The 55,876-nt window shown below is 54.9% G+C and carries 57 protein-coding genes (1 of these 57 cut by a window edge); 16 read left to right on the forward strand and 41 right to left on the reverse strand.

What is annotated here, in order from left to right:
- Positions 1-173 precede the first annotated feature (173 nt).
- Positions 174-1,403 (reverse strand): LysR family transcriptional regulator, encoded by a 1,230-nt coding sequence (locus Q8W22_RS02690; RefSeq protein ID WP_303432594.1) that lies wholly within the window; start codon positions 1,401-1,403, stop codon positions 174-176.
- A 216-nt stretch (positions 1,404-1,619) separates the two neighbouring features.
- Between Q8W22_RS02690 and Q8W22_RS02695 the strand changes: the two genes are divergently transcribed.
- The 7 genes from Q8W22_RS02695 (at position 1,620) to Q8W22_RS02725 (ending at position 8,454) form a co-directional block, all read left to right on the forward strand.
- Positions 1,620-2,630, forward strand: a complete 1,011-nt coding sequence (locus tag Q8W22_RS02695; RefSeq protein WP_303432593.1) for an amidohydrolase family protein — start codon at positions 1,620-1,622, stop codon at positions 2,628-2,630.
- A 46-nt stretch (positions 2,631-2,676) separates the two neighbouring features.
- Positions 2,677-3,354 (forward strand): 4-carboxy-4-hydroxy-2-oxoadipate aldolase/oxaloacetate decarboxylase, encoded by a 678-nt coding sequence (locus Q8W22_RS02700; protein ID WP_305451513.1) that lies wholly within the window; start codon positions 2,677-2,679, stop codon positions 3,352-3,354.
- The gene (locus tag Q8W22_RS02705) at positions 3,347-4,438 is read left to right on the forward strand and encodes a 4-oxalomesaconate tautomerase (RefSeq protein WP_303432591.1); all 1,092 of its coding nucleotides are present in this window, start codon (positions 3,347-3,349) and stop codon (positions 4,436-4,438) included. The genes Q8W22_RS02700 and Q8W22_RS02705 overlap by 8 nt, the downstream gene beginning before the upstream one ends.
- Before the next feature lie 120 nt (positions 4,439-4,558).
- Positions 4,559-5,428 (forward strand): amidohydrolase family protein, encoded by an 870-nt coding sequence (locus Q8W22_RS02710; RefSeq protein WP_305451514.1) that lies wholly within the window; start codon positions 4,559-4,561, stop codon positions 5,426-5,428.
- Between the two features lie 46 nt (positions 5,429-5,474).
- Entirely contained in the window at positions 5,475-5,840 is a 366-nt protein-coding gene (locus tag Q8W22_RS02715) for a protocatechuate 3,4-dioxygenase (RefSeq protein ID WP_303432587.1), read from the forward strand.
- Positions 5,833-6,672: a class III extradiol dioxygenase family protein gene (locus Q8W22_RS02720; protein WP_303432586.1), complete on the forward strand. Its 840-nt coding sequence runs from the start codon at positions 5,833-5,835 to the stop codon at positions 6,670-6,672. The genes Q8W22_RS02715 and Q8W22_RS02720 overlap by 8 nt, the downstream gene beginning before the upstream one ends.
- A 717-nt stretch (positions 6,673-7,389) precedes the next feature.
- Positions 7,390-8,454, forward strand: a complete 1,065-nt coding sequence (locus Q8W22_RS02725; RefSeq protein ID WP_303432585.1) for a 3-deoxy-7-phosphoheptulonate synthase — start codon at positions 7,390-7,392, stop codon at positions 8,452-8,454.
- A 1-nt stretch (position 8,455) separates the two neighbouring features.
- Here Q8W22_RS02725 and Q8W22_RS02730 read toward each other — a convergent pair whose 3' ends face one another.
- The 4 genes from Q8W22_RS02730 to Q8W22_RS02745 form a co-directional block, all read right to left on the reverse strand.
- Positions 8,456-9,214 carry a sulfite exporter TauE/SafE family protein gene (locus Q8W22_RS02730; protein ID WP_305451515.1) on the reverse strand — a complete coding sequence of 253 codons (759 nt, stop codon included), beginning with the start codon at positions 9,212-9,214 and terminating at the stop codon, positions 8,456-8,458.
- A 72-nt stretch (positions 9,215-9,286) separates the two neighbouring features.
- Positions 9,287-10,090, reverse strand: coding sequence for a PepSY-associated TM helix domain-containing protein (locus Q8W22_RS02735; RefSeq protein ID WP_305451516.1), 804 nt, complete (start codon positions 10,088-10,090; stop codon positions 9,287-9,289).
- Positions 10,091-10,110: 20 nt separating this feature from the next.
- The gene (locus Q8W22_RS02740; RefSeq protein WP_305414157.1) at positions 10,111-10,650 is read right to left on the reverse strand and encodes an FMN-binding protein; all 540 of its coding nucleotides are present in this window, start codon (positions 10,648-10,650) and stop codon (positions 10,111-10,113) included.
- Positions 10,637-11,869 (reverse strand): cytochrome-c peroxidase, encoded by a 1,233-nt coding sequence (locus Q8W22_RS02745; RefSeq protein WP_305451517.1) that lies wholly within the window; start codon positions 11,867-11,869, stop codon positions 10,637-10,639. Before Q8W22_RS02745 ends, Q8W22_RS02740 begins: the two co-directional genes overlap by 14 nt.
- 310 nt (positions 11,870-12,179) lie before the next feature.
- Here Q8W22_RS02745 and Q8W22_RS02750 point away from each other — a divergent pair, with 310 nt between their 5' ends.
- From Q8W22_RS02750 to Q8W22_RS02770, 5 genes are read left to right on the forward strand one after another with little or no spacing between them, the layout of a single operon-like run.
- Positions 12,180-13,661 carry an imelysin family protein gene (locus Q8W22_RS02750; RefSeq protein WP_305451518.1) on the forward strand — a complete coding sequence of 494 codons (1,482 nt, stop codon included), beginning with the start codon at positions 12,180-12,182 and terminating at the stop codon, positions 13,659-13,661.
- A 37-nt stretch (positions 13,662-13,698) separates the two neighbouring features.
- Positions 13,699-15,210 carry a di-heme oxidoredictase family protein gene (locus tag Q8W22_RS02755; RefSeq protein ID WP_305451519.1) on the forward strand — a complete coding sequence of 504 codons (1,512 nt, stop codon included), beginning with the start codon at positions 13,699-13,701 and terminating at the stop codon, positions 15,208-15,210.
- 14 nt (positions 15,211-15,224) lie between these two features.
- Complete coding sequence (locus tag Q8W22_RS02760) at positions 15,225-16,436, forward strand: DUF1513 domain-containing protein (RefSeq protein ID WP_303432577.1); 1,212 nt, start codon at positions 15,225-15,227, stop codon at positions 16,434-16,436.
- Between the two features lie 20 nt (positions 16,437-16,456).
- Positions 16,457-17,542, forward strand: a complete 1,086-nt coding sequence (locus tag Q8W22_RS02765; protein ID WP_305414153.1) for an imelysin family protein — start codon at positions 16,457-16,459, stop codon at positions 17,540-17,542.
- A 46-nt stretch (positions 17,543-17,588) separates the two neighbouring features.
- Positions 17,589-18,761, forward strand: coding sequence for a porin (locus Q8W22_RS02770; RefSeq protein ID WP_303432574.1), 1,173 nt, complete (start codon positions 17,589-17,591; stop codon positions 18,759-18,761).
- A gap of 146 nt (positions 18,762-18,907) precedes the next feature.
- Here the strand turns inward: Q8W22_RS02770 and Q8W22_RS02775 are convergent, their stop codons facing one another.
- The 4 genes from Q8W22_RS02775 to gpmI form a co-directional block, all read right to left on the reverse strand.
- Positions 18,908-20,023: a divergent polysaccharide deacetylase family protein gene (locus tag Q8W22_RS02775; RefSeq protein WP_305451520.1), complete on the reverse strand. Its 1,116-nt coding sequence runs from the start codon at positions 20,021-20,023 to the stop codon at positions 18,908-18,910.
- Positions 20,024-20,115: 92 nt separating this feature from the next.
- Complete coding sequence (locus Q8W22_RS02780; protein WP_305451521.1) at positions 20,116-21,456, reverse strand: S41 family peptidase; 1,341 nt, start codon at positions 21,454-21,456, stop codon at positions 20,116-20,118.
- A gap of 117 nt (positions 21,457-21,573) precedes the next feature.
- Positions 21,574-22,725 carry a murein hydrolase activator EnvC gene (locus tag Q8W22_RS02785; protein WP_305451522.1) on the reverse strand — a complete coding sequence of 384 codons (1,152 nt, stop codon included), beginning with the start codon at positions 22,723-22,725 and terminating at the stop codon, positions 21,574-21,576.
- 3 nt (positions 22,726-22,728) lie between these two features.
- On the reverse strand, positions 22,729-24,264 hold the full coding sequence (gene gpmI, locus Q8W22_RS02790; protein ID WP_305414146.1) for a 2,3-bisphosphoglycerate-independent phosphoglycerate mutase: 1,536 nt from the start codon (positions 24,262-24,264) through the stop codon (positions 22,729-22,731).
- 211 nt (positions 24,265-24,475) lie between these two features.
- Here gpmI and Q8W22_RS02795 point away from each other — a divergent pair, with 211 nt between their 5' ends.
- Together Q8W22_RS02795 and secB are read left to right on the forward strand one after the other, a co-directional pair.
- Complete coding sequence (locus Q8W22_RS02795) at positions 24,476-24,889, forward strand: rhodanese-like domain-containing protein (RefSeq protein ID WP_305414145.1); 414 nt, start codon at positions 24,476-24,478, stop codon at positions 24,887-24,889.
- 14 nt (positions 24,890-24,903) lie between these two features.
- Positions 24,904-25,371, forward strand: coding sequence for a protein-export chaperone SecB (gene secB / locus Q8W22_RS02800; RefSeq protein ID WP_303432568.1), 468 nt, complete (start codon positions 24,904-24,906; stop codon positions 25,369-25,371).
- Between the two features lie 99 nt (positions 25,372-25,470).
- On the opposite strand, the gene trmL is transcribed toward secB, so the two are convergent.
- Positions 25,471-25,953: a tRNA (uridine(34)/cytosine(34)/5-carboxymethylaminomethyluridine(34)-2'-O)-methyltransferase TrmL gene (gene trmL / locus Q8W22_RS02805; protein ID WP_303432567.1), complete on the reverse strand. Its 483-nt coding sequence runs from the start codon at positions 25,951-25,953 to the stop codon at positions 25,471-25,473.
- Positions 25,954-26,627: 674 nt separating this feature from the next.
- Between trmL and Q8W22_RS02810 the strand changes: the two genes are divergently transcribed.
- A complete protein-coding gene (locus tag Q8W22_RS02810; protein WP_303432566.1) occupies positions 26,628-26,831 on the forward strand; it encodes a hypothetical protein in 204 nt (67 codons plus the stop codon).
- A 111-nt stretch (positions 26,832-26,942) separates the two neighbouring features.
- Here Q8W22_RS02810 and Q8W22_RS02815 read toward each other — a convergent pair whose 3' ends face one another.
- The 3 genes from Q8W22_RS02815 to glnL all read right to left on the reverse strand — a co-directional run bounded on the left by Q8W22_RS02815 (position 26,943) and on the right by glnL (position 30,624).
- Positions 26,943-27,710 (reverse strand): 3-hydroxybutyrate dehydrogenase, encoded by a 768-nt coding sequence (locus tag Q8W22_RS02815; protein ID WP_303432565.1) that lies wholly within the window; start codon positions 27,708-27,710, stop codon positions 26,943-26,945.
- 410 nt (positions 27,711-28,120) lie between these two features.
- Complete coding sequence (ntrC, locus tag Q8W22_RS02820) at positions 28,121-29,545, reverse strand: nitrogen regulation protein NR(I) (RefSeq protein WP_303432564.1); 1,425 nt, start codon at positions 29,543-29,545, stop codon at positions 28,121-28,123.
- Complete coding sequence (glnL, locus tag Q8W22_RS02825; protein ID WP_305414143.1) at positions 29,542-30,624, reverse strand: nitrogen regulation protein NR(II); 1,083 nt, start codon at positions 30,622-30,624, stop codon at positions 29,542-29,544. The genes ntrC and glnL overlap by 4 nt, the downstream gene beginning before the upstream one ends.
- Positions 30,625-31,046: 422 nt before the next feature.
- On the opposite strand from glnL, the gene Q8W22_RS02830 reads away from it, so the two are divergent.
- Positions 31,047-31,787: a CvpA family protein gene (locus Q8W22_RS02830; protein WP_303432561.1), complete on the forward strand. Its 741-nt coding sequence runs from the start codon at positions 31,047-31,049 to the stop codon at positions 31,785-31,787.
- Positions 31,788-31,817: 30 nt separating this feature from the next.
- On the opposite strand, the gene trxC is transcribed toward Q8W22_RS02830, so the two are convergent.
- The 28 genes from trxC to Q8W22_RS02970 form a co-directional block, all read right to left on the reverse strand.
- The gene (gene trxC / locus Q8W22_RS02835; protein WP_303432560.1) at positions 31,818-32,246 is read right to left on the reverse strand and encodes a thioredoxin TrxC; all 429 of its coding nucleotides are present in this window, start codon (positions 32,244-32,246) and stop codon (positions 31,818-31,820) included.
- A gap of 269 nt (positions 32,247-32,515) precedes the next feature.
- Entirely contained in the window at positions 32,516-34,468 is a 1,953-nt protein-coding gene (locus Q8W22_RS02840; protein WP_305451523.1) for an SGNH/GDSL hydrolase family protein, read from the reverse strand.
- 141 nt (positions 34,469-34,609) lie between these two features.
- Positions 34,610-35,242, reverse strand: coding sequence for a putative phage tail protein (locus Q8W22_RS02845; RefSeq protein WP_305451524.1), 633 nt, complete (start codon positions 35,240-35,242; stop codon positions 34,610-34,612).
- Positions 35,235-35,822, reverse strand: a complete 588-nt coding sequence (locus Q8W22_RS02850; RefSeq protein ID WP_305451525.1) for a hypothetical protein — start codon at positions 35,820-35,822, stop codon at positions 35,235-35,237. Before Q8W22_RS02850 ends, Q8W22_RS02845 begins: the two co-directional genes overlap by 8 nt.
- Before the next feature lie 137 nt (positions 35,823-35,959).
- Positions 35,960-37,009 (reverse strand): baseplate J/gp47 family protein, encoded by a 1,050-nt coding sequence (locus Q8W22_RS02855; RefSeq protein WP_305451526.1) that lies wholly within the window; start codon positions 37,007-37,009, stop codon positions 35,960-35,962.
- The gene (locus tag Q8W22_RS02860) at positions 37,009-37,446 is read right to left on the reverse strand and encodes a phage GP46 family protein (protein ID WP_305451527.1); all 438 of its coding nucleotides are present in this window, start codon (positions 37,444-37,446) and stop codon (positions 37,009-37,011) included. The genes Q8W22_RS02855 and Q8W22_RS02860 overlap by 1 nt, the downstream gene beginning before the upstream one ends.
- On the reverse strand, positions 37,443-38,111 hold the full coding sequence (locus Q8W22_RS02865) for a phage baseplate assembly protein (RefSeq protein WP_305451528.1): 669 nt from the start codon (positions 38,109-38,111) through the stop codon (positions 37,443-37,445). The genes Q8W22_RS02860 and Q8W22_RS02865 overlap by 4 nt, the downstream gene beginning before the upstream one ends.
- Entirely contained in the window at positions 38,108-39,190 is a 1,083-nt protein-coding gene (locus tag Q8W22_RS02870) for a phage baseplate assembly protein (RefSeq protein ID WP_305451529.1), read from the reverse strand. The genes Q8W22_RS02865 and Q8W22_RS02870 overlap by 4 nt, the downstream gene beginning before the upstream one ends.
- Positions 39,187-40,404 carry a DNA circularization protein gene (locus Q8W22_RS02875; protein WP_305451530.1) on the reverse strand — a complete coding sequence of 406 codons (1,218 nt, stop codon included), beginning with the start codon at positions 40,402-40,404 and terminating at the stop codon, positions 39,187-39,189. Before Q8W22_RS02875 ends, Q8W22_RS02870 begins: the two co-directional genes overlap by 4 nt.
- On the reverse strand, positions 40,401-42,269 hold the full coding sequence (locus tag Q8W22_RS02880; RefSeq protein WP_305451531.1) for a phage tail tape measure protein: 1,869 nt from the start codon (positions 42,267-42,269) through the stop codon (positions 40,401-40,403). The genes Q8W22_RS02875 and Q8W22_RS02880 overlap by 4 nt, the downstream gene beginning before the upstream one ends.
- An 84-nt stretch (positions 42,270-42,353) precedes the next feature.
- Entirely contained in the window at positions 42,354-42,692 is a 339-nt protein-coding gene (locus Q8W22_RS02885; protein ID WP_305451532.1) for a hypothetical protein, read from the reverse strand.
- 9 nt (positions 42,693-42,701) lie between these two features.
- Positions 42,702-43,055 (reverse strand): phage tail tube protein, encoded by a 354-nt coding sequence (locus tag Q8W22_RS02890; RefSeq protein WP_305451533.1) that lies wholly within the window; start codon positions 43,053-43,055, stop codon positions 42,702-42,704.
- 21 nt (positions 43,056-43,076) lie between these two features.
- Positions 43,077-44,537 carry a phage tail sheath subtilisin-like domain-containing protein gene (locus tag Q8W22_RS02895; RefSeq protein ID WP_305451534.1) on the reverse strand — a complete coding sequence of 487 codons (1,461 nt, stop codon included), beginning with the start codon at positions 44,535-44,537 and terminating at the stop codon, positions 43,077-43,079.
- Complete coding sequence (locus Q8W22_RS02900) at positions 44,534-44,707, reverse strand: DUF2635 domain-containing protein (RefSeq protein ID WP_305451535.1); 174 nt, start codon at positions 44,705-44,707, stop codon at positions 44,534-44,536. Before Q8W22_RS02900 ends, Q8W22_RS02895 begins: the two co-directional genes overlap by 4 nt.
- Positions 44,704-45,249 carry a phage protein Gp37 gene (locus Q8W22_RS02905; RefSeq protein ID WP_305451536.1) on the reverse strand — a complete coding sequence of 182 codons (546 nt, stop codon included), beginning with the start codon at positions 45,247-45,249 and terminating at the stop codon, positions 44,704-44,706. Before Q8W22_RS02905 ends, Q8W22_RS02900 begins: the two co-directional genes overlap by 4 nt.
- Positions 45,246-45,722 carry a phage virion morphogenesis protein gene (locus Q8W22_RS02910; protein ID WP_305451537.1) on the reverse strand — a complete coding sequence of 159 codons (477 nt, stop codon included), beginning with the start codon at positions 45,720-45,722 and terminating at the stop codon, positions 45,246-45,248. Before Q8W22_RS02910 ends, Q8W22_RS02905 begins: the two co-directional genes overlap by 4 nt.
- Positions 45,719-46,135: a gp436 family protein gene (locus Q8W22_RS02915; protein ID WP_305451538.1), complete on the reverse strand. Its 417-nt coding sequence runs from the start codon at positions 46,133-46,135 to the stop codon at positions 45,719-45,721. Before Q8W22_RS02915 ends, Q8W22_RS02910 begins: the two co-directional genes overlap by 4 nt.
- A gap of 6 nt (positions 46,136-46,141) precedes the next feature.
- Positions 46,142-46,408, reverse strand: a complete 267-nt coding sequence (locus Q8W22_RS02920) for an HI1506-related protein (RefSeq protein ID WP_305451539.1) — start codon at positions 46,406-46,408, stop codon at positions 46,142-46,144.
- Positions 46,409-46,470: 62 nt separating this feature from the next.
- Complete coding sequence (locus Q8W22_RS02925; RefSeq protein WP_305451540.1) at positions 46,471-47,367, reverse strand: Mu-like prophage major head subunit gpT family protein; 897 nt, start codon at positions 47,365-47,367, stop codon at positions 46,471-46,473.
- 47 nt (positions 47,368-47,414) lie between these two features.
- Positions 47,415-47,816, reverse strand: coding sequence for a hypothetical protein (locus Q8W22_RS02930; RefSeq protein WP_305451541.1), 402 nt, complete (start codon positions 47,814-47,816; stop codon positions 47,415-47,417).
- Positions 47,817-47,853: 37 nt separating this feature from the next.
- Positions 47,854-48,900 carry a phage protease gene (locus Q8W22_RS02935; RefSeq protein WP_305451542.1) on the reverse strand — a complete coding sequence of 349 codons (1,047 nt, stop codon included), beginning with the start codon at positions 48,898-48,900 and terminating at the stop codon, positions 47,854-47,856.
- Positions 48,901-49,107: 207 nt separating this feature from the next.
- Entirely contained in the window at positions 49,108-49,386 is a 279-nt protein-coding gene (locus Q8W22_RS02940) for a hypothetical protein (RefSeq protein ID WP_305451543.1), read from the reverse strand.
- A 21-nt stretch (positions 49,387-49,407) separates the two neighbouring features.
- The gene (locus Q8W22_RS02945; RefSeq protein ID WP_305451544.1) at positions 49,408-49,917 is read right to left on the reverse strand and encodes a hypothetical protein; all 510 of its coding nucleotides are present in this window, start codon (positions 49,915-49,917) and stop codon (positions 49,408-49,410) included.
- A 422-nt stretch (positions 49,918-50,339) separates the two neighbouring features.
- Positions 50,340-51,869, reverse strand: a complete 1,530-nt coding sequence (locus Q8W22_RS02950) for a phage minor head protein (protein WP_305451545.1) — start codon at positions 51,867-51,869, stop codon at positions 50,340-50,342.
- Positions 51,869-53,500: a DUF935 domain-containing protein gene (locus tag Q8W22_RS02955; protein WP_305451546.1), complete on the reverse strand. Its 1,632-nt coding sequence runs from the start codon at positions 53,498-53,500 to the stop codon at positions 51,869-51,871. Before Q8W22_RS02955 ends, Q8W22_RS02950 begins: the two co-directional genes overlap by 1 nt.
- 44 nt (positions 53,501-53,544) lie before the next feature.
- A complete protein-coding gene (locus Q8W22_RS02960) occupies positions 53,545-55,086 on the reverse strand; it encodes a terminase large subunit domain-containing protein (protein WP_305451547.1) in 1,542 nt (513 codons plus the stop codon).
- A 181-nt stretch (positions 55,087-55,267) separates the two neighbouring features.
- Entirely contained in the window at positions 55,268-55,840 is a 573-nt protein-coding gene (locus tag Q8W22_RS02965; protein WP_305451548.1) for a DUF3486 family protein, read from the reverse strand.
- Position 55,841: 1 nt separating this feature from the next.
- Positions 55,842-55,876, reverse strand: the end of a protein-coding gene (locus Q8W22_RS02970; protein WP_305451549.1) for an ArsR family transcriptional regulator. Its footprint extends 259 nt past the window's final position; the window shows 35 of its 294 coding nt (coding positions 260-294); its start codon lies off the right edge, out of view; its stop codon occupies positions 55,842-55,844.

Consider the following 55,876-nt stretch of genomic DNA (forward strand, 5'->3'; position numbering starts at 1 on the left):
TCGTATTTATCAGACATGATGTGTCACTCCCTGTAGAGGGTAAACTATAGAGGTGACACAGAATTTTGAACACTACCTTCCCGTTTTAGACCGGGAGAGTCCATTTCTCTACAGGCCGTTCCCCGTCCTTTCTTCAGGTTGGCCTGATGCCTGGCAGACTTGTCAGTGCAGCATTACTGATCCCGGCAGGCGGCTGCCTGTTCCCGCAGAATATCGAGAAACTGCATCTGGCTCGGCGTTGGCTGCCAGTTTTGACGCAAGGTGATGCCGATGGCCCGGCGGGTATCTTCCAGGTTGACGGGCAATACCGACAATAATCCGCTGTTTAATTCCTGTTCGATCTGATGGGTAGAGATCAGTGTCAGGCGGTCACTGCCGCGCAGCAGCTCACGGGTCAGGATCTGTGAGCTGGATTCGACCAGTCGTTGCGGTGGCTGAATATCACATTGGGCAAACAGGGTCTCAAAGGCTTTGCGGGTCGGGGTGCCATTGCGGGGCACAATCCAGGGGTAGTGGGTGAGATCCGTCAGCTCTGGAGACGATGTGCTGGTCGCGGCCACCAGTAATGGATGCTCCGGGCGACAAATAATCGCCAGTGGCGGAGAAAGCAGTTCTTCCTGCACCACATCATCGACCGGCGGCGGAAAACGCAGGGCACCAATGAGAAAATCGAGATCGCCGTGGCGCAAATGATGCAGCAAGTCATCGTAGGGCGCATCGACAACCTGAATATCAATATCCGGATGGCGTTCACTAAACCGAATAATGGCTTCGGGCAGGATCGAGGTCCGCGCCAGCGGCATACTGCCGAGCACGATTTTACCCACTTCCCGAAACTGTAGCGCACTGACTTCGGAGTAGCCCTGGTACAGCTCCGAAAATGCCAGCTTGGTGGCACGGGCCAGTGCCTGGGCTGCCTTGGTGGCGCTGATGCCGGTACTGGTCTTTTCAAACAAGGGCACTTGCAGCAAATGCTCCAGCTCGCGGGCAGCCCGATGTAACGATGATTGTGAGACGCCCACCGCCCGGCTGGCAATGCTGAAGTTTTCTGCTTCGGTGACGGCTACCAATGCCTTGAGCTGGGTGGTGGTCAGTAACGACACCATCTGTTGCGCCGATTGGGTACGGCTGCCAGAGCGTAATGCTTCGCGGGTGCCTTGCAGCAAGCAGGCAATACAGCGTTCGACCCGGTTATACCAGACCTCACCGGAGGCGGTGGGGTACATGCCTTCGGCCCGGCGATCAAATAATCCGGTTTGCAGCATGTTTTCCAGTCGTGCCAGTGCCTGGGTGATGGCTGGCTGCGACAGAAAGACTCTCGGAGCCGCCTTGCTGATGCTCTTTTGTTCGGCTACTTCCAGAAAAACGCGCAGGTGCCGCAGGTTGGGTATAACAAAATCCATCGCTTGCTCCAGAGCTTCGAATAAACAGGTCTATATCAAAATCCAATATTGTAACAGTGAAATTGAAATAGCCAGCCCGGCTGCTCAGTTCCTACCATGGGGGCATTATCCAGGTCGTTGGGTGCCTTTGGCATTCACGGACGTGCGGTGCGCTGTTTGCCTGTGCCGCTGGTACAGGCCCTGCGGGCCACTCCATCAACGAGTGAGAGAAGAATAATGATCATCGATTGCCATGGGCATTACACCACGACGCCGCCCGGCGTCGGCGAATACCGCGATCAGCAAAAAGCAGCGGTTGCGGCGGACCCTCTGTTCAAGGGTGAAAAAGGCACGATCAATATCACGGATGATGAGATTCGCGAATCGATCGTTAATAATCAGTTGAAGCTGCAGCAACAGCGCGGCACTGACCTGACCATTTTCTCTCCTCGCGCCAGCTGGATGGGGCATCACGTTGGTAACGAATACACCAGCCAGTACTGGACCGAGCATCAGAACGATATTATTCGCCGGGTGTGTGACCTGTTCCCGGAGAATTTTGTCCCGGTAGCCCAGTTACCGCAATCACCGGGGGTCGACCCGGCCAAGTCGGTGCCTGAGATTGTTCGTACCGTCGAGGAAATGGGCTTTATCGGTATTAACCTGAACCCGGACCCCAGTGGTGGTTTCTGGAATGGATCATCGCTGGCGGATCGGGCGTTTTATCCGATTTACGAAAAAATGGTTGAGTACGATATTCCCGCCATGGTGCACGTATCGGCATCCTGTAACGACTGTTTCCATACCACGGGTTCCCATTATCTGGGCGCCGATACCACCGGCTTTCAGCAATTGATGATGTCGGATGTGTTCAAGGATTTCCCTGAGCTGAAAATCATTATTCCTCATGGCGGCGGTGCGGTGCCTTATCACTGGGGGCGTTTCCGTGGGATGGCCCTTGATAAGGGATTTGAGCTGGAAGAACGGGTACTGAACAACGTGTATTTCGACACCTGTGTGTATCACCAGCGCGGCATTGATTTATTGCTCGATGTTATTCCGACCAAAAACATCCTCTTTGCCTCGGAAATGATTGGTGCGGTACGCGGCATCGACCCGGATACCGGCCACTTCTTCGACGATACCAAACGTTATATCGATGGGAACACGGCGCTGTCTGCGGCCCAGAAAGCCGACATCTTCGAGCACAACACTCGTCGCGTTTTCAGTCGCCTGGTACTGCCGTAATCAACTGGCCGGTGTGCCGGTGTGATAGACCAAAGGAAGCAACAGCATGAAAGAAACAGTCGTAGTACAACATATTGAACGGGCCGACCAGGCCGTGATTGATGGTCTGGCGGAATGTGGTGTGGCCACGGTTCATGAAGCCCTGGGCCGTGTTGGTTTGCTGGCGCATTACCTGCGCCCGATTCAACAGGATAAAAGTGTCGCCGGCTCCGCCATTACCATCTCTGGTGCCGCTGGTGATAACTGGATGATGCACGTTGCCATTGAGCAGTGTCAGCCCGGCGACATCATGGTTTTTGCGCCGACTTCACCGTCGATTCATGGCTTCTTTGGTGACTTGCTGGCGACCTCCGCCCAGTCACGCGGGGTGGTCGGACTGATTATTGATGGTGGCGTTCGGGATACCCGTGATCTGCGCCAGATGGAATTCCCGGTGTGGTCAAAAGCGGTCTTTGCGGAAGGCACCATCAAGGAAACCGTTGGCTCGGTCAACGTGCCACTGGTGTGTGCAGATGAACTGGTTTATCCCGGTGACGTGGTGGTGGCGGATGACGACGGCGTTGTTGTTGTGCGCCGTGAACAAGCCGCCGCGGTGCTGGAAAAAGCCCGTGCCCGTATGGCGCTGGAAGAATCCAAGCGTGTGCGAATGGCCAACGGCGAGCTGGGGCTGGATATTTATGACATGCGTGGCCGCCTGCAAGACAAAGGCCTTAAATATGTCTGAGGCCCGCACCTTCGATCCGATTGACGGGGTGCGCTGTATGTGGATGCGAGGTGGCACCTCAAAAGGGGGCTACTTCCTGGCGCAAGACCTTCCGGCTGATACGGCCGTTAGAGATGCGTTTCTGTTACGGGTCATGGGATCTCCAGACCCGCGTCAGATTGATGGCTTGGGCGCAGCCGATCCCTTAACCGCCAAAGTGGCCGTGGTGCAGTGTTCCGAGCGTGAAGACGCCGATGTGGATTACCTGTTTCTGCAAGTGTTTGTGGATCAGGCCATCGTTACGGATGCGCAAAACTGCGGCAACATCCTTGCGGGAGTTGGCCCGTTTGCGATTGAACGGGGCCTGGTTGAAACCACCGGTGAAGACACCGATGTGCGTATTTTTATGGCCAACACCGGACAAATTGCCACGGCTCGGGTTCCGACGCCTGAAGGCAAGGTCAGTTATGTTGGCAACGCCCGTATTGATGGCGTGCCCGGTTGTGCCGCAGCCATTCCCGTTACCTTTGCCGATACCGCCGGTTCCAGTTGTGGTGCCTTGCTGCCCACCGGTCACTGTGTGGATGTGATTGATGGCGTTGAGGTTACGCTGATTGATAACGGCATGCCCGTGGTGGTTATGCAGGCTGCAGACATGGGTATTTCCGGTACCGAAAGCCGTGAAGAACTGGAAGCCAACGATGACTTGCGAGCGCGGCTGGAGTCCATTCGTTTACAGGCCGGGCCATTGATGAATCTGGGGGATGTGAAAGACAAATCCGTGCCCAAGATGACCATGGTCAGTGCTGCCAGCAACGGCGGAGCCTTGTCGACCCGGACTTTTATTCCTCATCGCTGTCATGCCTCGATTGGGGTGTTGGGCGCGGTCAGTGTGGCGACAGCGGCGGTGTTACCCGGCTCGCCGGCCGCTGCTGTTGCCTGTGTGCCGGAGGGTCAGCAGAAAACCCTGGCGGTCGAGCATCCGATCGGTGAAATGACCGTGATTCTGAATATGGACGATGGCGGTAACGTTGCTTCGGCGGCCTTGCTGCGTACGGCCCGCAAACTGTTTGATGGCGATGTGTTTGCGCATCCCAACGAATAAACCGGCTGCTTTTATGGGAAGGGACAGTGCTGAACGATCCGCATCTGTCCGTTTCTGCTGGTGTGTACCAGCCAATAAAAGTGCCAATAATGACCCGATAAAAACAAGGGCGACCTAATTATGATGGATCCAGATTACCTGCCATTTCATGCCAACCCGAGCAAACCAGAGTTCAAGACACCGGCTGGCGCGGTTGATGCGCACTGCCATGTTTTTGGCCCGGCGGCACAGTTTCCGTACCACCCGAAACGTAAATACACGCCGTGTGATGCTTCGAAAGAGCAGCTGTTTGCGCTGCGCGACTACCTGGGCTTTGAACGTAATGTGATTGTTCAGGCATCCTGCCATGGCACTGATAACGCGGCTCTGATGGATGCTCTGGACAGTGCCGGTGAGCTGGCCCGTGGGGTGGCTGTGGTTGATCCTGCGATTACGGTGGAAGAGCTGGAAGCGATGGACAAGGCCGGTGTTCGCGCCGTGCGTTTCAACTTCGTCAAACGCCTGGTCGATACCACGCCAAAAGCAGTGTTCCTGTCGGTGGCTGAAAAGATCAAGCCGCTGGGCTGGCATATCGTGGTGTACTTCGAAGCCCCGGACCTGGAAGAGCTGATTCCATTCCTGAACGAGCTGGATACCACCATTGTGGTGGATCATATGGGCCGCCCGGATGTTGCCAAGGGAGTGGATCACCCGGACTTCCAGCGCTTTATCGATATGATGAACAACAATGACAAAATCTGGGTCAAAGTCACTTGCCCGGAACGCCTGACCCTGACGGCGCCGGATTATCGCGACGTTGTCCCATTTGGCAAAAAGCTGGTCGAGCTGTTTCCTGACCGGGTGCTGTGGGGAACCGACTGGCCACATCCGAATATGAAATCCCATACCCCGGATGACGGCAAGCTGGTGGATGTTATCCCGATGATTGCCCCGACTGCCGAGCAGCAGCAGAAACTGCTGGTGGATAACCCGAAGCGTTTGTATTGGTAATCAGCCCTGGCGTTCTGCGTCCGACCTAATCAGTGAGAATACAGTCATGTCAGACAATCAATTACGAGCCGTCGAGGGCACCATCCACTTTGATGGCCCCATGGCCACCAAAGGCTTCAGGTTCAACAAGATGTGTTATTCGTTTAACAGCGAAGACAACCGTCAGGCGTTCCGTGACGACCCGGAAGCCTATATGGAGCGTTTTGGTATCTCCGACGAACAGCGGCAGGCGGTGCGAGACCAGGACATCATCCGTATGCTGGAGTTGGGCGGCAGCATCTACTATATGGCTAAATTTGCCATTATCTTTGGCTGGAACATGCAGATCATTGGCGGTATGCAAACTGGCCGTACCACCGAAGAATTCAAAGCATACCTGGAGAGCCAGGGGCGAGGTAAGCACCATGGCTAAGCTGATCGGTGGTATTACCACCTCACATATCCCTGCCATTGGGGTGGCGATGGATAAACATCTGGAAGACACCCCTTATTATCGGGATCTGTTTGCCATTTACCCTCCCATTCGAGAGTGGTTGCAGCAGGAAAAACCGGATATCGCCGTGTTGTTCTATAACGATCACGGCCTGGAAATGTTCCTCGACAAAAAACCGACGTTCGCCATTGGTTGCGCGCCGGAATACCACAATGCGGATGAAGGCTGGGGGATTAACCCGATCCCGCCAGTGACGGGTGAAACCGAGCTGAGCTGGCATATTGTCAATCATTTGATCGACAATGATTTTGACCCGACCGTGTGTCAGGACATCAAGGTCGATCACGGCGCTACCGTTCCGCTGACGTTGCTGTGGCCGAACTTTACCTATCAGGGTATCAAGGTGATTCCGGTCAGCATCAACTGCGAACGTCATCCGATGCCCAAACCATCCCGCAGCTATGCCTTTGGCCAGGCTATTGGTGATGCCATCCGCTCCTGGGACAGCGACCAGAAGGTTGTAGTGCTGGGTACCGGCGGCTTGTCGCATCAGCTTGATGGTCAACGTGCCGGGATACTCAATGGCGATTTTGACAACGACTGCATGGATAAACTGGTAAACGACCCGGAAGCCCTATGCCAGTACAGCAACGCCGACCTGATCGAAAAAGGCGGTGCGCAAATGGTCGAACTGGCAATGTGGATGGCCATGCGTGGCACCATGACCGGCGAAGTGAAAGAAGTGTTACGCAGCTATGTGTCACCGATTTCCAATACCGGGGTCGGTGTGCAGCTGCTGGTGAATACCTGAGCCGTATCAACTTCGGCTCCATCGGCAAGTGTGGTTGGCGGTGGTGACGATGTTCTGGCCGTGTCTGCTCCCGGTCATCGCTCTCCTGGGACGGTGATTTATTATGGGCAGGTGCGGTCTTTTTTGACGAACTGTCTGGATGTGCTGTCTTGAAAGCTATGCCGGGCTTTCAGCCAGTATTCACCCTGTGAATACCATATACAGCACAGAATATTGATATTTATGGTTGCAATTCAGACATTCGGGATTAGGATAAACACATCACCTGAACAAATGCCCCGGTACAACAATGAACCCAGCACGGTTACAGCAACGCTTGAACAGCTCTACGACCCCGGTCGCAGCGGCGAGCCTGTGCCTGAGTGATGTCAGCGTGGCGTATTGGTGGTTTGGTTATGACTATTTTAGTCAGGAGCCAGGCTGCCCGTAGTGTTAACAGAACACCCGGCAGTTTGGCTTCAAGCCAGCTGCCACCGGAAACCCCGATTGGCAGCAGGCTGATCGGGGTTTTTTTATGATTGTTTTTCACAGGATTCAGTTCGAGGTTGCTATGCAAGTATTGGCAAAACTCAAAATTTCTCAAGCTTGCACCAGTCTGTGCGGCTTCTGGTTGTGGCGATTTAGCTGCGGTGATGTGCGGGCGCGATATTGGCGCTGGCCCATCACCGGACCACAGCAAAGACACCATATCCAGTAAAAAATTTGAGGAATAGCAACATGACAACATCTACTTTGACTTCCCGTTCTGCCAGTAGCAATGACCCGGCAGTCCGACCGATTACTACCCCCGCCATGCTCAAGGCCCGTATGGCATTGAGTGATGGCCTGCGTATCCAGATTGAGCAGCAACGTCAGCAGATTCGCAACATCCTGAACGGTGATGATTCACGCCTGCTGGTGATTACCGGGCCTTGCTCCATTCATGATGAAACCGCCGCGCTGGATTACGGCCAGCGGCTGGTCGCCCTGAATAAAGAACTGGGCGACCGTCTGCTGATTGTGATGCGCGCCTACGTCGAGAAACCACGGACGCATGTGGGCTGGAAAGGACTGGCTTACGACCCGGATTGTAATGGCGAAGGCGATATGCAAGCCGGACTGGAGCGCTCCCGCAAAGTGATGCTGGCACTGGCCGAAATGGGTTTGCCACTGGCAACCGAAGCATTGAACCCGCTGGTAATGATGTACCTGGACGACCTGATCAGCTGGACGGCCATTGGTGCCCGCACCGCGGAGTCACAGATCCATCGTGAAATGGTCAGCCATCTGGGTATGCCCACCGGATTGAAAAATGGCACCGACGGCTCCATGATGACAGCGATCAATGCCATGGTGGCCGCCCGTCATAGCCACCACACGCTGGGGGTGGATTGCCATGGTCAAATGGCCATGCTGACCACTCCGGGCAATCCGGATACCCATATTGTCCTGCGTGGCGGCAATGGCCTGACGAACTACGATGCCGACAGCATTGCATCGGCACAACAGCAGTTACAGGCGGCTGGCTGTCATGTTGGTGTACTGGTGGATTGCAGCCATGCCAATGCCTGCAAGCAGCATCGTCGCCAAACCGCCATTGCGCTGGATGTGGTGGCGCAGCGGCTGGCAGGTAATGAGCGGATTCTGGGGGTGATGCTGGAAAGCTTCATCAACGAAGGCAACCAGAAAATGTCGGCCAATCTGGTGTACGGCCAGTCCATTACCGATCCTTGTCTGGGATGGGATCAGACCGAAGTCCTGTTGCGTGAAATGCATCAGCAACTGGGCGAGATCAAACCGTGACTCACATACTCTGCCAGCCCTGCCAGAGCAGGCGCAGGGCGAGCAGAGTAACCACAATCCGGAAGGTCTGTTTAAACCAGCGGCCCGGAATACGGTTTAACAGTTTCAGCCCCAGCCAGGTGCCCATGGTGCCACTGAGAACCATCAGCAGCACCAGTGGCAGCCACTCCCAGAAAGCAAAACCAATGGTGCCGAATACCACAGCCTTGAACGAATGTTGCAGCGTCATACAGGTCGCAAAGGTACTGGTGAGCTGTAATTTGCTGTAGTTGTTGCGATGCACAAAACCGGCTACCAGTGGCCCGGTGGCACCAACAAACATGGTGAGGAAGGTTGTCAAGGCGCCGGCAAATACCCGTCCTGTTGAGCTGAGCTGACGTTTGCCTGGCTTGTTGCCCCACACCAGAAACAGAATAAAACCCGCCACCGCAAACTGAATCAGGTACAGCGGCAATTGCACCACGACCACACTGGCCAGTCCGGCTCCCAGCAATGCCCCGATACTGAAATACCTCAGCATGGCCCAGTCGATATGACGCCAGGTCATCACCATGCGATTACCATTGGAACCCAGCTGCACCAGACCATGTACCGGAATCAGGGCGTTGACGGGTAGCAGTGACGCCATGACTGCCAATAGCAGCAGGCCACCACCAATACCGACAGCAGCCGTCATCAGTGACGTAAACCCGGCCACTGCGATCAGGATAATGGCCGCTGTCAGCGACAGGTCGGCGGGAGTGAGCAGTTCAAGTAACATGGCCAGTATCTCCGTTGACGATCGGGTATCGGTATTGTTAGCAAGGTGGCGTTTTGCGGTGATGTCTAAAGGTTACATTCCGGGCTTGTGGCGCCGCGGCTTCTGTCGACTACAACCATGACGACCATGGCGTCCGCCGCGTTTTAGCCAGGCGCGCTTCAGCCAGGTGAGGGTACCGCTCAAGGCCAGAAATATCAGCACAAGGCTGACCGCATCCACCACCCAGACGCCCACCTCGCCAAACAGACGGCCGCTGTGTAAATCCAGCAGCAAGCGTTCGCGGGAAATCCCCGGCAAGGGCTTGTCCTTGTTCAGAGACTCGACCAGTTCAGCAGGCAAGGGAGTGAGAGTGGCCCAAGGCGAGTCCGCTGTCGGGACGGATTCGGGTGGTAGTGGTTGCCAGCTCCAGCTGTTGTTATCGAGATAATAGGGTGGGCTGGACAGCAGCAGGGCATCTTGATCCGGCAGCATGCCCAGTGTGCTGGCTTGCAGTGGCAGACTGCCCAGTTCTTCAACCAGTTGGCCATCAGGCAAATACAGGGCAATGCGGTTATTACACAGCAAGGCAATGGTTTCTTGCCAACGCAAGGCACCCAACAAGGGCTGATCGCAGTGGCCGATGGCATCGTGATCCAGATACAGGGTGTCGCCAACCTGACTGACCCAGTGATCCCCAGCGGCAAACCCTTGCTCGACAGTGGTGTCCTGAATGCCATACAGCCAGGCAATCCAGGAGGAATAGACCGGTGTTTTGGCCCATCCCAGTGACTGGCTGTGATTGATCAGGATGCCGGTAATGGCCAGCATCAATAGAACCGGCAGGATGATCAGGCCGCCGCGGCGATGCCAATGAATCAGAAAAGGAACAAGTTTCAAAACAGAGCCTGTATCAGGAGTCAGGGTTGGGTGGCGGCCTGATTGTGGCTGACCCCGGTTTGCTCTGCAAGATACAGTGCCAGACGGGCGACATTGGTTACGGCCCGCACCGACAAGGTTGCACCGGTAATGCCGTCGATATGCTGGCTGAGTTGTTGGGACTTGTCCAGCCTCGCCCCGGTAAACTGGTCAGTAAAAAACGGGTAGCGTACTTCCCAGCCACGGGATTCGAGAAACGCCAGTACCGCGACCGATTGTATCTGGTTATCGGTAATCACCACGCCGATGGTGATTGGCTTCTCTTTGCCAATCTCTTGCAGAATCCAGGCGCTGGTGGTGTCGGCTTGCCAGTATCGTACCCGCAAACCAACGTAAGAATGGCCGAGCAAGGCGGTGGCGGCTTCTTTATGTTCCGGTTTGAGCCACAGGGTTTTGGCCGCTGCTGGCTGCTCGCCAAACGCCTGTGACAGGAACGCTTCCTGACTGAGGTAGTTGTCGGCGCTGGCCATGCTGGCCAGGCACCATAATGTCAGGCTCCAGAGAATATTATTCCGTTTCACAGTTTTCCCACTCGGCGTCAGAAATCAGGCTTTCATAGCGGGCATCGGTGAGCGTCATCATAAAACAGACCAGTGCTTCGACGTCATCGTCATCGAACAGGCTGCCATCCTGCAGTTCGGTCAGGCTGATGGTCTCGCTGATTTCCGGCTCCGCCCATTCCACACCGGTTTCAGGGTTGATTGTGTAGCGGCTGCCCGTGAGCCAGTGATCGTAAAACTTGACGACTGTGGCCAGCTCATTAAACACGCCGTTATGCATATAAGGCGCAGTGATGGCGACGTTACGCAGCGTTGGTACCTTGAATTTACCGGCTTCGGTATCGGCGGTGACGGCGCTGTTGTTTAATTGCAAACCGGTATCAATAAAGTCATCGTCCGAGCCATTGGCCAGCCGTACTGCGGTATTCACCGGGACACCAATATTGTGGTACTCATAGCCGGTAAAGGTCTCGCCGCTGTAGCCCTGGGACTTGAGTTGGTGACACGTGGCGCAGTTGGTGAATTGCTGGGAGAAAAACAGCACCTTGCCCGAGGCGACTTTGGATAATACGCCGTAATCGTAGTAGTCCTCATCATTTGAACTCAGTTGTGAACGATCGTATTTGGAATCGAAGGGGGCAAAAACATCCGTTGCCTCAAAGGTGGCAATGGCGTCGGTCATGGCTTCGTAAGCGGTATCGGTATCGTCAAACACATCGGTACCATACAAGGATTCGAAGGCTGCAATATAATCTTCATCTTCTAACAGGCGTTCGACTACGCTGGCGCGATCTGCCATGCCCATTTCAATCGGGTTTAATGGCGGGCCACCGGCCTGATCGGCGAGTGTGGAAGAGCGGCCATCATGAAACTGACCGCCCAGCCAGCCACTGTAATCGGACTGGCTGCTGTTGAAGCGACTGCGCGTACCTTCCTGAAACTCCGGTGACAGTGAGGCGTACAGCACCGTTGGTGCATTACGATCTCCCAGGGATACATCGTCATCACCAAGTGATACGGCAGCAGTCAGCCCGTTGTCATCTTCGCGGCTGTCGGTAAAGGCCTTGTCGGCATCGTGACAGCTGGCACAGGACTGGGTGCGGTTGAATGAGAGATTGGTATCGTTGAACAGGCTTTCGCCGAGGGCTGCCTTGCTTTCGAAGGCAAGGCTTGACGAATCAGACGAACTGCCACAACTGCTCAGTAGCAGCGCCAACAATAAAATTGAATACTTTTTCACGGTGACTCCGGTATTGCCCATTCCCTTGGGGTAATGGCTGATAAATCGCATGGTGGCTGGTTGCTCTTGTCTGTTGTGATCCCCGGCTTGTTGTGGTGATCAGGAAGGCTGCTACCAAGGTGGCCAGTTTAGCATGCGTCAATAATCCTGCTAACGATAATGCAATCCCAAGTCTATTTGTAAATCATTTGCATTAGTAATATGATCTCAATCAAATCGAATCGGAACTATTTCGTTTTAATGTAAATGAGATGTTATCCGAAAGACAAATAGTCCGCCAAATTCCTTTATTGCCAGATCGGAGTGTTAAATGATGAAACTGACCTCGCTTGCTGCGGCTATCGCCGTAACTTCCCTGTTAACTGCTTGTGGCAGTAGCTCAGACAGCTCTTCGTCTGATTCCGTTATCAATGTTGATAACGTCAGCAAGGTGTTGGAAACCAACGCTGATATTGCCTACGCCGCTTATTCAGATGCCGTGACCACGGCCAAAGCATTACAAACCGCCTTGCAAACCTTCCGCGAAGATCCGACCGAAGAGAACTTTGTTGCCGCTAAAACCGCCTGGCTGGTTGCGCGTGAACCTTATGGCCAGACTGAAGTTTATCGCTTCCGCCTGAGCCCGATTGACTCTACCGACTACAGCTCGGAAGACGGCCCGGAAGGTGATATCAATGCCTGGCCATTAGGTGAAGCCCTGATCGACTATGTGCAGACCAACGATACTGACTTTGGCACCGATCAGGTGGGCGTAACCGCCAACTCGGCTGGCATTAATGGTGGTGGTGCCTTGACGGCAGCCGATGCGGAAGATCAGTCGAATAACATCATTGGTGATGTAACGATTGATATCACTGCCGACCTGTTGGCCAATACTGCCACCGCCGATGACGAGCATGATGTGATTGCCGGATACCACGCAATTGAATTCCTGCTTTGGGGACAGGACCTGAACAATGATGGTGAAACCACTGATGGTACGGATCGTGATGAGGCGGTGAAAGTCAATACCGCTACTAACTACGCGGAAGGCGGTGACCGTCCTTTGAGTGACCTGGCTGAAGGCTATTCTGAGACCGACACTTACGACAGCAGCAATTTGTCCAACCGTCGTCACAAATTTATGGAAGTGGCGGTTGAGAAGCTGATCGACGATTTGGAAACTGTTCGTGATGGATGGGCTGACGGTGCTTCATACCGCACTGAGTTTACCACCATCAGCAGCGAAGATGACGCCAAACAGAAGCTGGCCGAAATCCTCACCGGTATGGGTACATTGTCTGAAGGCGAGCTGGCGGGTGAGCGGATGCAGATTGCCTTTTCTTCCAACTCCCAGGAAGACGAGCATTCTTGCTTCTCGGATAACACGCACCGCGATATCTGGCTGAATGCCGAAGGCGTCTCCAACAGCTATTACGGTGAATACGCCGGTTACGACAGCACATTGGACGGCACTGACGATGTGACGACCAATGCGGTAAGTGGTTATGGTCTTGATGATTACCTGGCTGATGCCGGCCTGACAGAGGTAGCGGCTTCCATGGTAACGGCGTTGAGCACCACCAGCACCGCTTACGAAAGCATTGATAGCCTGGCCCGTGAAGGTACCCCCTTCGACGTACAGATCATGGACGCTACCACCGAGGAGCCAGCCTACGATACAATCAAGGCGCTGAACGCTCAATCAACCGTGATTGCCGATGTTGCTGAAGCGCTTGAGATCGACGGCGATGTGGTTGTCGATGTTGATGCTTCCGAGTGTGATACCACTGATCCAACCACTGAGTGCTAATCTCAATGGCTGATCAATTGTTGACGGAGGCTGGCTGATGCGCCGTCTCTGTTTTCACCTGAAGCCGGGTTTATCCCGGCTTTTTGGCATCTTTATGTTGGCAGTGTGGGTTGTTGCCAGCAGTGGTTGTTTCGAGCAGATACCGGAGCCTGAACCGGCAGAAACACGCCCTGGTGGGGCTGCGACAACCTCGATTATCCCGTTCCCGGAACTGGACAAGGTAACACCTAATTTGCCAGAGCAAGAGCGGCCGCTGTTTTATGCCGGTCGGGCCTTGGCGCACCAACCCTGGGTCAAGGCACCTACTATTACCGATGCACGTGATGGACTGGGGCCGATTTATAACGCCCGTGGTTGTCTCGCTTGCCATATTCGGGGCGGTAAAAGCCGTATGCCGGATAATGCCGATACCCCTTTGTTTGGGCCACTGATTCGTATGAGTGTGGTGTTGGATGATGCCGCCGCCATGACAGCGGCTGCAAACAGCCATGACGGTGTTATTCCTGACCCCGTGTATGGCGACCAGTTACAAACCCAATCAATTGCCCTGATGCACCAGTTACGTCAAGCCACACCAACGGCCATGGCTGAGCAACAACAGGTGCCACCAGAAGCATATGCCTATATCACATGGCATGAACAAGCTTTTATATACCCGGATGGCAGCAGCGTCAGTTTGCGCAAGCCGGAGCTGGATTTGCGTTACGCCGCTTATGGGGACTTCGACACTAACACCCGTTTTAGTGTGCGCAATGCGCCGGCGATCCACGGGATGGGGTTGCTGGAATTGATCGCACAGTCCGACTTGGAAGCCCTGGCCGATCCGGAAGACGCTGATGGTAATGGCATTTCCGGTCGACAGAACCGGGTTTGGGATGCCAGAAGCCAGCGCTGGCTACCAGGCCGCTTTGGCCACAAGGCCAACCGTCCCAACATGGACATGATTGTCGCGTCGGCATTTGCCAATGATATTGGTATCAGTAATCCACTGTTTCCATCCCAGCCCTGTACGGCGTATCAGCCACTGTGTGAGCAACAAAGAAATGGAAATGATAGTCAGGGAATGGAATTACCTGATAATCTTTTGCGCCTGGTCACGAATTTCACTCGCAATCTGGGTGTGCCCCAGCGGCGGAATGTTGATAATGCCGAGGTCCTCGAAGGACGTACGCTTTTTTATGCCACCGGGTGTGTGGCGTGCCATCAGCCAAGCTATACCACCGTCGCCAGCACAACACAGCCACACTTGGGCAATCAGCGTATCTGGCCTTATACCGACCTGCTATTACATGATATGGGGCCGGCACTGGCCGATGGTCGCCCAGACTTTGCTGCCAGTGGCAGTGAATGGCGCACGCCACCCTTGTGGGGCGTCGGCTTGATGGCGCGAGTCAACGGCAGTCAGCAATATTTGCACGATGGCCGGGCTCGCAGCATTGAAGAGGCGATTCTGTGGCATGGTGGCGAAGCCGCCATGGCACGCCAGAAATTCGCGGATCTAAGCGCCGAAGAGCGTCATAATCTGCTTCAGTTTGTTGAATCACTCTAGATGGGAGAACCGTGATGTCAGCGGATTCAGCATCATCAGGATTAGCACAGGACCCGTCACGACGGCGTCTGTTGGGAGGAGTCGCCAGTGCCCTGGCGGCCTCCGCCTTGCCAGGAACGGCATTTGCGGCAACATCGGCCAGTCGGTATTCGACCAGCGCAGTCGTCACCGGCACCGAAGCCTGGGTCAGTGCCGAAGGCGATGGCGAAGACGGCTATTTTGCCAGCTGGATTGTCGATGGCGAGCGGCGTGCTGAGTTGCACTCTGCCAGCAGTGGTTTTCGTGGCCATGGTTTGGCCCAACACCCACAGCGTCTGGATCAGGCGGTCATGTTTGCCCGTCGGCCAGGCACCCAGGCGTTGGTGCTTAACCTGCTGGATGGTTCCGTCGAACAGGTGATCGAGTGCACCACTGGCCATCATATGCACGGTCATGGGTGTTTCAGTCCGGATGGTCAGCATTTGTTGACCACCGAGTCGGATTACCGCACTGGCACCGGCAAGCTGATGGTGCGCAATACGGTTAACTGGCAGCTCGAGGCCGAATATCTGACCCATGGTATCGGCCCCCACGATGTCCACGTGATGCCGGATGGCCAGTCGCTAGTGGTTGCCAATGGCGGTTTGCTGACGCATCCAGACAGTGGTCGCAAGGTGCTGAATCTGGACACCATGGATCCATCGCTGGTGTATCTGTCACTCGCTAATGGCACCCTGATCAGTCAGCATCGCTTGCCGGAAAGCAAAGCCAGTATTCGTCACCTGGCATTGGCGGACGATGGCACCGTTGCCATTGCGACCCAATTGCAGCGCCCGGCGATGCACAGTCATGCACTGGTACCTCTGGCGGCAATACATAAACCTGGTCAACCGCTGGTTACGCTGCAAGGGCCGGAAACCCTGATCCTTAAATTTAACGATTATATGGGTAGTGCTGCCTTGCACAATGGAGAGCGTATTGCGGCATTTTCCAGCCCGCGGGGCGATCTGGTGGCATTCTGGCATCTGGATACGCACCAGCTGGTTGGCTATCACGCCTTTTTTGATGTCTGTGGCCTGACCGTCAGCCGTGACCAGCAGTACTTTGTATTGAGTAATTCCCGTGGTGATGTGCGCATGATTGATGTCCGCAGCCTGAAAGAAGACCGCGCCATGCGGCGCTCATTTGCTGGCCGTCACTGGGACAATCATATGTTTACCTTTACCCTACCAGACCAATCTGTATGACCTTGATAAAGAGAATCCCGATGTTGAAATCCGCTTCTGCCTGGTTGTGTCTGGGCACCTGTCTGACACTGGCCAGCTGTGGTGGCAGTCGTGAAAACGATGCCGTTGCCTTGACCGAAGGCTCTCTGTCTCTGGCGCTGGAGCAGCTGGTTGATGGCACCATCATTGTTGCCAGTGAGCAATTTGCCAGTGAAGTCAGTGACTTCAACAACAGTGTCGACAGCTTTTGTAGCGCTCCGGATGAAGCTGGTTTGAGCCAGCTGCAAACGGACTGGAAAACAATGGCAGATAGCTGGTACCGCTTGTTGCCATTCAATTTTGGCCCATTGTTCGACGACACCGTTTTCCCGGTGTACCAGTTCGTTGACTCCTACCGGGTGCGTGGGACCAATTATACTGCCACGGTGCGCTCGAATATCCAGACCCTGATAGATTCAGAGTCGGAAACAGAGCTTGGCAGTAGCTACTTCGACGGCCTTACGTTCCAGTATGTCGGCTTGCTGCCGCTGGAAGTCGTGGCATTTGAAACCTCCAGTGACCAGAGCCAGGTGGCGGCCGATATCGTTGCTGAGTTTATACAGCAACCACGCAAATGTGAGGTGATGGAAGGCTTGGCAGGCAGTGTGCAAAATCGCGCTGACTACGTGGTAAATGGCTGGACCCTTGATCACCTGGAGAGCGGCACATCTTACCGGGACCTGTTTCTGGCGGGGGATCTGGATGATGGTTCGGAGCCACTGACAGCATTGATTTCTGCCGTGCAAAGCTATCTCGACTATTTGCAGCAGCGTGACACCGTCAGCAACGTCGCGGCCTTGTCGGGCAATGCCTGGCCTGAAATGCAGGCCAGTATCGACGTGATTACTGAATTGCTGGAAGGCTCCGAATCCACCACCGTGAGCTTGTTTGACTTGATGGAATCCGCCGGTAACAGCGCCGATGCCGATACGGTACGCAGCAATCTGGAGCAAGCCAACGATGCCATCAGCGATCAGGATGCCACCAGTTTTAACAGCATGGCAGCGGCACTGGATGGCAACTTCAAACGTGAAATTCCCGATGGGCTTGATGTCAGCCTTGGCATCAATTTCAGTGATGGCGACTGACATAGTGACTGAATTTAACCTTAGATACCTTAAGCAGGATACCGTAATGAAATACACCCTGGCCCCTTTGGCAGTGATTGCCGCGACAGGATTGGTTACTCCGGCATACGCTGCCGATGACCAGCAAGATACCATCCGCCAGCTGGAGCAACGTATCCAGCAGCTGGAAGAGTCACTGAATGGCCGTATGGAAATGATGGCCGATGCCATCGATGCCCAGCAACAGACATCGTCGCACAGCAATATTCACTTTGGTGGTTATGGTGAATTGAACTATCACAATCTCAGTGTGGATGGCACAGATGACAAGCAGCTTGATTTCCGTCGCTGGGTGCTGTTTGTGGGATACGATTTTTCTGATCGGGTGCATTTCCACTCAGAATTTGAAGTGGAGCATACCGTTGTTCCCGGCTCTGATGGCGAAGGGGCGGTTGAGCTGGAACAGGCTTTCTTGCAAGTGGACTTGTCGGATACCCAGCAGGTCAAAACCGGTATCCAGCTGGTTCCTGTCGGTATCGTCAACGAAACCCACGAACCAACCACTTACTACGGGGTTGAACGGCCGGTGCTGGAAACCACCATCGTACCAACCACCTGGTATGTTGGCGGTATCATGTACAGCCAGCAGTTTTCCAGTGGCCTGAGCTACGATGTCATGCTGTCGGAAGGGATGAAAACCGATGATCCCAGCACCGATTCCGATGCTGATCCTTTTGATCTGAAAGCCGGCAAGCAAAAAACTTCCAATGCCGATGCCTTTGATCTGGCAACTACCGTGCGCGTGCGTTACACCGGCGTCAGTGGCCTGGAGCTGGCGGCGTATGCCCAGTACCAGCCTGACCTGGACCAGAGCGCAGTAGAATCCTACGCCGACTCGGCCACCTTGCTGGGTGCCCATCTGGTGTATCAGTTGAATGATGTCACCCTGAAAGGCATGTATGCCCGTTGGGATCTGGCAGGAGATGACGCCAAGGAGGCAGGCAAGCAGGTTCAGGACGGCGGTCAGCTGGAAGTCTCCTGGAAAGCATTGCCATCGGTAGGGGTGTTTGCCCGTCAGACTGCCTGGTCGCAGGAAGAAGGCGTGGATAAGATCCAGACCAACGCCGGTGTCAATTATTATCCGGTCGATCAGGTGGTATTCAAATTTGACTATCAGCTACAGAACGAAGCGGCGGGCAATACCGACGGTTTCTATCTTGGTATGGGCTACCATTTCTGACAGCTGCCTGATGGCGCCAGTTACACCGGCAACGCAATCGGCTTCCAACAGGAAGCCGATTGCGTTTATAACCGCCGGGTTGTTGGTTGTTAATCCTTCCTTGTTGATAACGCCCAAGAGCAACTAGTAGCAGCTAGCCGCAACGTTCAAGGCTGTAGATGGACTCGCATCACTCGGCGGGCGTGAGATTCCGGCAAACGTAATACACCGATACTCTGCTCGGCCTTTGTCGTCGCGGCATGCGCTGTTGTGCACGTCGGTGTGAGCACTGGTGAAGAGGTTAAGGGAGCGGTTAATGGTGCTGGGCCAGGGGTCGGTCTTGCCAGGGTCAGACTGATATTTGTGAGTGACCGCAGCGCCAGGGTCTTCGCATTCAGCAGCGCTCTTCTCTTCGCTGTATTTGCAGTACGAGTTGGCTGGCCTGCGGTTATCGGGCAGGGCATCTCTTGAGCCGGATGATGGAATAAGGGGTCGGCATCGGCGGTATGAATCACACTGTTATGCGGGTCTGTTTTGCTGGCAACCAATGGCTGCTGTGCGGCGGTCGGCGCCAGTTTGTCGTGCAGCGCAGCCAGGTGCCAACCCCGGGACTCCGTTGGACGCAGGCGTTGCTGCAGAAACTGAATGGTCTCCGGGTAGGGGTGGCCAATCAACACCGCCTGGCCGTGTTGATTGGCCAATGTAATTGCTTTATCAAACTGCTGTGCCAGTGCTGCTGCGGAGCGATCGTTATCCAGAAATACATCTCTGGCCAGTACGGGGACGCCCGCCTGCAAGGCGGCCTGGCGGGCACAGGTGGCGGCAGTCGTGCGACTATCGATAAAAAACAGTCGCCGTTGACGGGCGATATCCATCACCCAGCTCATTCGTTCACAATCCTGGGTTAACAGGCTGCCCATATGATTATTAAGGCCACTGACGGCGGGAATCGCATCGAGGTCAGCGTTTAACGTGGCGCTCAACGTGGCTTTGTCCATCGTTGGGTAAAGCCCACCTGGCCCCAGTTTGACCCCGGACTCGGTCGCCATCGGAGCGTGCAGCATTACGGTATGCCCTTGCGCAGCGGCTTTGGCGGCAAGACTGGCAGCAAAAGGTGTGTGGGGTAAAAATGCCATATTGACCGGAGCGGGTAGCGCCAGCAGTTGCTCACCAAGGAGACGATTGTTGCCAATATCATCAATGACCAGCAATAACTCAGCCGCCGCTGCAGGTAATGCCCAACTGCCGAGACACAGGGTCAGCCATATATGTGGTGCCATCATGGTGACTCAGATTCCTTGCAACACACTGGTTTGTGGAACACCTACTGTGGCGTCGGGCATCAACAACATCTGGATGGTGATTGGCTGCATGGCTACTGCCTGGCTCCCAGAATGGTCATGCCACGCAGCAGGGTATGGGCTTCGTAGAGCTGAAAGTCTTTCAGTAGCTGGTCGGCATTGGCCGCGGCTTCATCGGCTTCGTCAGTATTGCTGGCAACGTCCTTATTGGTCGTCGACGCGCCTTTTTGCGGGTTGGACAGGTGGCCCCGCAAATCGGATTCCTTGAATGTCCGGCTACGGGCACGCGGGGTCACATCGCTTTGTTCTACCAGAATGTCGGGGATAATCCCTTTGGCTTGAATGGAACGGCCGTTAGGGGTGAAGTAGCGTGCGGTGGTCAGCTTGACGGCTTTGTTGTCCGCTAGCGGTAATACGGTCTGTACTGAGCCTTTGCCAAACGACTGGGTACCCACCACAACGGCGCGTTGATGATCTTGCAGTGCTCCGGCAACAATTTCAGAGGCCGACGCTGAGCCGCCATTGATCAGCACAATCAAGGGCAAGCGTTCGGCAACCGTGGCAGGGCTGGCTGAAAAGCGCATATCCGAGCTGTTGCCCCTGCCCTTGGTATAGACGATCAGGCCTTCGTCAAGGAAGGCATCACTGACATCGACGGCAGCACCCAAGACCCCACCGGGGTTATTACGCAGATCAAGAATCAATCCCCTGACGCTGTGATCAGCTTGCCACTGTGACAGGATACGTACCAGTTCGGCACCGGTATGTTCCTGGAACTGGGTAATACGGAGGTAGCCGATCTGGTCGCTGAGTAACTCCGAGCGCACACTGCGAACCTTGATTTCATCGCGAATCAAGTCGAACTTCAGCAGCTGCGGTTCGTTTTGACGGCGTATTTCCAGCGTGATGGGAGAGCCAGGTTCACCGCGCATTTTTTCGATGGCATCGCTCAGTGATACACCGACCATGGCTTCGCCATCAAGGCTGACAATCAGATCACCGGACTTGATACCAGCCTTGGCGGCGGGGGTATCGTCAATTGGAGAGACCACCATGACCATGCCATCTTGCTGACCCACTTCCATGCCCAGGCCACCAAATTTGCCGGAGGTGGTTTCCTGCAGTTCCGAGAAGTCGTCGGGTTGTAAATACACCGAGTGCGGGTCCAGGGCTGTCAGCATGCCGTTAATGGCGTAGCCAAACAGGGTCTTGTCATCGACTTCTTCTACGTAGGCGCTGCGAATACGCTCGAATACTTCGGCGAAGTTTCTGAGTTCATCCAGCGGCAGCGGGGCCTGCGCTTGCTCTGCCAGAACGGGTTCCGTTGTGGTTGGCGGTACTTGGTCGGCAGATACCGGAGCGGACAAGGCCAGCGCCAGAGACAGTGCAGTGGCAGTTGAAACGATAGCGTGCATGGAGGTTCTCGTAGTCGTCAGTGGTCGAAGCATGGCATAAAAGCGGGGAGCTGTTAACGCAGACTCCCTATTGGCACTGGAGTTTCACTCACGTTGATGTGTTGTTGTTGCCGAATATCAGCGTTTGACCAGCCAGGCGGCAGGGTCCAGTGGCTTGCCACGGTGGCGAATTTCAAAATACAGCCGGGGTTCCTGTAGCCCGCCACTGCGTCCAACGGCACCAATCACATCCCCTTGATTGACCCAGGCACCGACGTCGTACATCAGGGTTTGGTTGTGGGCGTACAGCGTCATATAACCATCTCCGTGATCAAGAATCATCAACAGGCCAAAGCCTCGCAACCAGTCGGAGTAGACGACCCGGCCGTGATGGACGGCCTGGATATTGGTGCCTTCCGGGGCGGCAATCAACCAGCCTTCCCAGCGACCAACGCCACCGGTATTGGGATTGCCATAAGCGGCGATGATGCGCCCGGCCAGCGGACGGGGAAGCGACCGTTTGAGGGCTTTAAAGGGGCGTACATCCTGTTTGCGCGGGCTTTTTTCGACCAGGGTCTGGACTTCATCAAACAGGGATTCGAGGCGTTTACGATCGGCCTGTTTACGCGCCAGCGTGCTTTTCTCGCTGGTCATTTGCTGACTTAGTTGTGCCAGCAGGCGATTCTGTTTTTTCTTTTGTTGCGTCAGTTGGCGGTTTTTCTGATCCAGCGACTGCTGGGTACGTTGTAACTGTTGTTCCTGGGTGATGATTTCGTCGGCAATGTGTTCCAGTCGGGTCAGCTCGCTGAGCGTGTGGTTGATTTCTTCCATACGGGCGCGATTAAAATAGCCAAAGTAGCTCAGCATACGCTGGGCTTGTTGGGAATCATCCTGGTTCAGCAGCATTTTGATCGGACTGTCGCCACCAAGACGATAAGCAGCCTGCAGCTGCTCTTTTAAACGCAAGGTATGCCAACTGCGCAGCTCATTGAGCTGCGCCTGATCCTGTCGGAGCTTTTTTAGGCGGTCTTGCTCCTCCTTGAGCAAGCGCCGGGTTTCTTCTATCTTGCGCGTTATGGTGCCGATGTCCTGGTCGGTGTTGCGTAACGACTCCGACAGCTTGCTGTGTTCGGCACTGGCTTCATTCAGCCATTGCTGCAGCTTGGCGATATCCTGCTTCAAGGCTTGAAGTTTGGCGGCATCACCGGCTTCTTCAGCAACCACAGGGAGCGTGGTGGCGAGGCTGAGCAAACAGGTCAGCAGCAGGCTGGACGGAGTCGGGATTTTCATGGTTCAGCTATAGTCCACCAGAGAATTGCCGGTCATTTCGGCAGGTTGTTCCAGGCCCATCATGGCCAATAAGGTTGGCGCGATATCACACAGTCGACCGGGTTGAATGGCGCCCTGTTCACGTTCGTTAACGTACACCAGGTTGACCGGGCCGGTGGTGTGCTGGGTCATGGCCCGGCCCTGATCGTCGAGCATTTGCTCGGCGTTACCGTGGTCGGCGGTGATCAGACACTCTCCGCCCACTTCGAGAATGGCGCTGGTGACGGCTTCGAGAGCGGTGTCAATGGCTTCGGCGGCCTTGACAGCGGCATCCATAATACCGGTATGACCTACCATATCGCCATTGGCATAGTTACAGACGATCAGGTCGTAATCACCATGCTTAATGGCATCAACCAGTTTTTCGGTGACTTCCGGTGCGCTCATTTCAGGCTGCAAGTCATAGGTTGCCACGCTGGGAGAGTTCACCAGAATACGGGTTTCACCGTCGTATTCGGTTTCCTGCCCGCCGGAGAAGAAAAAGGTAACGTGGGCGTATTTTTCGGTTTCAGCAATCCGCAGTTGTTTCATGCCCTGGTTGGCTATGTATTCACCCAGGCCGTTGCTCAGGGGTTCGGGTGGGAAAGCACAGCTGGCATCGATACTGGCTGCGTATTCAGTCAACATGACAAAGTCACTCAGGGCTGGACGTAGCGCTCGGTCAAAGCCGTTGAATTCGTCACCTTCCACAAACGCCCGGGTCAGTTCGCGGGAGCGGTCAGGGCGGAAGTTGAAGCAGATAATGGCATCGCCATCCTGTACCGGGGCTGGCTCGCCGATCAGGGTAGCGGTGACAAATTCGTCGTTTTCATCACGCTCGTAGGCGGCCTGCAGGGCATCGCTACCGTTGCTGGCGGTGTACTGGGCGTTGCCTGTGGTCATCAGGTCGTAGGCGGTCTGTACCCGTTCCCAACGATTGTCACGGTCCATGGCAAAGTAGCGACCGACGATACCGGTGAGGCGGGCGTTGCCCAGCTCGGTGCATTTGGCTTCTATTTTGGCAATGGAGTCGGCGGCCGAGCGGGGCGGGGTATCCCGGCCGTCGAGAATGCCGGTAACACAGACTTGCTTGATACCACGCTCATGGGCCATTTCGAGCAGGGCGACCAGATGGTCTTCATGGCTATGAACACCGCCAGGTGATAGCAGACCGGTGAAATGTACTGCGCCCCCTGCGGCTTTGGCCTTGTCCATCGCTGCCACCAGTGCCGGGTTCTGTTGCAGCTCGCCATCAACAATGGCTTTGTTGATACGGGTGAAGTTCTGGTAAACGATGCGACCAGCCCCGAGATTCATATGGCCGACTTCGGAGTTGCCCATTTGCCCATCTGGCAAGCCAACCGCTTCTCCAGAAGTCTGGATCAGGGTGTTGGGGAAGACATCCAGCAAACGATCCCAGGTCGGTGTGTTGGCATTGGCAATGGCGTTGTTATCGGTTTCTGCCCGATAACCCCAGCCGTCCAGAATAATTAATGCAACGGGTTTGGGACGCTTGTTCATGATTCGGCACCGTGTGTAATGATTTGATGCCCTGATTGTACTGAAAGCCAGCTACTGATCACAGTGGGCAAAATGGTTCGATATAATCATTGGCACTTATGCTTCACTGGAGCAGATCAAACCGCCGCTCCCCGGAGTGCTGCAAGAGTGGGACAGTAGCGCGGTCAGAGGTTATACTCCGGGCCTGATTTTTCTGGCAATGACGAGAATTATGGAACAGGTGTTCGAATTTATCGGTAACCACTGGTGGCTGGTGGCTATCTGGGGCGCGTTTCTGGCGGCCCTGTTGTTTGATAACAAGCAACGTAGTGGCGCGTCGGTTTCTCCGGCTCAAGCGACTCAATTGATTAATCGTGAAGACGCTATTGTCGTCGATATCCGCGATAAAAAAGACTTCAGCAGCGGCCATCTGGCCAATGCTCGCAATATTCCGTTTTCCGAGCTGGCCAAGCGGATGAACGAGTTGAATGCTCATAAAGATCACCCGATTGTACTGATCTGTAAAACCGGTACAACAGTGTCCGTGGCTGCCAAAATGCTCAAGGAAAAAGGCTTCAACACCGTACGTCTTTCAGGCGGCATGATGGAGTGGAATGCACAGAATCTTCCGGTAGTACGCAAATAACCAAGGAACTATTTATGACTGAGAATGCACAACCACAATTCGCTCTGCAGCGCGTTTATGTCAAGGATGCTTCCATTGAAGTGCCTAATGCGCCGATGGTGTTTACCAAAGAGTGGAAGCCTGAAATCAAGCTGGATCTGAACACTGGCGCGCGTCGGGTTGATGAAAGCCATTTTGAAGTGTTTGTTAAAGTGACTGCAACGGCAAAACTGGCCGATGACGAAACCGCCTTTCTGGTTGAAGTCATGCAGTGTGGCCTGTTCCTTGCCGACAATATTCCGGAAGAACAGCTGAAGCCAATGATGGGTGCGATGTGCCCTAATATCCTGTTCCCATACCTGCGTGAGTCGGTTGACAGCCTGGTTGTAAAAGGCGGCTTCCCGGCACTGATGCTGGCACCGATCAACTTTGATGCCCTGTTCGCCCAGCGCATGCAGCAAGAAGCGGAAGAAGCAGTAGCAGCACCTGAAGCAACTCATTAAGTGCTGGCTCCCTGGTACTGATCAGGGAGAATGGAATGCGCTGTCTGACTGATAAAACGCCTGGCTTATGCCGGGCGTTTTTGTCTCAATAGCCTTCGTCTAGATACCATCCCCTGCCAATCTGGCACCTTCATATCCAACCTGCCGCCAGGCTTCAAACACCAGTACCGCAACAGTATTCGAGAGGTTAAGACTACGGCTGTCGGGAAGCATTGGCAGCCTTAGCCAGTGGTCTGCGGGAAACTGTTGTAACACCTCGGCGGGCAAGCCACGGGTTTCTGGTCCAAACATAAAATAGTCGTCTGGCTGAAATGTTGCGGAAGAATGCACCCGGCTGCCCTTGGTTGTTAACGGAAACAGTCGGCCAGGCTGAGCCTGTTGCAAGAATTGACCAAAATCAGGGTAGGTTTTGACCTGGGCATATTCGTGATAATCCAGCCCGGCACGGCGCAGTGCCTTTTCTTCCAGAGAGAATCCCAGCGGCTCGATCAGATGTAACTGGCAGCCGGTATTGGCGCACAGGCGGATGATATTACCGGTATTGGGTGGAATTTCCGGTTCAAATAAAACGATATGAAACATGCTGTTATCCGGAGAGCTGACGGTGAGCCAGTATAGTTTTTCAGGGGAATGACCACCAGATATGTTCAGAGCAGAAGGTTTGCGGCTGACATTTTTTCTTGGCTGAATCTTTTAACTGGTTTGTAAAAACAGAAACTGGCTCGATATGCCATGTGAATCAGCCGTAAAAATGGTTAATTATTGAACATTATCGTCAAAGTGTGTCTAAACTTTCAGAAGGAGCCAATTTGGCTTGGTAAAGAACCTGGTAAAAACAGACCAGTAATAGCGGGCAACAGACGCACACAACGCCCGTGTGAGCAGTGAGTCTTGATAATACAAATAAGAATCCAGGATAGCCTCACACTCACGCGTCTTATGCCCAAGCCTGTATGTCCGTCAGGATGTGTACAGCAGGGAACGGTTGGTAGTGGGATCGACAGCTGTAACGACTACCAGACGATTATCAGACATCAAACCACCTCAAGATGAATGGATGCCACGATGGTGAACAGGGCGAGATTTCCCTGTTGGGCTGGCTGTATGGCTGGTTCCGACAGGCCTGTGTGAAACGCGAGCTGATCATACTGATCCAGCCGCACATTGTGGATAGTGCCAGAGGAAAACAGTGATCGGGAAAACCCGTCACCGCTTTTTATTCTGTCGCCATCCGTATTTACCCGGAGGGTTACACCATGAATAACCAATGGTATGGAAAAGGAGCGGCGACAGCCGCTTTTGCCGGGACGCATCCCGTGCGCCACCATGTGCGCAGTCATATGCTGCACGATACTCCGGAAAGGGAACTTCCATTAAAAGACGTCGTGCTGGTACTGGGAGGGTCAGTGCTGGTTGTGGTCGGCATTACCTTCCTGACCAGCTGGCTGATTTACGGCTAGTCGTTTGAGGGTCTATAAAAAAACCAGCGTCTGACGCTGGTTTTTTTTGTCCATCCATCCATGCCTGACTGCCACCGGCCGTGATCTACCGCAGTCGATAATGACCCGGCGCTAGCGGGCGACCCAGCCGCCATCCAGTACCATGGTCTGACCGGTAATGTTTTTGGCGGCAGGACTGGCCAGAAACGCCACGGTGCCAGCAATTTCCGAGATATCGATAAATTGTTTTTTCGGCATGGGTTCCAGCATGATCTTGTTGATCACTTCTTCTTCAGAAATACCGTTTTCCTTGGCCTGGGCGGCAATCTGCTTTTCGACCAGCGGGGTTTTGACGTACGACGGACAAATGGTATTGACCGTGATGTCGGTATCACCGGTTTCCAGCGCCAGGGTTTTGGAAAAACCAATCAGGCCATGTTTGGCAGCGACATAAGCCGATTTGTATGGCGAAGCGACCAGGCTATGAATTGAGCCAATATTGATGATGCGGCCGAATCCTTGTTCACGCATGGCGGGTAGCAATGCGCGTGACAACATCGCCGGGCCGACCAGCATAACGTCAATCAGCAGCTTCCAGCGATCGGCAGGGAAGTCTTCCAGCCGGGATACAAACTGTAGGCCAGCGTTATTGATCACGACGTTAATGGGATCATTGGCAAACTGGCTGGCAAGGGCATCAATGGCAGTGACATCGGACATATCCGCCATTGCGGTACTCGCATCGATACCGGCGGCTTGCAACTGCAATACACCTTTGTCCAGCGCTTCCTGGCTAATGTCAGAAATCACGATTCGAGCGCCTTGCTTGCCCAGGTGTTCGGCAATTCCCAGGCCGATACCACTGGCACCGCCAGTAATCAGAATGTGCAGCTTGTTCATATGGGTCTAGCCTCCTGTCCTTTCGGTTTTGATTTTGACTATAGCAATCGCTCTGACCACAGAGTATCCGTCTTTGTTACGAGAAGGCGTGATTGTTTTAGCACAGGGGTGGCGCCGGGGCGGCCAATATCGCAGGAAATCGACGAGCGGTGGCCCGTTGGTTGTGCGAAGAGATCAGGTCAGCCCGGAAATCAAGCCAGGATAAACAATAGTGGTCAAGCCATGCCCTGGGCCGGGATGTATGGAGACGGGGTGTATGGAGACGGGGTGTATGGAGACGGGGTGTATGGAGACGGGGTGTATGGAGACGGGGTGTGTTTGGCATCACCCAGCCGACGATGGCGTCTGGCTGGGCAATACTGCAATCGCCTTATCCTATCGAGAAGACGATTGCATCGGGTGTGGCAGGCTTATTCTTCTGCTTCAGAATCGTCGCTGCCGGTTTCCATATCCAGTTCCTTGATCTTGCGGGTCAGGGTATTACGTCCCCATCCGAGCAGGTTGGCGGCATCCCGACGACGCCCGGCGGTATGCTTCAAGGCGGTTTCAATCATGATGCGTTCAAAGATGGGAACGGCCGTATCCAGCAAGTTGACCGCACCATGGGACAGCTGTTGATCGGCCCAGAATCGCAGGTTCTGTTCCCAGTTGCCGGAGGTTTGTGTGCTGCTTTGCTGTTCCAGCAGCTCGGGTGGCAGGTCATTGATCAGTACTTCACGGCCAGAGGCCATGACGGTAATCCAGCGACAGGTGTTTTCGAGCTGGCGGACGTTACCGGGCCAGTCCAGTGAGCTGAGGAAGTCCTCGGTTTCTGGTCGCAGGGTTTTGGATTCAACATCCAGCTCTTCGGCAGCTGACTGCAGAAAGTGGCTGAGTAGCTGCGGAATATCTTCACGACGATCGGCCAGGCGCGGGATATGAATCCGGATCACGTTCAGGCGATGAAACAAATCTTCCCGGAAGCGGCCTTCTTTCACCAGGGTTTCGAGGTTCTGGTGAGTGGCGGCGATAATACGGACGTTGACGTTGATCGGAGTGGTGCCACCGACCCGGTAAAATTCACCATCGGCCAGTACTCGTAACAATCGGGTCTGGGTTTCGGATGGCATATCACCGATTTCATCGAGAAACAGGGTACCGCCGTTGGCTTGTTCAAAACGGCCGCGACGCTGCCCGCCAGCTCCGGTAAAGGAGCCTTTTTCGTGGCCAAACAATTCCGATTCAATCAGGTCTCGTGGAATGGCCGCCATATTCAGGGCAATAAACGGTTCAATTGCCCGCGGGCTATGCTTGTGCAAGGCATGGGCAACCAGTTCTTTACCAGTACCGGATTCGCCATTGATCAGTACTGTGATGTGGGAGTGGGACAGGCGCCCGATAGCACGGAACACTTCCTGCATCGCCGGTGCTTCACCGATGATCTCATGTTCGTTGATTTCTTTTTCCGGTGCCGTGGTATTGGCGGACATTTCTTCAAAGTGGGCGATGGCCCGCTCAATCAGGCTGACTGCCTCATCGACATCAAAGGGTTTGGGCAAGTATTCGAACGCCCCGCGGCGGTACGAAGAGACTGCGCTCTCGAGATCGGAGTGGGCCGTCATAATAATGACGGGCAAGTCCGGGCTGGCTTCGTGTACTTGTTCCAGCATCATCAGGCCGTCCATACCCGGCATCCGGATGTCGGTGATGATGGCGTCCGGTTGTTCCCGCTTCAGCTGATTAAGGGCAGGCTCCGCCTGTTCGAATACCCGAGTCTGGATATTGGCTTGATCAAGTGCTTTCTCCAGCACCCAGCGAATGGATTTGTCGTCGTCGATGATCCAGACAGTACTCATAGCGATTCCAATGGTAAAAAGATGGAGAACACAGTGCGGTGAGGCACACTGGTAAATTCGATAATGCCGTTAATTTGATTGATGATGGATTGGGAGATCGATAACCCCAGTCCGGAGCCTTCGGCACGGCCACTGACCATGGGGTAAAACAGGTTGTCCTTGATCGAATCCGGTATGCCCGGACCGTTGTCGATGATTTCTATCTGGGCAACCAGTCGGTGACTGTGATGGCTGATGGTGAATTGACGGACACTGCGGGTACGAATGGTCAGGCTTGGGCGTTCTTGCTGATCCGGATTTTCCAGCATGGCTTGCATGGCGTTACGGCCAATATTCAGCAAGGCCTGGATCAGTTGACCCTTGTCGGCTTCAATTTCCGGGATCGACGGGTCGTAATCCCGGTGAATAACCACCTGGCCACGACTTTCGACATCCACCAACTGACAGATACGTTCCAGCACTTCGTGGATATTGACCGGTTCCTGTTTGGGAATATTGCGTGGCCCGAGCAGGCGGTCGACCAGATCGCGCAGGCGGTCGGCTTCTTCAATAATAATGTGGGTGTATTCTTTCAGTTCGGCGGAGGGTAATTCGCGTTCAAGCAGCTGAGCGGCACCGCGGATGCCACCAAGAGGGTTCTTGACCTCATGGGCCAGTCCGCGAACCAGGGAGCGGGTGGTTTCTTGTTTGGCAATCAGTTGCTCTTCCCGACTGATACGCATCAGGCGATCACGGCCCTGCAATTCAACCAGTAGCGTTGGCGTACGGGTCTCCGGGTGCGTTACAGGGCTGACGCTGTAGTCGAGAGTCAGGGTTTGCTGGTTTTGTAAATGAATCTGGGCTTCCCGCTTGGTGTAGGAATGGCCGGTAATAACGGCATCCCGCATGGCGTCGATATCGCGTTGATCTTCAACGGCCAGGTCGAAAAAGTGAGCTCCCACGCCGCGTGTACCGCTGACTTCCAGCAGGGCTTCGGCGGAAGGGTTCATATGAATAATAATCAGGTCGGCATCCAGCAGCAGTACACCGGTATTCAGGTGTTCCATGATTCGTTGGTTGAGCAGGGGGCTGGCGCGCATTGTCAGATTCTCCGTATTCACACCTAATTTGCAAAAAATAAGCCAGTTATCATTGGGTGCACAACAATAGCGCCATGATCGCATTAAGTTGTGGCGTGGCGAGTTAATTGATGATAACTCAAGACTTATTTTGTTCTGTTATGGTGCGTTTTAAGTATGGTTGTTATTTTTTGGTGCATTTTGAGTATTTTGCGGAAATATTTACTCGAGAATAATTGATATTGGTACCCGTGTACCGGTGATCGGTGTGTTTGTTGGGTGGTACTGAGGGGAAATTGGGCAAGTCGTAATATTTGGTCTGTAACTTGCGTTCAACGAGGCTCTCATGTCCCGGCCTGACGCATCTTTGACCCTTGGTCAGTGCCGTTGTTCGGATGAAATAATAGCAAAAACAAGGATGATCGCACGGTGGCACGCAGCTTATGATATTTGATGTCGTTATTTTACTGGCGCTTCTGACGCTGATTGTATTGGGGTATCGATACGGTACCTCAAAGGAAATGCTGGATCTGGCCAAGGTGTTTTTGCCTATATCCATCGCCAGTGCCTATAGCGATCATTTTGGGTTGTATCTGACTCAGATCGGAATTTTAAGGGCTAACGATTGGGCCGTATTAACATTGACCGGGTTTCTGGTTCTGTTTCTGGCGATGTGGTTTGTTATTCGCTTGGTGGAGCGTGTGGCAATCCGCTATGACATACATGGACGCTGGATCAAGGAGAATCGTTTTACCAGCTTCACCAACCGGATTTTTTGTGCGATTGCCAATGGTCTGCAGGCACTGTTGTTATTGACGTTTTTCAGTTTTCTCAGCACCCAGGTGAGCTTTGTGCCCAAGCACTACAAGAGCTATCTGATGGCAAACTCGATTTCCTATCCGGCCATTGACCGTATTTGCCGCCATATGGTGAACGGCCAGTTTGTGGATGCATTGATTAATGATCCAACCGGCACGACCAAGATCGAACTGATCCTGAAAACGGTCACAGACAAGACCATGCTGACTGATATTTCGGAAGAAATTCAGCGCTCGACCATTGTTCGGGCGCGGGATGCACTGAATAAAACACTGCAGGAATTTGAACGGAAGCCCGACGCGTCGCCAACCGTGATTGAAGAAACCATCATGACCAGCACCGAACCGTCCAACGGCTTGCATTAGCCGTCGACGGGGGGCGGTTGGCTGTGGCCGTTATTTCTGCAGCGCGGCAGCGATCCACTGGCGTAGCTGGGGTGCTGGCAAGGCGCCGGCGAGACGATCGACTTCTTTGCCGTGGCGGAACAGGATCAGCGTTGGAATGCTGCGAATGCCCAATTGTTGACTCACCATGGGCGCCTGTTCGGTATTGACCTTGGCGAAGCGCAGCTGATGTTGCTGTTCTGCGCACAACTCCTTGAAAACAGGCCCCATCATCTTGCACGGTCCGCACCATTCCGCCCAGAAATCGACCAGTACCGGTAAATCATTTTTGGCCAGAAAGCGTTGATAGCTGCTGTCGCTCAAATCCGTCGGGGTGCCATTAAACAGGGGGGCTTTACATTTGCCACACTGGCCCTGGCTGTTGTGTTTGTCATCGGGGATACGGTTGATGGCACCGCAGGATGGGCAGGTATAGTGCATGGTATCTCTCCAGATAATAACGTGTTGATTATAGCTATAGGGGACATCGATTTAATCCTGCACGGCTCTGCGCGAGTGTTGCCGTTGTTCAGGGCAAGGCGACGAATGCAGCGAAATGACGAGTCCTTTTCAAATTCGTCAACACCGCACTGGACGGCGGCAACCCGCGCCCTTCGGGGGCTGCCGGATGATCTCGACTCGGTGTCGCCGACGTTTGTGTAGCACGCCGCTTGTTTTTAGACGTTCGGCGCTTTGTTTTTAGACACTATTTAACGCGGTGGAATTTGATTAAGCCAGCGCGCCATAGCGCTGCCAATGCGGTTACCGAACTCAGAATTGGGATGCAAATTGTCTGGCATGTGATCTGTCAAATTTAGCTCATTAACCCCCATGATTTCCAGCGTCGGAAAATATGGACAGCCCCACATCATTGCAGCGTCTTGCATTGCTTTGTGACAGTCGACGACTGTCATACCACTAACATTGGCCTCGCCATACTCTGGCCCTGTATCGTACGCGCCAGAGTGCATAGGCCCCCAAAACGCCACTGCCGTGTCAGGGTTGCAGGCATGCACGTTTTCAACGATAGCGCGAACGGCTCCGTACATTGTGTTGTCCGTTGCTGCGTCGCCCCAAGCACCTGATGCCGTGTTGCCGTGGTGCCAGTTATTAATCCCTGTACCACATAAAACCAGATCTACATCAGCCAGAGTTTCTGCTGTCAATCTGTCCGCCATCGTTTGCAGCAATTGGCCGACGATACCGTCGACACCGTTCTGAACCAGACCGGTGTCTTGCATCAGTTTGCGCAGAAATGTACCGCCGAATGTGATGCTGTCACCAATGATGTAGGCGTTTTTACCTAACCACGGTAACGCCAGTTTGTTCATGTCTTTGTCGATTTTAGCAGAGATGTCAATCGCTAAACCGGCACCCGATCCGGTGAATTCTGCGTACTCGGTGTCGCCGCTGACCGAGTACGAACCGCCTGATGCACGCTTTATTAGTGTCGCACCGCCTGTCGGTGTAAAAACGCCCAGATGAACATTAAACGGTATGGCAGTGGCAGGGAAATCAACACCAGCGACAAACGTGTTGAGGCCGACGCTACTTGCAACAACAGGTAGCGCAGCGATGACTTTATACGTGTCTGGGTGCGCGATTTTTTCTGCGATGAGCAGCTGTAGTTCGCCCACAGCAGATGCATTGACAGTAACTGATCGCACGACACCATCGCCTGTAGTGCCTTGAGCGTTTATCGTCGTTGTGTTTGACGACGTAACGTATGATGTTGTCGCAGCGCTCATCGTGTAATCGTGCGCAGGCTGCGTCAGTCTGGTCTGGGCCTCCAGCGCCAGCGCTGTTTTATCCTGTTCCACTCGCTCACGTCGTTCGGCATCCACCGATCGATCAACAATGGCACAGGATAATTGCGGAGTGTGAGCCGTCGCCGTAAACGTCGCCTCTGTATCATCGCCGGGGTCACCAGTGATTTTGTAATGCACACCACCCGCGACCAGAGCGCAATACGCGCCGCCAGCGTCGGAACGAATGCCAACATACAAACCGGTGGCCAGCATGAACGGGTCAAAATCACGACCGGCGATGAACTCACACACACCGGTCCGAGTCGCAGTTAGCGGCACGGAATATTGACGCGAATAAACCGTTGATGAATTCTTAGCGAAAAACTCCAAATTAAAATCGCCGCTGCCGACACTGTGAATATAAACAGAAAATAATGTCAGCACGCCCGCAGTTGTCGTCGACGTAGAAACGACCGTGTTGCCGGAACCGGTTCCGAAACCACCGCTTTCCAGCTCGTCAGGGCCAATCTCCGTTCTCAGGTCTCCAACCGCCATCACTGCCGTTTTTTGATCTTGCAGCGCAATGCTGTAGCTGTAGTCCAATGTCGATTTAACCAGCGCCCCATCATCCCAAATCCACAACCCGTTGTTGTCAGTATCTGGATCATTCAACACCTCAACAGATGACGTTGTTACTCCTGCCGCTGTAGCTAGTGCCAGAGTCGTGTATGTGTCACGCCCGGCAATCCACCCACGCAGCTCCTCAACTTTTGCATCCATCGCAGCTTGTGCCGAATCCATGTCAACCATGGCAACACCGTTGCCATTGACAACCAGCGCACGATCGCCCGATTGATAATCTCGCAGGGGAGCTGAGCTGGAGTCCGTCAGTTCAAAATATTCTTGATCAGCCATTATTGACCTCCGAATGAAACCGTGCGGCCGTTAAACGCCAGGCGTTTACCAGAAACCAGTAGGATGGATGTGATGAAAATTGGCTTTGTGTACTGCACTGGCTCGTCAGAGCCGAATGAAATCTGGATAAGAGCTGACATATTAACCATCCACAGGATTTGTTGAGTTGAACGTAACGGCGACGGGTTCGCCTGCGTAGTTGATGAGCGTGCCATTAACCGCCAAATAATTGGTTTCTGAGCGGTTGCTGATCAGCACTTTGTGAGCATGGATCATGCGCCACAGCACGCGCTCCAGGCGTGTGATAGATACGCTGCTGGCGTTGATGGTATGGACGTTAACCTGCACAACAAACGCCCAGTCTGTGCCATAAAAATACCCGCCGAAATTGCCGCCGAAGGTCGTTTCGGAATACTCGGTAATCGTGATCTCAAATCCCAAAGCAGCGGCCATCGCCGCGAGAAACTCACGACTCTGACTGCCGTACTGTTGGTACTTTTGTATTACGGCGTCGCGGCGGTCTGCGAGCGTTGTGGCGGCGATTGTACTGTCGTCTGGCAGGCCGTATTCCGCTTCCCATTCGTCAATCAGCTCTGAGACTTGAGACGGCAGTGACTCAGCGGCTATCGCGTCTGAGCGGGCGTCGATACGTGCGAACTCGTCCGCGATACCACCCATGAGCTGGCCTAACGTGCTGTCTAATTCACGAGACCATGCGGCCCCAGAGGGTAGCAGTGCGAGCAGCTGTTGCTGGTAATCGGATACGTCAGACATCGTGATCAATCAGAACGAATGAGAAACCAACCCCACCGTCGTTATTACCAATATCTGCGATATGGACATCGACAGAATTTGACGATCGGGTGTACTCGATGGCCATGGTGTTGTTTGGTGCATTGATTGGGCTGACCACAACCGCATAATTGCTGTGGCCCAGGCTGTGCGTCAGAACAAAATCGCCGTTCGAGCTTTCCGTTGCGCTCCACGTCGCATCACCAGCCGAACTGGGCACGACACTAAAACCGCCACCGTCCGCGACCTCCCCGGAATACCAGCCCAACGTCGCCAAAAAATCTTTCCCGGTGGCAGGGTTGTCCAGCTTTGTGTCTAGCGCGCTTTGCAGTCCGCTGACATCGGCGATTGCATGACCATGGCCGTTATCGCTTTTTAGATCCAGCGCATTCTGCGTCGCTTGTGCCAGGGTATCAATTGAGTCATCGACATAGACCCCATTGTTTGTGCCAATCGCACTGGCAATGACGTTGTTGATAGCGGTAATCAGCTGGGTCACAGACTGATCTGACGGCGTCAGACCACCGGCTGTAATCACACCAATTAGCTCGTCAAACACCATATTCTGATACGTGGCGCTGTTTTTTGATGGCGGCACAACAGGCGATGCAGTCACGTCACCATCGCTGAATTTTCCATCGGCCAAGCGGGCTTCTGTATCGGACGTCGGGTAATCCATAAAGCTCTATTTAAACCCTGTTAATTCGGCCATGTAACCGTGCCCAGGACGATCAGCTCGTCGCTGTTGCACGTAACATCAGCAGTCAGGTTGATGGTGTGATCGGTCTCGCCAGTCGCGAGCGAGATAGCCTCACGAATCCGGCTCAGTTTAATTGCGCCACCGGGTTCGGCATCACGTCGGACCATGTCATCCAGTTCAGCCTCAACGGCCGCACGCACAGCGGTGGTGTCTGGCACCAGTTCCGTTACTGTAATATCCATCGCCGCCGCGGTAATTGAACCCAGATTAAAACCGCGCATACCCGCTGGCCGCTGGGTGTCGATGTAGTCAGTTACAGCGTCGACGTGGGCCTGGGTTGGAATTGGGCTATCCAGATCGTCGGTGGTAAACCGCACAACAACGGTGCCAGGGCCAAGTTCGTTGCTGTAACACCAGGCGCGGGTAACGTCTGAGTGAGCGGCTTTGGCCCAAGCGATATAGTCGGTGGCGTTGCCACCCTGGGGTGGATTCTGACGGCGCTCTGCCAGCCGCTCACTCAGTCGAGTGATGGTCTCTATGTCGGAGCCACCGGATAACTCAACAACCGTCGCCACAGTGTCCAGACCGGCGACGGTTTCGGTCAGGCTCAGTTCTGCACCAGCGTCCTGGTTGCCGTCTGCTCCGGTCTCAACCGCACGGATCTGCGCAGTCAGTGTGCCGCCAGATACGGTGGCGTCAGCCGTGACGCGATAGACCAGTTCGTCTTTGGTCAGCAGTGACTCAGCAGGCAACACAGTGCCGTTGTTGCCGGGGATCGTGACGGTGCCGGATGCACGGCTGGCAGCAATGCGATAAATGCCCACTTCAGCGGCACGCTTCACCAGGTTGGTATCGGTGCAGGTGTCATCAAAAAGCTGCGCTTCGAGATGGTCAATTTTGCGGTGCAAGCCGTGCGCGGTACCGGCCATAGCCTGGCTGATTGGGTAGTAAATATCACCGCGCTTTGATGCTGCTTTGCCTGTCCAGCGCTCGATGTCGGCCGTGATCCGACTGCGGATAGTGCCCAGGACCTCTTTGATGTACGCCATCAGCTTTGCCCCTGTTCGAGTGTCATATTCAGTGTTTCGCCATCCAGCAGTGTGATGTCGATTTGATAGGCGAGTCGATCCGGTGGCTGACGCTCCACGGTCACAGCAAGCTCAGACACATGACTGTCTTCAACCAGCCAGTCCAGAGCTGTTTGCGCTTCGTCTTGAACCTGGTTGGCCACGTCGTTTGTCAGTTTGCTGCGACGATGCAGCCAGAGCTTGCTGCCCAGGCTGTCGTCATCCAGCTCAATATCACCCCAGTAGCCGCGTCGTTCGGTTATCTCTGGCTCTTCGTCTTCAGTAGCGCGGCCATCGGTAAAAAGACTCATGATGACGGCGGAACGCAGCCAGGTTTCCAGCGTGTCGTCGGCTTCGATCAGCTCGGCTTGCTGGGTGTCAGCGTTCCAGGACAGGGCCAGCACAGTTGTTACAGTCATTGAGCACCTCCGGTAACCGACGAATTACCATCGTCGGTGTAGCTGTGGACGTGGCTGCTGTAATCGACACCGCCCACACTGGCAGCGGCGGCGGTCATGGCACCTGCAAACGTTGCACCTGGTGCAGTGATTTGGCCTCCAGCAGTTACGGTTTCAGTAATGCTCAAGGTGGTTTGCAACGTGGCCGCAGAGGCTACGTTTAGTGTGCTGCTGAGCGTGGTTGCTCCTGTCACGTTCAGAGTGCCGGTGATCTCGGTGGCTGGACTATTCAGAACAACCTTGGTGCTGCTCTTTACTTCAGCCGTCCCATCTTTTTTCAGCCAGAAATAATCGCCGGACTGGTTATAAAGAGCGGCTTCGCCTTCTTCTATTACGAGTCGGTACCGGCGATCCCCAACCAGTAAACCAACCGAGTGCGAGCCATTGCCACCGAACGCGAGCACGATGGCCTCAGCGCCCTGGGGCGGGTGGCTGGTAAAGCCGAACGGCTCCAGATGCTCGACATCAGACAGCGCCTGACCACCCGGCACCTGCACTTGCAACAGTCGGATCTTGCCTTGGTACTTGGTCAGCAACACTTGCGAGCGCTGCAGCAGCACACGCAGACGGCGGCTCAGTGGCGCGGTGAATGCCTGCAGAGTGCGGATCAGTTGATCTCGTGTCATCCATCATCTCCAGACAGAATATAGCCTCGACCAGCAGCGGCAGGATCTGCTGCTAACAGGTCGAATGCCTCCGGCGGCATCACAGTGATCTCCGTCGTGCGGCCTGAGCGACTATCCATCATCACCCGAGTCTCTGTGATCAGCCGCTGTGTATTGTCGAACTGGTTGCGAGCGTCGGTGATCGAGACCATCTCATTCGGCGTCCAGAGCGAGCCAGTACCAGACTGCCGCCAGCCCTGAACGGTGTAGATCACCTGGCGGCTACGACCGTAGCCGATGCGACGGCGGTGTTGCGCTTGAGCTTCACAGGCGGCAACATCGGCCGGGGAATCAGAAAACAGCACCATTGGCCGATATCGAACAGCATCACCGGTCTCGGTCGCGCCCGATTGAGAGGTTGCACTAGTGTCGCTGGAAAGATACGCGGGCTGCTGACCAGTCACACTGATCGTGCTGTACAAACTGCGATGCGATCGACTTCCTTTAGCGGCCAAAATATTTTTACCCAACTCCAATGCAACGGCTGCTTGTGTCGTGCCAGCGCGTGTGATCACTAAGTTTCCACCGGCATCTGACATCAGCATCACGCCTCGCACGCGGGCCAACTCTTCGAGAAATTCCCAGATCGGTTGACCGGCATCCAGTGCCAGATCCGTACTGGCAAAGGCCTTATTGGCTGGTGCGGTAGCGGTATTGTCAACCACCACCCCAATGCCGAAATCTGCGCACAATTTGCGGGTAATACTGGCCAGTGTTTGGCCCGGCTTGACTTGCTGGCCAGCAGTTGAGCAGTCCACCAGATCACCCAATTTGCTGCGCCCACGTACCTTTACGCTGTGGGTTTTTGCGTCGTAAACCACATCAATGTCGTCGATATAGCCTGTAGTGATAAGGTCATCATCGACATAAACCTCAACAGCCATGCCGTCTTCAACAGCAAAGATACCGGCTTCGGCATCCAGATCCGGCGCGGCTTCAACCTCGAACTGATGCGGCCCCTGTTCGATGCCACGGCTGACCGCAACGCGCTTCCAGCCGCGATATAGCTTGCCATCGATGTTCAGAATCAGTTCATTCACAGCAGCACCTCCAGCACTTCACCAGCCGGTACAAAATTCGGGTTTTCAATGTTGTTACGGTCGGTCAACTCATCAACGCGGCTCGCGTCACCGTACTGCATATGAGCGACAACCAGGGCTGGCAGAGAGGTTTCCAGCGTGATGGACTGAGCACTCAACAAGCCGGGTTCCAGTGCGGTGATATGGCGTTGCAGTGCGGTTGCCAGGTTGCTGATGGCGTCGTACTGCTCGGTGGTCAGATCGTCGGCGTCGAGCTGCTCATCCAGTTGATCAAGTAACGCATCCCGGATATCTCGGGCCTGCTCCAGTGAGTCGAATTCAGAGGCGTCAGAGTCCGCAATACGCACGACCAGAGCAATGGTGGCAACGGCTGAAAAGCTGCGGCTGATGGCATCCTGGTTGTCGGCCATGCGAGCACGAGTCTCTGTGGCCGTACCGTTAGCGGCAGTGCGTGAAACCGGGCGAGCAATACCGAATGCGGTTAGCAAATTGTTGTAGGCATTAAAGGCGTTTGAAATGCGGTTAAATCCGCCTATAACAGACGTCACGACTGCCCCGACGTTGCTGATCAGAGTCAGTGGCTGCAATACCAAGTCGGTCACCTCAGACGTCAGACTGCCGATATCGTTTGCAATGTCTTCGATTTGATTGAGTTCAGCCGCGATGGAACCGTTGATCGCATTGAGCGAATCAAATGCGGATTCCAAAAACGAGGTGCTGGACTCCACCACAAACGCAGGCTGCCCAGCACAATCAAACGTGTCTGAAAATGCAGTTTCCGTTTGTGCCTGGGCCGCTGTTGCAGCCGCTACCAGCGCCGATCCTGTGGATACCGTGGCCGGTGCCTGGCGTTTGCCAGCAGTGACATAGCGAATCGTAAACTGACAGAACCCACCACGCCGACTGCTGATTGTCCACTCATAGTCCTGTACCTGGATGAGTTGCGAGCCGCGATAGGGATGCGTCAGCTTGCCAGGGCCTTGCTGATCCAGCGCTTTAATCAGTTGATCACGCGCCAGATCGTAATCTGTGCCCACCAGGTAAACGGTCAGACGTTGAGAACCAGCAGACTTACCCAGGTCTTCAGAGTAGTGCTGCTCTTGCAGTGGGAACTCATGCACCGCGACATTGCGGCCGCCGTTGCCTTGAGCGGAGTCGGTCAGAAATTCAACGCCCCGGAATGAGCCGACTTGCAATCGGTCGCGCCATGTCATGGCATCACCATCGAGATGCCGGAAACGTCAACGTCCATACCCAATCCGTCAACACGAGTGACACGCGTACGATCATCCGAGACTTCGACCCTCAGCCGCGCTTCTGCTCGTTGCTCAGATCGGCTGCGAGAGCGCGGTGTATTGTCGGCACGCTCGCTCAGAATAGCCGCCTGTGCGGTATCATTGCCTACCGCCGCCAGCACGTTGGCCACCGCACGACCGATGGAGTCTCCCACCTCCGTGCCATCAATCAAATAATCATTGATCAACGTGCCAACTCCATAACCCGCAGCACCCGCTGCGGCACCCCAGCCCAACATGCTGAGCATACCGGTGGCCGGAGTGCCTGCGGGCAAACCGGGTGGTGTCCCCATGGCAGGACGTGGCAACCCCGGTGCACCAGACCGGCCAACGCGCGGCCCGGATCGTGGAGCACCCGCACCGCCGGGCAAGCCACCTCGACCGCCGACACTGCCAATAGGGCTGATGCCATTGGGCATATTCACCACATAAACCGGTGTAACACCAACAGTGGCCTCCAGCGCTGCACCAACGGCCACGCCACCCGCCAGATTACCCGCATTGCCCAGTAAATTTTTCATCGCCGGGCCGCCGTATTTATAGGCCGCAACACCACCTGCTAATAATGCAACACCACCACCCAGAATATCATCACCATCCAGCGCCAAACCGCCGGCTTTTTTATCATCCAGCAGGAATTTGGTTATCTCCACAAATCCGGTATTAATCGCTGACATAAAACCGTCGACACTTTCGCGCAAAACCCCGCTCAGTCGCTGGCCCTGGATAACCGCATTATTCATTGCCCGATCCAGTTCGCGGGCAATCGTGCCGTTTGCCGCTAATATTCTGCTGGTTTTCTCTCTCGCCTCATCTATTTTTCCAGATTGCAATAACGCCTGAATACCGCGTTGGGTATCCAGATCGGCATAACCAAAAGCGTCGGCTACCAGAGCATCACGCTGCCGATCCGTTTTTTGTAACTGATATTCTTTTGATATGTCGTCAATAACGTCAAATGAATCTCGACGAGCACCCGCTGCATCGTAAAACTGGATGCCCAAATTATCTTCGACTGCCTGCTGATATTTTGCGTTTGTAAATATCCGTAACGTCGAATCAACGAGCGTGGCCAGTCGTTCGGGTTGCCGTTCGATGAGTGACAATTGCTCAATAAATCCCAGCGACTGATCAAAGTCCATTCCTGCGCGTTTTGCATTGCCGCCCACACGGGCAAAGATACTGGCCAGATTTTCCAACTCGGCATTACCCGTTCGGCCCGCCATGGTCATCTTGTCCAGCACACTGGTAGCCACTTCAACATCGGCGAGATCAAAATCAAACACTTCGGAGCTGACAGATAGAGCACCCGCCAAAACGGCAGGGGCGGCACCGGTGACGGTACTCGCAGGCGCAATGGCCTCGGTGGCTCCTCGTGCCTCATTCCACCCCAATCCGCTGGCGAGCAACGACCCAGAGGACGCCTGACTGTCAGCGACGACAATGCCGGTGTTTTTTTGCAGCTCAAACAGCTCACTGCGCAGGCCACGGATCTGATCCGATGATGCCCCGGCACTCAGCCCAATCTCTGTCAGCGACTTATCCAGCCGCGCAGACTCACGCGCCGCAGACACCAACGCGAAACCACCCGCCAGCCCGATCAGCTCGCTACGCAGCTGACCAAACCCTTGCCCCGTCAGCGACTGGAAATCGCGACGTAGGCCACGGATCTGGCTACTACTGCGAGTAGTAAACTGATCTACCTGACGCGCAGACGAGCGCAGGCCCGCAGTAAACTGCGAGTTGCGTAGGCTCAGTACAATGCTAGTCGTCAGGTCGGCCACGGGTCAGTAACTCCACATAGTAGGCAAATTCTGCGGGCGGGAGAGCGCGGATTTCTGTCCGGCTCCAATGGAACTTGAGGGCAATTAGCGCGACAGCGTCTCGGTGTTTTCGCTGTCGCTCGGTTCGTTTGGGTCATCAGTCACCGAATTGAGTGTTGCCTGTGCCGCCCGCAAGATTTGCCAGTCTCGCGGACTGAGCGCGCGAATTTGCGCCAGACTGAACGGCCCAGGGCATTCGCCCACCCGCACCAGCTGACGAGCCATTAACGCGCCGTTAAACGTCAGTTGATTCTCAACCCCTTCAGCCTCAATCTCGGCATCGAACAGCTCGCCCGTGGTCATAATTGGCCGCATTTCAAAGTCGAATTGTGGGTTCTGCTTGAACAGCAGACCGTCTTTTAATGTACCTGTCTGGTTTGCCATCATGGCTCCTTAAATAGATTCAGCAGGCGAGCCTTGCAGCTCGACTGAGATTTCACCGTTTTGCAGCTCGCTGGGCTGCACAGTAAAGGCACCGGTCATGATCCATGCCTGGCCGTTGTCGTCTTGCACGTTGACGTTGATGCCCGCAAGATCTCGCACGCCCTCCAGATACCCTGGCAGGTTTGGCAACTTGAACGAAACCTTGCTGGGCAGGGTTTCTTCGTCGTAATGCACCGCGCCAGTGTCCGTTGTGACAGGATTGCGCTTGGTGCCACCGGGCTGAAATGACCCGCTGTTGTTGATGCTGTCTACCCGCCCCAGATCCGGCAGATCAATGATGACTTTTTTCGCTACCTTGGCCATATCGGCTCCTTACCTGATCGATTACTTAACGATAAATTGGGTTTTACCAGCGAACACGCGGGCCTGGTTGACCAGGTTCGGAGTGTCGCGCCAGTTGACGCGGTTCGGGTCCTCGCTGTCGCGCTCAACGATCAACTGCTCAGCGTAGGTGTCGTAATCTTCAACCCAGCCAGCGGTTTCCATGTCCTTATAAAGAGCCAGCAGTTCGCCTTTAATAATCTTGGGTGTGACGATGGCTTGGCCTGCGCCGTAGCTGGTGCCGTCGTCGGCCAGTTTGTGGCGCGGGTATTTCTGCGCAATCATCGCCCGTTGCTCGTAGCGGAATCGCTCCAGAGTTTCCGGGGTGCAGATGTCCAGGTAACTGGCATCGGCCAGCCCCGCAGAGTTGAACTGGTAGGTCGTGATCTGACGCTCGATCTGCACTGTTCCATCCCGCGCCACGGTAAATGTGCTGATGCCGTCGTACAGCAGCAAGTTGCGTTCTTGTCGAGTCAGCAGCTCTTCACGGCGTGGGGCTTTAACACCCGGCAATTCCAGCGTTTGCAGCGGGCGGGCCGGATCGTTGCTGAGTGACTTGGCAGCCACGGCCATGTTGATCGCAGCGGCTATATAAGTCGGCGTCGGGCTGGTGCCTGTGCCCAGCACAGACAGATGCGGATTGTTGCGGCTACTGCCCCAAGTGCCCATAGTCGCCAGTGTGCCCGCCAGCGCACCAAAGGCGCGGCAGCCAATCTGGCGCATGGGGCCAAAACGGGAATCAAGTTCGGTTTCCAGAGCCTGAACATTGGCGGTGTCGTTGTATGGGTTACACAGCCAGTTAAACCATTCGTCGCCCATGGCATCCAGTGCCGGGCCAATGTCCGGGTTGCCGCTGCCGCCCGACAGACTGGTGTAGGTAATGGCCAGACCATCAGGCTCGCGCTCCTCATAATATGAGGAACGAACATCCAGACCATTCATGTACTCACCCTTGTGTCGGGCTGTGAGCGTCACTGTGCTGGTACTGACGCTGGCCGTGACGGGCAGATCGGCATTACTGTTGATCGCAGCAGAAATACTGGATGCAATCGTGTCGGTGTCGTCACCGTCGGCAATACCCACCGCCACCCGCACACCACCTATATAGATGTATAACGTGCCCGCTTCTGTCGCAGCGGTTGTCACAGCAATCGATCCCGTTGCCGCGTTACCTGCTGCCAGATCATCCAGTGCGATGGCCCAGAGTTCCGTCTCAGTATTGGCATCCAGTACAGCGGCGATCATATTGGCGATCATACCTCCCTGGCCAAACAGGGTTTTTCCCCGGCTCGGATCAGTCACACGAATGGGCACACCTTCTGGCTGAATACCGGTACTCAGGCGCTGACCGATCACGACCATTTTATGCAATACGTTGGCACTACCGGCAAGCTCGTTGTTGAACTCAATATGCGCGCCGGGCGTGCGCAGGCTGGATGGGATATCGTCAAATGAGATGCTCATTTACTGGCTCCTGTTTTGGATTTGGATTTAACCAGCACCAGATCACCGTCTTTAATGCGACGGCGGTAGTACGAGTTATCTTGTACTTGCTGGCCCCCCGTAGCGATAACGGCACCGGTTTCAGTGCGCACCTGTTTACCAGGTGCGGGTTTTACGTTGAGTCGGCTCATGAGGTTGCTCCTGGCAATGTTTGTTGTGTGGTAATTGCTGCGCCATCGGTCGTAGTAGAGTCACCAGCGGCGCTTAAAAAGTCGTTCAGACTGTCCCAGTCCAGCCCGCTATCGAGCTGGAATTCCTGTGTCCAGGTCACCGCCCACATGGATACGCCCTGAGCACTGGTACTGGTGCTGAACAGGTTTTGACTGGTCACGCGCTCTGGCTCGGAGCGGGTTTCGTCCAGCCCCCATGCCTGCGCCGCTAAAATCACGTTAACGGCTTGCACCAGGTTCAGCGCCTGGCTGTTACGATCAGATCGGGGCGCGTCTTTGGTGACGACAAAGGCACCCCAGCGCAGCGGCGCGAACGTGCTGCCTTCGTTGATGGGCTGACCAACCCCTAAGCAAGCGATATACACAGCCGGGCAACGACCCGCGACCCGCTTCAGTTCGTTGGCGTCGAAGCGGCCTTCATGGACTTCGCAGGTTTTCAGCTTGGGCAGCTTGTCTTTAATCGTGGCCACCATGGCGGCTTGAATATCGGCCAGTGTTGTCATCGAGACAGCTCCTGTATCTGGTCACGTAAAAAGTCTTCGATCAAACCATCGATGTCGTGCTCATTTTCAACACTCAGGCCAAGATACGCCCGCGCCGAAATAGCGGCCGGGCCGGGTGCCATATCCGGGGTGCCTCCCAACTGATGTATCGCGGCGTAAATCAGGTTGCTACCAACGGCTACTTCGTCGCTATCAACGATGTACTGGATGGAGTCATCCAGGTGGCCTTCGCCCATCAGCAGGCTATTACCACCGTGCCGGGTGGCGCGGTAGTTGTCGCTCCACGCTTGCCAGGGCGTACCATCCGGCGCAGTTTTCTCGTTACGAATGCGGTTTTTGGCGTGGCCCTCAACCAGACCGCCAACGCCTTCGAGCAGATCGGCATGATCCCGATCGTTGAGTTTTGCCAGACCAATCAAACGGGCGCTCAGGCGCTGTAGCTCAACAGTGGAAAACTCCAGATCCAGGCTCACAACAATCGCCCCCGTTTAAATTTGCGTGCATGGCCAGCAATAAACACCGCGCCGTTACTGCTGACCGGGGGTTGTTCAAGGCCCAGTGAAGCCGCCCCGGTAGCCAAACGTTTGAGCAAACTGACGGCATCGTCATAGCGTTGGCGGCGTTCGTCAGTCGCCATATCGGCATCGGCTGCCAGTCGATACACCGCGATATCGACGCACAACCGGGTCAGTACGGCGGGCACCTGCGGCAGCGGCAGCTGATACTTGGCGGCTAAATAGGTGTCGATCTCTGCTGTGGCATCCTGCAATGCCTGCTCAACCACATCCGTATCCGGGCTGTCGTCCTGGTCCCGATCCGTCAACAGCAGCAGCTGATCTTGCGAGTAGCGGGCGCTGATGTCGGACTGTGTGGCGTAGACCGTCATAGCGGTTTACTCACCGGCCCCGGACTGGATCGCGGCTTTTGCGTCGTCATCCAGCTCGGTGACTTCATGCACGATCAGCATGGGTTCGGCTTTCAGAGCCTTGATCTGGTCTTCTGCCAGGTCTGTCAGTGGCACCAGCGTCGGTGTTTGGGTAAAGCTCAGACCAGCACGGCGGAATGACTTAACGGTCTTGGTGGTGCTGATCATCAGCGCCTGAACATCAGTGGCTTTGACCGGTGTTTTGGCGGGTGTTTTAGCTGTGGCAGTGGCCATAGGATTCTCCAGTTAGATAGATGCTTGAGGATCACCCGGCGGATGCCGGGCAGTCAGTCAGATCAGTTGCCTTTCGCAGCCAACTGCCAGAAACCGTAGCCCGCTGCACCGCGTGCTTCACAACCGAACAGGTACTCGCCCAGGCTAAATACGTGGTCGCTGGTGATATCCGTCAGAGACATCATCATCGGCTTTTCACGCTGCTGGAAAATGAACGGCTTGACCGGCTTGGTGGTGTCCAACAAGTACCAGGCGGAATCGGAGCTGATACGTGCATCAACCACCACTTCAGCCGTGCCCTTGTAGGGGTTGGGCTTGCCATCTTCCAGGCGGTCATTGGTCATGAGTGAGCGTGCATCGTCTTCCAGGCCAGGGCCAACCAGCAACACATTAGGAGTAATGTTCAGTGGTCGGCCTTCTTCGTCCTTGTACAGCTTCATCTCTGTTCGGACAGCGCCATAACTCGCCTTTGCAGCCGCCAGCGTGCTGATATCCAGCGGCAGGGTGAACTTGTTAGAGACCGATGCCGTACCCACTTCGTGATCAGTGTCAAAAAAATACTGGCCGTCGTGGCAAACCTGGCTGGTGCCCTGATTAACCGCGTCGATCACTAGCTCATCCGGCCACTGCTTCGCGGAATAGCCAGCGCCCTGGGCCTGGGGGCCGATAAAACCGATGTTGTCATCAGCAATCTGATGCTTATGCACACCGATCGTGGCCTCGTACGGATCGTTGACCAACGTGTACTTATGCGCGGCCAGCGATTTGATGTGCTTGTCACCAATCCAGCGGCGCATCTTCGGGAAATTGCTCAACCACGCGTAGTCGTTCTGGCTGGTGGTGGATGGCATCAGCATGGCAATTTTGGGCCATACCGTTGGGGTTGCATCAAACGCCTTGTTAAACGTCGTTTTGATGTTGGTAAAAATGGTGCCGAGAGTTTGCTTGTTAACCAGCATGTGAATGCTCCTTTAAATCGGGTTAAACGCGGTTTGATGCAGGCCGATTACTCGACCCACACGCCGTCGGATTCAATCGCGACGACAATACCCGCCGCCGATCGGGTGGTGGTGCCATTGGTTTTGGCCACAGTTTCGTCATCGACGATGTAACATGCCTGCCCCAAGCTGGCCTGGGTGACAGCATCTGTGGCGGAGTTCTTCCACTTGAATGCCTTGCCGCGCCGAATCACGACAGAGACATCACCCGCGCTGCCGCTGCTGTTATCAACGTGTTCTTCAAAGCGGCCGAGATAAGTCAGCGTGGTCGCCGTTTCACCGGGGGTGGCGTAACCGGTAGCCGTGGCGGCGGCCAGACCACCGGCAAAACATTCAACCCCTGCGGCAACCGGTACAGAGATGATTTCGGCGTCTTGCATGGGGGTGTTGCGATCTTTAGTCAGTGCCATGTCGGGTTTCCTCAGTAGCAAATGGGGTTAGTAGCGATTACGCGCCGTACTTTTTCAGATCGTCGAGACTATTGCCGAACAGCTCGGCGATCAGATTTTCTTCGGCATTCATGGCAGTGCCGGTATCGGCTGGCTTTTTGCCATCCAGACCGGATGCACCCGCGATCACGGGAGCGGTATCGACAAACTGGCGAAACTCCTCCAGGCCGCCCTCGCGATTGCAGGCACGCACATAAAACTCCTTGCTAGCCGGTGCGATCTTGCCCGCCTCGATGGCGTCGTTGACTTCGGCCTGAATGGCCTGATCACGTTCGGCCTGGGCGTTGTCGGCCAGCTTCTGTTCGGCATTGGTGGCACGGGCCAGCAACTGGTCGTAGTCCGCACGCGGTACGTACTGAGCCAGTGAGGGCTGTTGCTGGTTTTGTTGAGCGTTGCGGGCGGTGGCCAGGTCGGTGTTCAGCTGTTTGGCGTGGTTCAGCGCGGCGGCGGCATTGGTGTCGGCTGGCAATTGCCAGGCAGCAGCCAGCGCAGTGAGGAATTCAGCGAAATCCATAGCGGTCTCCAGGGGGTTGTGTTCGGTGGTGTGGTGAGCGTGTTGGGAGTTGAGCGCGGTCAGCATCAGGTTCGGGCGGTTGGTGAGGCCAGCAGAAACAAACCGGATCACCTGATTGGTATCGACGGTGTGATCAAAAACGGGGGACAGGTATTTGTACTCGCCAGAGGCAACCGCAGAACGGCCCGCCTCATTCCAGTCAAGATGGCCCCAGATCTCGCCATTGCGCGCTTCAAGCTGATCGAACCAGGCAGCCGCCGGTGCCGGTTCGCCATTCGGGGCTTTAAGCTGGGTGCTGTGCTCCCAGTCGAGCGGCATCTTGCGGCCATCCAGACTGACGGCCAGCACTTGATCGGGTCTGTCGTTCACCCACGCACGCTGATCAAATCCCTGAAACTGGCCAGCCGGAATCAGTTTGACCCATTCGGGGACGGAGCCATCCGCAGGCAGCTCGAAACACAAAGCGGTTTTCAGCTCGGTTTCGGTGGCCTGGCACAGGGCGGTTTTGACTGGGGAAGTTTGAGTATTCATGGGGCCATGATGGCCCCGGAATCAGAGGGAGAGGTTTAACGTGGGTTTGAGAGTTTTTGGCGGCTTGATTCTTTTTGTGGGATTTCAACCGGAACAATCCCGAAATTAACCGCTACGGCCGCCGTTAAACGGTAGTTAAACGGTGTCTAACGCAAAACCCGTGAAAGTACACCGCAAAATAACATAAACCCCTGAGATCGGCTCCTGTTACGTTTTTGAAATAATCGGCAAATCCGGCTCTGCTATTCCATTTTTTCCATTTTTTACCACCGAGCCTTTTTCTTCTGATGCCACGCGATTGCAGGCCTCGATCATCCATGCGTTCAACTTCATTTGTTTGGCCTGCGCGGCCTTCACCCACTGCGATTTGTCGCGGCTATGGCAGCGACCGCTAAACCCGGTATCGAGGCCGCCCGATTTGGCGGCGTTGCGGTTGCCAGGCTTTGCGCCTCTGGCCTCTTTTTTCGGTTCTGGATTATTTTCCATGCCTATCCTGCTTAGTGGTTGTCAAGACGTTTTTTTGTGCTCTTGTTTTGCAGCATAAAACCTGGATGACAAATTCACTTTAAACGATTCGTTAGCAAACACAGGTAACCCGTTATCCCGCTTGATCTGATCATTTTCAAATGTCTGGATTACGTGATACAGGGATTTTAGATTTAACTCGTGGTTGCTGTGGAGCCTAACCCCTGTCAACCCATGCTCAATTAGATCATCCCATGTTTCTGAGTACGCGAACCTTAAAAATCTTGATTCGTTAATATCAACGCTGTTTTCAACATCGCGTGATTTACCTGCCCAGAAATCAACAAACTCGACACTACTCGGGTTTGTTTTTACAGCATGAGCAGCCAGCTTTAGAAAAACCAGCGAGGCAGGAGACAGGTATTCAGCCTCCTGGGCTATACCCGCGACGACTAAGGCAACGCCGCTAATATCCTCGGCGTGCTTGATAGCCGCTCGGCTCTTCCGGAATTGGGCGTTTTTGGCTGCAAATTCTATGATTGATTCATCCATGATCTACTCCATTACAATACTATTATGTGACCAGATACGATTTTAACTAGCCCTTGATTCACCCAACGACGAACTGTTGATTTGCTTGCGTTGGTACAGCGAGTGATGTCTGTTCCTCGTATCGCAGAAGAGCGCGCGCGAGTGTCGTATTCTTCCAGTGCCTGTTCAAAAAGAGTTTTGCTTTTCATCGTTTTGGTTCCTTTTCCCCAGATCCGCCGGGTCGGTGGTTGGCTTGATTGCCTTCCATGAGTTCCACTATACTCGCCTCTATTTGTTTTGCAATACAAAACAATAAATTATTTTAATATTTTCGGATACAAAATGGCGCTCACTCCACATCCGGCTTTCCACCGCCTTTAATCCACTGGTCAATCTCGTCCTGGTTTTCCTCTGGCCCCGCTGCATGGCTGATGCCTGGTACGTCATTCAGATCCGCTGCCAAACTGTCGTCGATACCGAGATCTGATAATCGCTGCAATTCGTCGGGCGTAATTTCTCGGCTCTGGGTTGTTGAGCGATTCTGCCCAGCACTCGGCGATGAACTCGCTGATGTTTTTGTTGGCATAGCGTGATACCTCGTTTGCCATGCCCGCCTGGCGGGCTTGTTTGAATAGTGTTTGGACTTCAGGGTCTTTATCCAGTTTCAGCAGGTCATCGAGCTGATGAGCCAGCTCATGATCTACTACACTGCGGATGCTATCGCAGCCGATCGGGTGATACTGTGATGCCACATCGTCAGCCAGAGCCTGATTGAATCGCGCAGGGTCTTTGCCCCAGGTTTTGTTTATGGCAATGCCGCCTACATCTGCCTGCTCCCACGAATGCGCGTAGGTGCCACCGGGCACTTTTTTCTTTTTGATTTCTCGTTTTGCCCAGCGAATGGCCAGCCCTTCATCGATGCCTTTTTCTGCCGCCATCTGCACCACACGCTCTACCTGTATATCATACAGACGCTGGAATTGAGCCTGGCCGGTGCCAACGAATCTCTGGTTCTGGCGCAGGGCCGGGAACTCTTGCAAGTGATCGAATAAGGATTCGTTCCAGGCGTTCGCCACCTCGGGTTTGATACCAGCGTAATCAGCATAGTCGGCCAGGTTGTTATCCGTCGCCCACTTGGTAGCAGCTTTTGTGGTTTTCTGAGGCTGAAATTCCGGTTTGGGTAATGGCGCATCCAGTGCGTTATCCATCACATTTTTACTGCGCTGCTCATTATCCGCCAGCGCTTTGGCCTGGTGCATACCGGGGTTGTAGTCCCAGCCCGGATCAATACCGCGTGGTACTTGCAGCACTTCGCCGGTGCGGTCGTTAATCCACTCTTTTGTTGTGATCTTCGGTGCCGTGGTCAGGTAGTTGCCTGACTCGCTCAGACGCTCGTATTCGCGCTGGCCCACTTGACGGATGCGGCACTTGCAGCCCCAGCCATTCGGTGGGTAATGCGTTTGCCACCACGGGTCGTCAGCTGGTAGCAGAATGCCCGCCCAGGATACGTGCTCGGCGCGGTGTTTTTCCGATGGCCCCAGCTCATAGACCAGATATGGCATGGCGCGTTTGCTGCGTTGGATACGCTGCCACTGGCCAGCGGCGCGGGCAGTGCGCAGGTTGGTACTGTAGATGGTACGCAACCGGCGCGGGCTACCGAGTTGGGCCTTAATGACTTCGCCCGTGGTTGGATCAACCACGTTCTTTTTCCCCCACCAACCGAGTTTTTCCAGCTCGGGTTGCAGCTCCTTTTTCCAGCGGGCGAACGTCTTGCCGTTGGCCAGCGCATCGTCCAGGGATTCGCGGATGCTGGTCAGCACGTCCATCTGCATGGCCTTGGCGACGGTAAACGCGTGGCTGTGTTGTTCGCGCCAGACATCCCGGTAATCAAAACCGGGTTCAAGCCCCTTGGCCCGGAACCACGCGAGCGCTTCTTTGGGTGGTGAGGCAGGGAATCGAAAGTTGCCAGCCATCAGACACCTTGCCCGGCGTCACCGGCCCCATTTGCCAGGAACATCTGCAGAGCCAGCTTACTAACCAGGTCGCTGTCGTCCATTTCATCCAGCAGGTCTTGCAGGCCAGCAGCGAAGTCTTCGGCGTTGTCGACTGACTCCAACAGGTCGCGGATTGGTTGCAGCACCGGGTCGATCTGCTGTTGCCAGTTGGCCAGCCCGTCTTGCTCCAGTTCGTCCAATGCCTGTTCCGCCGGATCTGGCAGCTGCCGGTTAATCGCTGTCGCTGTACTACTGCAGTGAGCACAGTGGCAGCCATGGTGCTGCTGATTCAGTGCGGGTGCGGGTGTCTGTTGCTGAGCGCCCAGCAGTTCAGCGCCTGGTTCAGGATCAGGCAACCCGAGTTTATCGCGGATCACGCTGGCCTCGACTTTCAGGCCCAGCGGCACCAGCTCTTTTAACGCAGCGGTGAGCGCTTCGGTGTCCTCCGGTTCGATCACCTGAAATTCAACACGCGGGTATTGCGCTTGCGGGCCAAAGTTGAGATCGACAAACGAACGTACCAGGTACTTGTTGATGGTGTTGCTGAGCTGGCGGGCGTCGGCCTTGAGTATGTCGGTACGCACGTCGTCCTGTGCGTCATCATTACCCAACTTGCCGGGGGTGCCCTCGGTGCTGGCGGTTTGTCCCAGCACCGCTTTGGAAACCTGCTTATCCAGCCACTCCGCCAGATTTTTGAACACATCGGCACCGCCGGAGACATTGCCCGGCGATTCAAAATCGATCCGCATCGTGTCAGGTATAGCGGCGGCGGCATCGGTGCCGATGTTGGCGATGGCGTTTATCAGGGTATTGATGTCGGCTGGCGTGGCATTCGGGTTATAGCGGCCAACGCGCAGCGGCATTCCAAACACTTCAGCAAATGCCAGCCAGTCGGTCACCGTGTAGCTCTTGCACATATAAGACACCGCCACCAGACGGGCGAGACCGCCCCGGATCGGCAGGCCAGTCTTCAGCCTTGGCTTATGAACGATGAACTTATGGGGAGGCAATGGCAGACCGTCGAGCATGTCGGCTTCGTCTTTGATGCGCAGTTGCTTGCCACTGACTCGGTCGAATTGAAAGAAACGCGGGTCGCGGTGTTCGTAGCCTTCGACTTCTTGCCACTCTCCGTCCACTTTCTCATTGCGAGTACGCGGCTCCCAGGGCTGGCGCTTGGTATCCCAATTCATTTCGACCACCGAGAACCCCTTACCCAAGGCATCCAATAGATCATCGGCCATGTCATGAAATTCCGGGCGGCGGATCAATGCCCGTACAGCATCGGTAATTTCCTGGTCTTTTTTGTCATCGGTCACGGCTTCCACCATGGTGGGCAGCCCGGAAACAGCACGCTTACGAGTGCCCAGAACGCTGGCGTAATGAGGGTCGCGCTCCTCCATTTCTTCGGCCAACGTCAGATAAGCATCGGCGTCGCCTTCGGCGGCATCGCGCAGGATCTGCGCCAGCCGTTCCGGGCTGAGCCATTCCGCCTGGGTGCCGAAGTTCCAGATATTGCGAATGCCGGTCATGCTCGGTGCAGCGACCTGCTTTGACAACTCAGTCTTTTTGAACGGCTGACCGTGGTGGTCAAGGATGAGGGAATCAGCCATGTGCGGCCTCTTTAAATAGTGTTAAAGATGAGGTTAAAGCGGCGTTACAGACAGCCGCGACGGAAGCCGCCGGTGGTGCGAATCTGGCGCTGTTGTGTGTCGCTGTGATCGTTGCGAGTGGGTTTGGGGATAGCGTGATAGCCGAAGTCTTCTACTTCCATCGTGGTGGCGTAGTACGCCAGGCACAGCGCAATGGCCGAGTCACCGTGGCGTTCTTTTTTTGCGTCGGTTTTTCCGTCCGGGATTTTGGGAATGCCTTTGATGACCTGAATGGCGCGCATGTCGGACAGCACATCGGCATCACGCGGAATCCGAATGGTTTGGTCTTCAAACGCGGCTTTGAAGCGCGGCATGTTGTTTAAATACCAGCTTTGGCTGAGCATCACGGCTTCAATCCGTCCCGATCCGTAGCGGTACTGGGCCTGTTCGGCCAGGTATTGGCCGTTGCCACGAGCATCCAGAGCACCCGCCATAAAACGCGCCAGCCGGTCGATGATAAAATAGAGAACCTGCTCTTGTTGCTTAAACGGCACGTTCTTCAGCTCCACCATAAAAGGCACTTGCCGAACCAGATCCTGGGTTAATTCCATCGGCACATACACCGACAAGTCACCGGTACGGGCAAAGTCTTCGCCAAAGGAAAACTGGCTTTTGGGATTCAGCCCTTGCAGCACCGGCAGCAGGTGCTCTTCACACCAGTCGCGCATCTCGGCTTCGCGCAGGTGCTCGGGCCAGCCGTTAAACTCGGCAGAGCCTTCAAACCGAATCACCGGGGCTTCGTGCATACAGGCTTCGATCAGTGCGCGGCTGATGTAGGCACCACCACCCGCCTTGGGCACGCAGTAGTATTCTTCCAGTGCGTCGTCTTCACTGGCGGTATCCCGCAGCAGGTCGGCCTTCCATTGGTCTTCTTCGGCTTGATTCCAGGGCTTGCCCAGGCGCTGGCAAATACGCTGGTACAGCCCTTCACGGCAGGCATCGTCCAGCGTGATACGGTGAACGGAATAACGCTTTTTGCCTGCACGGCTATCGTTGATCAGCTCGTTAAAGAGGTTTTCAACGCCGTTATGTGTGCTGATCAGCCTGACCTTCGCGCCCCACATGGTCAGAGCCAGCGCGGCTTTGAGTACCTCTGCCAAACGTTCGTGGAATGCGGCCTCGTCAATCGTGACGTTGCCCTGCATACCCCGCAGGTTGGATGGGTTGGAGCTGAGTGCCTGTACTTTAAAGCCGGACGCGAAATAGACCACGAACGTCAGGATCTCTTTGCCTTCCTGGCCATCGTCAATGAAAAGCTCTTCCTGAATGTCGCCCGCTGCCTTGTTAAATGCCTTGGCCCACATGGCCACCGCGTCGATAAACTCGCGGGCCATCTCTTTGTTAGAGCCAACGTAAAAATGGTTGGTGCCCCCGGCGCTTTTGGCGGCACTGGCGGTTAAGCAGGCGTCGGCGGCTTCGGCCCAGGTGATACCGGTTCGGCGGGATTTTTCAGCGATCTTGAGCGGGGACTCGTCAGCGATCCAGCGCTTCTGGTAGCCCAGCAGCAGTTCGTTATCGTCGTAGGGGATAAAGGCGGGAGCGTTCATCGACAGTCATCCCAGACCGTTGGCCAGATACAAACGCAAACCAGCAACAGCAACAGTTTACGAAACAACCCCTCGTTCAGAAATCTTCGACAGCGCGTAATCAAGGTCAGCCAAACGATAAAACCAGCCAAAATCCAGAGCACAGAGAAACCATTCAAAATGTACATCAGGCACTCACTCATCACGCAATCCCCAGAATATCGTTTTTGATGGTCTTCACTGCTTCGCGAGTCAGACCAGCAGCCGTAGCAACTTTTTCAGCAGCGTCGGCGGCTTCTTCGGCAAAGGCTTTGCGGATTTCTTTTTCGCGTTTGAGGCTGTCCATACTCGCTTTCTCCAACCGTTGAACGGTCAAAGCCAGCTCTTTGATCAGCCCCAAACTGGCTGGGTCTTCTTCGTCCAGCGCGGCTTCGGCCACATCAAAGGCCATGGTCTGGGTCATCTGTATCAATAATTTGCCGATGTCACCCGTGGGTTTTTCGCCCAGCTTGGCCACCCAGGCATTGGCGGTGGCTTGGCGTTCCTGCATTTTCTTGCCGATCTTGGCCATTTTGGTGGCATAGCGGTTGAGGCCGGAACGCGATAGCTGATCTTCTTCAGGAATGCCCAGCTCTGAAAGCTGCCGATTTACTTCTTCCCGCACGTCTTCTTGCGTGTTGCTTTTGTCACGCAGTGCCGCGTTCAGAAATGCCTGTACCTGTTCGGGCAACTGCTCGATTTTGGACGGGCGGCCCCGTGTTGGTCGCTCTGCCATTTCAGGCACCCGGCCGTGGCTGGCCGATGCCCGGCA

The sequence above is a fragment of the Oceanobacter sp. 1_MG-2023 genome, from assembly GCF_030689025.1.
Lineage (GTDB): Bacteria > Pseudomonadota > Gammaproteobacteria > Pseudomonadales > Oceanobacteraceae > Oceanobacter.

Excerpts from the sequence above, each read along its gene's own strand:
- Q8W22_RS02765 (WP_305414153.1), top strand. The coding sequence starts at position 16,457 with ATGTTGAAATCCGCTTCTGCCTGGTTGTGTCTGGGCACCTGTCTGACA.
- Q8W22_RS02840 (WP_305451523.1), bottom strand. The coding sequence starts at position 34,468 with ATGGCTGATCAAGAATATTTTGAACTGACGGACTCCAGCTCAGCTCCC.
- Q8W22_RS02710 (WP_305451514.1), top strand. The coding sequence starts at position 4,559 with ATGATGGATCCAGATTACCTGCCATTTCATGCCAACCCGAGCAAACCA.
- Q8W22_RS02695 (WP_303432593.1), top strand. The coding sequence starts at position 1,620 with ATGATCATCGATTGCCATGGGCATTACACCACGACGCCGCCCGGCGTC.
- Q8W22_RS02850 (WP_305451525.1), bottom strand. The coding sequence starts at position 35,822 with ATGGTGTTTGACGAGCTAATTGGTGTGATTACAGCCGGTGGTCTGACG.
- Q8W22_RS02955 (WP_305451546.1), bottom strand. The coding sequence starts at position 53,500 with ATGGCTGATTCCCTCATCCTTGACCACCACGGTCAGCCGTTCAAAAAG.
- secB (WP_303432568.1), top strand. The coding sequence starts at position 24,904 with ATGACTGAGAATGCACAACCACAATTCGCTCTGCAGCGCGTTTATGTC.
- Q8W22_RS02915 (WP_305451538.1), bottom strand. The coding sequence starts at position 46,135 with ATGACGGTCTACGCCACACAGTCCGACATCAGCGCCCGCTACTCGCAA.
- Q8W22_RS02960 (WP_305451547.1), bottom strand. The coding sequence starts at position 55,086 with ATGAACGCTCCCGCCTTTATCCCCTACGACGATAACGAACTGCTGCTG.
- Q8W22_RS02895 (WP_305451534.1), bottom strand. The coding sequence starts at position 44,537 with ATGAGCATCTCATTTGACGATATCCCATCCAGCCTGCGCACGCCCGGC.
- trxC (WP_303432560.1), bottom strand. The coding sequence starts at position 32,246 with ATGCACTATACCTGCCCATCCTGCGGTGCCATCAACCGTATCCCCGAT.
- Q8W22_RS02885 (WP_305451532.1), bottom strand. The coding sequence starts at position 42,692 with ATGGCAAACCAGACAGGTACATTAAAAGACGGTCTGCTGTTCAAGCAG.
- Q8W22_RS02785 (WP_305451522.1), bottom strand. The coding sequence starts at position 22,725 with ATGAAAATCCCGACTCCGTCCAGCCTGCTGCTGACCTGTTTGCTCAGC.
- Q8W22_RS02690 (WP_303432594.1), bottom strand. The coding sequence starts at position 1,403 with ATGGATTTTGTTATACCCAACCTGCGGCACCTGCGCGTTTTTCTGGAA.
- Q8W22_RS02730 (WP_305451515.1), bottom strand. The coding sequence starts at position 9,214 with ATGTTACTTGAACTGCTCACTCCCGCCGACCTGTCGCTGACAGCGGCC.
- Q8W22_RS02725 (WP_303432585.1), top strand. The coding sequence starts at position 7,390 with ATGACAACATCTACTTTGACTTCCCGTTCTGCCAGTAGCAATGACCCG.
- Q8W22_RS02700 (WP_305451513.1), top strand. The coding sequence starts at position 2,677 with ATGAAAGAAACAGTCGTAGTACAACATATTGAACGGGCCGACCAGGCC.
- Q8W22_RS02715 (WP_303432587.1), top strand. The coding sequence starts at position 5,475 with ATGTCAGACAATCAATTACGAGCCGTCGAGGGCACCATCCACTTTGAT.
- Q8W22_RS02720 (WP_303432586.1), top strand. The coding sequence starts at position 5,833 with ATGGCTAAGCTGATCGGTGGTATTACCACCTCACATATCCCTGCCATT.
- Q8W22_RS02795 (WP_305414145.1), top strand. The coding sequence starts at position 24,476 with ATGGAACAGGTGTTCGAATTTATCGGTAACCACTGGTGGCTGGTGGCT.
- Q8W22_RS02815 (WP_303432565.1), bottom strand. The coding sequence starts at position 27,710 with ATGAACAAGCTGCACATTCTGATTACTGGCGGTGCCAGTGGTATCGGC.
- Q8W22_RS02855 (WP_305451526.1), bottom strand. The coding sequence starts at position 37,009 with ATGGCGTACATCAAAGAGGTCCTGGGCACTATCCGCAGTCGGATCACG.
- Q8W22_RS02810 (WP_303432566.1), top strand. The coding sequence starts at position 26,628 with ATGAATAACCAATGGTATGGAAAAGGAGCGGCGACAGCCGCTTTTGCC.
- Q8W22_RS02755 (WP_305451519.1), top strand. The coding sequence starts at position 13,699 with ATGCGCCGTCTCTGTTTTCACCTGAAGCCGGGTTTATCCCGGCTTTTT.
- glnL (WP_305414143.1), bottom strand. The coding sequence starts at position 30,624 with ATGCGCGCCAGCCCCCTGCTCAACCAACGAATCATGGAACACCTGAAT.
- Q8W22_RS02925 (WP_305451540.1), bottom strand. The coding sequence starts at position 47,367 with ATGCTGGTTAACAAGCAAACTCTCGGCACCATTTTTACCAACATCAAA.
- ntrC (WP_303432564.1), bottom strand. The coding sequence starts at position 29,545 with ATGAGTACTGTCTGGATCATCGACGACGACAAATCCATTCGCTGGGTG.
- Q8W22_RS02900 (WP_305451535.1), bottom strand. The coding sequence starts at position 44,707 with ATGAGCCGACTCAACGTAAAACCCGCACCTGGTAAACAGGTGCGCACT.
- Q8W22_RS02920 (WP_305451539.1), bottom strand. The coding sequence starts at position 46,408 with ATGGCCACTGCCACAGCTAAAACACCCGCCAAAACACCGGTCAAAGCC.
- trmL (WP_303432567.1), bottom strand. The coding sequence starts at position 25,953 with ATGTTTCATATCGTTTTATTTGAACCGGAAATTCCACCCAATACCGGT.
- Q8W22_RS02965 (WP_305451548.1), bottom strand. The coding sequence starts at position 55,840 with ATGGCAGAGCGACCAACACGGGGCCGCCCGTCCAAAATCGAGCAGTTG.
- Q8W22_RS02860 (WP_305451527.1), bottom strand. The coding sequence starts at position 37,446 with ATGACTGTAACAACTGTGCTGGCCCTGTCCTGGAACGCTGACACCCAG.
- gpmI (WP_305414146.1), bottom strand. The coding sequence starts at position 24,264 with ATGAACAAGCGTCCCAAACCCGTTGCATTAATTATTCTGGACGGCTGG.
- Q8W22_RS02780 (WP_305451521.1), bottom strand. The coding sequence starts at position 21,456 with ATGCACGCTATCGTTTCAACTGCCACTGCACTGTCTCTGGCGCTGGCC.
- Q8W22_RS02760 (WP_303432577.1), top strand. The coding sequence starts at position 15,225 with ATGTCAGCGGATTCAGCATCATCAGGATTAGCACAGGACCCGTCACGA.
- Q8W22_RS02865 (WP_305451528.1), bottom strand. The coding sequence starts at position 38,111 with ATGACACGAGATCAACTGATCCGCACTCTGCAGGCATTCACCGCGCCA.
- Q8W22_RS02875 (WP_305451530.1), bottom strand. The coding sequence starts at position 40,404 with ATGACATGGCGCGACCGATTGCAAGTCGGCTCATTCCGGGGCGTTGAA.
- Q8W22_RS02845 (WP_305451524.1), bottom strand. The coding sequence starts at position 35,242 with ATGTCTGACGTATCCGATTACCAGCAACAGCTGCTCGCACTGCTACCC.
- Q8W22_RS02830 (WP_303432561.1), top strand. The coding sequence starts at position 31,047 with ATGATATTTGATGTCGTTATTTTACTGGCGCTTCTGACGCTGATTGTA.
- Q8W22_RS02890 (WP_305451533.1), bottom strand. The coding sequence starts at position 43,055 with ATGGCCAAGGTAGCGAAAAAAGTCATCATTGATCTGCCGGATCTGGGG.
- Q8W22_RS02905 (WP_305451536.1), bottom strand. The coding sequence starts at position 45,249 with ATGACAACACTGGCCGATATTCAAGCCGCCATGGTGGCCACGATTAAA.
- Q8W22_RS02750 (WP_305451518.1), top strand. The coding sequence starts at position 12,180 with ATGATGAAACTGACCTCGCTTGCTGCGGCTATCGCCGTAACTTCCCTG.
- Q8W22_RS02770 (WP_303432574.1), top strand. The coding sequence starts at position 17,589 with ATGAAATACACCCTGGCCCCTTTGGCAGTGATTGCCGCGACAGGATTG.
- Q8W22_RS02940 (WP_305451543.1), bottom strand. The coding sequence starts at position 49,386 with ATGGAAAATAATCCAGAACCGAAAAAAGAGGCCAGAGGCGCAAAGCCT.
- Q8W22_RS02775 (WP_305451520.1), bottom strand. The coding sequence starts at position 20,023 with ATGATGGCACCACATATATGGCTGACCCTGTGTCTCGGCAGTTGGGCA.
- Q8W22_RS02945 (WP_305451544.1), bottom strand. The coding sequence starts at position 49,917 with ATGGATGAATCAATCATAGAATTTGCAGCCAAAAACGCCCAATTCCGG.
- Q8W22_RS02950 (WP_305451545.1), bottom strand. The coding sequence starts at position 51,869 with ATGGCTGGCAACTTTCGATTCCCTGCCTCACCACCCAAAGAAGCGCTC.
- Q8W22_RS02935 (WP_305451542.1), bottom strand. The coding sequence starts at position 48,900 with ATGAATACTCAAACTTCCCCAGTCAAAACCGCCCTGTGCCAGGCCACC.
- Q8W22_RS02930 (WP_305451541.1), bottom strand. The coding sequence starts at position 47,816 with ATGGCACTGACTAAAGATCGCAACACCCCCATGCAAGACGCCGAAATC.
- Q8W22_RS02705 (WP_303432591.1), top strand. The coding sequence starts at position 3,347 with ATGTCTGAGGCCCGCACCTTCGATCCGATTGACGGGGTGCGCTGTATG.